This is a genomic window from Siccirubricoccus soli (assembly GCF_024178315.1).
Taxonomy (GTDB): domain Bacteria; phylum Pseudomonadota; class Alphaproteobacteria; order Acetobacterales; family Acetobacteraceae; genus Siccirubricoccus; species Siccirubricoccus soli.
The window spans coordinates 1-45,393 of record NZ_JAMZIK010000113.1 but is presented as its reverse complement, the minus strand read 5'-3'; the positions used below and the strand labels follow the sequence as shown (position 1 = coordinate 45,393).

The following is a 45,393-nucleotide window of genomic DNA, read 5'->3' as shown; positions in this document are numbered from 1 at the left end:
GCCCTGCCGGTGCTGGAGGTGAATCCCCGCCATCCGCTGCTGCGCCGGCTGGCGGCGCTGCCGGACGGCGATGCGGCGCTGGCCGAGCAGGCGGGGCTGCTGCTGGACCTGGCGCGGGTGCAGGATGGCGATGCGCCGCGCGACCCGGCGGGCTTCGCCCGGCGCGTGGCGGCGGCGCTGGCGGTCGCTTAGAGCATGCTGCGTTCGCTTGCGCTCACGCAGCATGCTTTGGGCCGTTGTTTTGCGAGCATCTTCACGCGTTCAGATGAGTCCATCTGAACGCGATCTGCTCTAGCCGAACGTCAGGTAGGAATGGGGGCGCTGCCCCCATGCCCCTGCCGGGGCCAAGGCTTAGCCCCGGACCCCGCCCTGAGTCGGCAGGCTCGGCCGTTGGGTCGGGAATTCATGCCGGGTGCGGGGACCAGTCCGGTCCCCGGCGGGGGGCTACAGCGCGGCTTCTGCCGCCAGCGCCCGCTGCACCGCGGGCCGCGCCATCATGCGGGCGAAATGCGCCTCCACCCGCGGCAGCGTCGAGAGTTTCACCCCATCACCCTCCAGCCAGCGGGTCAGGGCGAAGAGATAGACGTCGCAGGCGGAGAATTCCTCGCCCAGCACCCATGGCCCGCGCAGCATCTCCCGCTCGATCAGCCCGAAGCAGGCGGCCATGGTCTCCGGCACCTTGCGGCGCATCTCGGCGATCGCCGCCGGGTCATCCGCCCAGCGCGTGCCGCGGCCCTTATGGGCATGCGCCACATGCACCGTGGCGCAGAGATAGAGGTTGAAGCTCTGCGCCTGGCCGAATTCGAAGGGGTCCGCCACCGGCAGCAGCCCGGTTTCCGGATGGCTCTGCGCCAGGAAGGCGAGGATGGCCGGCGTCTCCGTCAGGATGCCGCGCGGCGTCGCCAGGGCCGGCACCCGCCCCTTCGGGTTCACCTTCAGGTATTCGGGGGAGCGCTGCGCATCGGCCGCGAAATTCACCCGGCTCAGGGCGAAGGGCAGCCCGGCCTCCTCCAGCGCCAGGTGGCTGGCGAAGGAGCACGAGCCGGGGGAGGTGAAGAGGGTGTACATGGCGCGCTTCCTCAGCCGTCGATCCGGATGCCGGTCAGCTCCACCAGCGCCGCCCAGCGGGCCAGCTCCGCCTTCTGGAAGGCGGCGAATTCCGTGGGGCCCATGGGGGCGGGGGTGAAGCCGAGGGTGGCGAGGCGCTGCACCATCTCCGGCGCCGCCAGCAGGCCCGGCAGCACCGCGGCCAGCTTCTCCACCACCGCCTGCGGCAGGCGGGCCGGGCCGAACAGCCCGAACCAGGCATCGACAGCCATGTAGGGCGCACCGGCCTCGGCGAAGGTCGGGATCTCCGGCAGCTCCGGCAGGCGGGCGGGGGCGCCGATGCCGAGGCAGCGGAGGCGGCCATCCTGCACCAGCGTCACCACCTGCGGCCAGGTGGAGACGAAGGCGTCCACCACCCCGGCGACGGTATCCGTCACCGCCTGGGCGCCGCCGCGATAGGGCACATGCGTCGCCTTCAGCCCCTCCCGCCGGACGAAGCTCTCGGCGATCACATGGCTGGCGGAGCCGACGCCGGAGGAGGCGTAGGTGAGGCCCTGGGCGCGGCCGCGCGCGGCCAGCTCCGCCAGGGTCTTGGCCGGGCTGCTGGCCGGCACGACCAGGGCGTGGTGCACTTCCGCGAGACGGAAGATCGGGGTGAAATCCTCGACCGGGCGGTAGGGCAGATCCCGCAGCATGGCGGCATTCGCCGCATGGGTCTGGTTGTTGCCGAGGGCGAGAGTGGTGCCGTCCGGCGCCGCCTGGGCGGCGGCCAGGGTGCCGGGCACGGCACCGCCGCCCGGCCGGTTCTCCACCACGAAGCTGGCTCCGGGGAAGGCGGCAGTCAGCCGTTCCGCCAGGGCGCGGGCCAGCACATCGGTGCTGCCGCCGGGCGGGTAGGCCAGCAGGATGCGGATCGGGCGGCTCGGCCAGGGCTCCGGCGCCTGGGCGCGGGCAAGGCCGGGGAGGAGCAGCGCGGCGGCGAGGAAGGGGCGGCGGTTCGGCATAAGGGCGAAAGGATAGGCGAGGCGGGGTCGGGCCGGAACCCCGGGGCGGGCGGATGTCGGCCCGCCCGATCGCGACCCCCGCCGCGCGGCTCCCTTTTTCGTGACCAACTGAACATCGTTAAGCAGGGCTTTGAAACATCTGGTATTGTTTCTGCCGTCATCGCGCCACAACTCATGATGCATAGTGCGCAGGCTTGTTGGGGAGAGGATGCCATGGAGCGCCGACCCGATGCCTGGGGAGAGTTTCTCCGCCGCACCATGCTGACCATCGGTCTGGCTGGGGTGGCGGCGGTGCCGCCTGGGCCGGCCGCTGCCGATCGCGGGGCCGAGCTCGGGGAGCCGGATGCCGCCGGCACGACCGACCTGCCAGCGCCGCAGCAGGAACTGCCGACGAAGGGCTGACCGCCCTCGGAGAAGACCGGCGGCTGGCGAAGGCTGCCGGTGCCGGCCCGGTCGGGATGGCCGGGCGGGCGAGGCTTCGAGAGGCTCGGCGCCGCCATCCCGCGCCCTTGCCGCGGCTGCCGGGCGGGGCGCTGATCGCCCGGCCCTTCCGGGTCCTGAGGTCCCGCCCGGCGATGCCGCCGGCCCTCAGAGCTGCGGCGCCATCGCCGCCCAGGGCGCCGCCCGCTCATAGGCGGCGGCGGCGCGATAGATCAGCGCCTCGGAGAAGCTCGGCCCGACGAGCTGCATGCCGAGCGGCAGCCCCTCCGCCCGGCTCACCCCGCACATGATGTTCAGCGCCGGATGGCCGGTGACGTTGAAGGGCGTGCGGGCCTGGCGCGGATAGGTGCGCTCCACTTCCGCCGCGTCGTCGATTTTGGAGGCCGGGTCCATGGAGCTGGCGCAGAGCAGCAGATCCACCTCGCGGAACGCCGCCTCCACCGCCGCCACCAGCTCCCGCCGCCTGCGCTGGGCCTGGACGTAGTCGGTGCCGGTGATGAACTGGCTGGGCAGGAGCCGCCGGCGGGTGACGGCGGCGTAGTCGCCCGGCCGCTCCCGCAGCCAGGTCTCGTGCACCGCGCCCGCCTCCGGCAGCATGATGGCACGGTTGACGGCGGCGAATTCGCCGAGCGGCGGCAGCACCACGGTGCTGAGCACCGCCCCCTCCTTCGCCAGCAGCGCCGCGGCGGCTTCCAGCGCCGCCGCCACCTCGGGCGTGGCCGGCGTATCCACCTCGTGGAAATGCCGGACGAAGCCGATCCGCAGACCCTTGAGGCCCTTGTGCAGCCCGCGCGTATAGTCTTCTGGCGCATGGCGGGCGCTGCCGGGGTCGCCCGGATCATGCCCGGCCATGATGTTGAGCAGCATGGCGTTGTCCCGCACCGTGCGGGTCATCGGCCCGACATGGTCCAGGGTGAAGGCCAGCGGGAAGACGCCGCGGCGGGAGACCAGCCCGTAAGTCGGCTTCAGCCCGGCCAGCCCGCAATGGCCGGCCGGGTGGCGAACGGAGCCGCCGGTATCCGTCCCCAGCGCCGCCGGCAGCATCCGCGCGCCCACCGCGGCGCCGGAGCCGGAGGAGGAGCCGCCCGGATGGTGCGCCGGGTTCCAGGGGTTGCGGGCCGGCGGGAAGGGCAGGTCGAAGGCCGGGCCGCCGATGGCGAATTCATGCGTCGCCAGCTTGGCGGGGAAGATCGCCCCGGCCTCCCGCAGCTTCGTCACCACCGCGGCGTCCTGCTCTGCCACCCGGTCGAGCTGGAGCTTGGAATGGCAGGTGGTGGGATGGCCGGCGAGGTCGATGATATCCTTCAGCCCCACCGGAATGCCGTGCAGCGGGCTGCGCGGGCCGGAGCGGGCGATCTCCGCCTCGGCGGCCCTGGCATCCGCCATGGCCTGCTCGGGCAGCAGCCGGATGCAGGCATTCAGCTTCGGCTCCAGCGCCTCGATCCGCGCCAGGCAGTCGGTCAGCAGCTCCACCGGGGAGAGCCTGCCGGCGGCGATCAGCGCGCTGGCGGTGGCCAGCGGCAGGGCGTGCGGCGCGGTCATGCCCCGGCCTCCTGCGGCGCCGCATAGGGCGGCATCGGCTCGGCGGCAGGGGAGGCGGGGCGGCGGAAGGCGTTGCGCAGCTTGGCGGCGGCGGTGATCGCCTCCGCGACATCGGCCGGGTGGTCGGCCCAGGCGCGGCCGAGGCCGGCGGCCTCGGCCAGGATGGCGTCGCGCGAAGGGGCGTCCGGCATGTGATCTCTCTCCCGATAATGCGGTGCGGAAAGGGTGCCGAAAAAAAGCCGGGGGCGGAACCCGGGAAGGCCCGCCCCCGAAGTCGGCGCCGGGGGAGTGGGGCGGTGCCTGGTTGAGGGGGCAGGCGGCCGCCGCGGCGCTCATGGGAGAAAGAGGCCGGTATGCGGCCTCCGCCTCTGTTTGTGCCGGAAGAGGATTGATTTTCCCTTGCGCGGTGGAGGGAGAAATCGGCGGCTGCGCTCCGGGCCCGGCCATTCGCCGGCCTCGCCCGTAGCGATCCGGGCCGGGTGGCAGCAGGGGCGGAGGGGCATGGCGGAGCTGTTGCGGACGGTGCTGGAGAACCTGCCCGTCCAATCCCTTCAACGCGCCGATCCTCGACGGCATCCCGCAGGATGTCTGCGGCGGCCGGTGCTTGATTTCCCTTGCTCCAGCTATCTCGGCACGCTGGCGGAACCCGGATGCGGGGGGGCCTGGATCCGTTTCAGGGTCTCGGTCTTCAATGTGAAGGCGCTGAAGCGTTCTTCATCGCCCGCGGCGTCCACGCCTTCTACGGCTTCGACCGCGCGGCCTACTGGGCCGCCTGCGAGGCCGAGTTGAAGGCCTATCCGCGCGACTGCCTCGGCCGCGAGTGGAAGACGCGCGACATCGCGGCCTTCGCGCAATTGCTCGCGCATTTCGAGATCTGCCGGAGCAACGGCATGAACTGAGCCCGGGCCCGGCAGGGCCGGCATGGCGTCCCGCCGGTGCCGGCGGGCGATCCCGGCCGCGTTGCGCGCCCGATGCGCCGCTGCCGCAGGCAGCCCGCCCGCTGCGGCCGCTTCAACAACTCCCGGTGAAGAAACGCCATCCCGGCGCCGTTACCGGGCATGGTGCGGAGCGCCGTAGCCGGAAGGCGGGTGAACCGCCTGCAAGGATATGGCCCGGATTAGGGAGGGAAGCATGCGTTTCCATGCCATTGCAGCAGCCCTGGCGCTCAGTGTCGGCGTCGTCGCGGTCGCGGACGCCAATCCGCGGCAGCGCCGTGCCCCGGCGGACCCACAGGGTGCCACGGTCGAGCAGCTGAACGAGCAGAGCCTGCAGCGGGCCCGGCAGGGCCAGAACGCTCCCAGCCCGGGCCCCGACACCACCTCCAACCTCAACCGGCAGAGCGAGCGGGACGCGGCGAGAGGCCAGCCCATGCCGCAGCCGCCCATGCCGTTCCGCTGAGGCGGAGGGGCCGGGCCCCCGCAAGGGGCGGCCGGCCCCGCCGCTTCCCGGCCCACGGCACCGCCTGGCCGCAGGCGCTTTGCGCCGGCCGGCGGGGGCGGTATGCCGGGGGCCATGCCAGAAACCAAATCCGTCCAGGACCCGCCCCCGCTGCCGCTGACCGGCCTGCGCATCGTCGAGCTCGGCCACTACATCGCGGCACCCTTCGCCACCCGGCTGCTGGCCGATCTCGGCGCCGAGGTGATCAAGGTGGAGCCGCCGGAAGGCGACCCGGTGCGCGGCTGGGGCAGCCAGGTGGAAGGGCACGCCGTCTGGTTCAGCGTGCATGGCCGCAACAAGCTCTCCGTCACGCTCGACCTGAAGAGCGCCGAGGGGAAGGCGAAGGTGCGGCAGCTCATCGCCCGCGCCGATGCGCTGGTGGAGAATTTCCGGCCCGGCCAGCTCGAGCGCTACGGCCTCGGCCCCGCCGAGCTGCACGCGGTCAATCCGCGCCTCGTCATCGCCCGGGTCAGCGGCTACGGCCAGGACGGGCCCTATCGCGACAAGCCGGCCTTCGGCGCCATCGGCGAGGCGATGGGCGGGCTGCGCCACCTCACCGCCCATCCCGGCCAGACGGATCTGCCGCCGCCGCGCTGCGGCGTCTCCATCAGCGACGACCTGGCGGGGATGTACGCCGCCATGGCGCTGGTCGCCGCTTGCTGGCAGGTGAAGGGCGACCCGCAGGCGAAGGGCCGCGTCATCGATGTCGACCTCGTCGGCAGCGTGTTCTCTCTAATGGAGGGGATGCTGCCGGAATACGGGCTGTTCGGCTGGGTGCGCCAGCCCCAGGGGGCGGCCATCAAGACCGCGGCGCCGACCAACACCTATCCCTGCGCCGATGGCAAATGGCTCTGCATCGCCGGGAACTCGGACCTGATCTTCCGCCGGCTGATGGCGGCGATCGGCCGGCCGGAGGCGGCGAGCGACCCGCGCTTCGCCACCAACGCCCTGCGCTGCGAGCATGTGGGGGAGCTGGACGGGATGATCGCCGACTGGACCCGCACCCTGCCGGCGGCCGAGGCGGAGGCGATCCTGGAGAAGGCCGAGGTGCCCTGCTCCCGCCTCTACGACATGAAGGATTGCGCCGAGGATCCGCATTTCCGCGCGCGGGAGTTGGTGATGGAGGTGCAGGACCCGTTGATCGGGCGCGTGCTGCATCCGGCGGCGCCCTTCCGCTTCGACGGCATCGGCCCGCGCGACATGGTGCGCTGGACCGGCCCCACCGCCGGGGCGCATAACGACCACGTCTTCAAGGAGCTGCTGGGGAACGCGCCATGACCGAGACCGCCATCCTTTCCGAGGTCGCGCCGCGCGACGGGCTGCAGAGCATCGGCGCCTTCGTGCCGACCGAGACCAAGATCGCCATCGTGCGCGCCAGCTATGAGGCCGGGCTGCGCCGCATGGAGGTGGGCAGCTTCGTCTCGCCCCGCGCCGTGCCGCAGATGGCCGACACCGCCGAGGTGCTGAAGGCGGCGAAGCAGCTGGAGGGCCTGGAGAGCACCGTGCTCGTCCCCAACCGCAAGGGGTTCGAGCTGGCGATGAATGCCGGGGCCGACCGCCTCGGCCTCTTCATGTCCGCCACCGAGAGCCACAACAAGGCGAACCTGAACCGCCCGCTGGAGGACAGCTTCAGGGACCTTGCCGCCATCGTGCGCGAGGCGCCGAAGGGCACGAAGATCCGCTTCAACCTCTCCTGCGTCTTCCACTGCCCCTTCGAGGGCGTCGTGCCGGAGGCGCCGGTGCTGGAGCTGATCGGCCGCATCGCCGAGCTGGACGAGGAGATGGAGATCGCGCTGGCCGACACCACCGGCAATGCCGCGCCGGACCAGGTGCGCCGCATCTTCACCGCGGCGCATGCGAAGTGGGGGCACCGCTTCGCCTATCATGGCCATGACACCTACGGCATGGGCATCGCCAATGTGACGGCGGCCTGGGAGGCAGGGTGCCGGGTGTTCGACGCTGCCTCGGGCGGCATCGGCGGCTGCCCCTTCGCGCCGGGCGCCACCGGCAATGTGGCGATGGAGGATGTGGTCTGGCTGTTCCAGCGCATGGGCGTCGAGACCGGTGTCGATTTCCCGAAGCTGCTGCTGGCCGCCGACTACGCCGCCGCGGTGCCGGGCGCGACCCCGGGCGGCGCCATGCGGCGCGTGCCGGCGGTGCGGAAGGCGGCGTAGCCGAGGCCCCGCCGCCGGCAAGGTCCGGCGGCGGGTGCCACGACCGCGAGGCGGGACGTACGAGGGAGCCAGGGGAAGACCCGGCTTTGCCTGTGCGGTGCTGCCAGCTTCCGCCTGGGCCTGAACCGGTCCCCGGCCCGGGTATGCCGGTTGAGCCTGCGGGTCGCAAACTCACACCGGGGTCCGGGGCCAGGTCCTGGCCCCGGCGGGTTCCAGGGGCAGAGCCCCTGGCTTAGCCCTTACTCGCTAGCGCCGCCGCGCCGGCGTCCGGGCCGGCGGCGTGTGGGCGGGCGGGGCCGGCGGCGCCGGCGGCGGCGTGTAGGCCACCGTCACCGCCACCTTCAGCTCCTGCCCGCCCGGCATCAGCTGCACGGTGAAATTATCCGTCCCGCCGAAGGCGGCGTTCGGGAAGTAATCCACCCGGGTCCGGTCGCCGACCTTGCGAATCAGCACCCGGCCATTGGCGGGGCGGCTGCGGACCGTGCCGTAGTCGAAGGGCTTCGGCCCGGGCTGGGCGACGAAGATGCCGCACCAGCCGCCGTCATTGTCCAGCGACATCGTCGCCTCGGCGGGGCGGTCGGCGCTCAGCGCGACATTCGCCGGCACGGTGCAGTTCTTCGCCTGGCCCTGCAGGTCCACGGCGTAGACCCGCGCGGCGGGCGCCGCCGCCTGTTGCTGCTGGGCGCAGGCGGCGAGGAGGGTGGCGAGGGCGAGGCCACCGAGCGGCTTCATGGCGGCCTTGGTCATCATGCGTGTCACCAGGGGGAACCTTAGCGGGAGGCGCGGCGCGTGGCGGCGGGGCGGGCCGGGCGGGGCGCCGGGGCGCCTTCGCAGGCGGTGACGCCGGCGGAGAGCAGGTCCTTGCCCGCGGCATAGGGGGCCAGGTCGGCCTCGCCGCGCAGCGACATCACCTCGGTGAACAGCCCGCCGTTGCGCGGACAGAAATCGCTGCCGAGCTGGCGGGCGGCGTTGGAGCGGGCATTGGCCAGCTCGGTGATGAAGATGTCGTTCTGCCGCTGGCCGGTGCGGCCGTGCACCCGGGTGAAGTACTGGCCGAAGGCGCGGCCGTTCTGCGCCAGGGTCGGCTTGTAGCGCTCGACGAAGGCGTTGTAGCGGTCTTCCATGTGGCAGGTGGTGGCGACCACCATCAGCTCGGTCTTCAGCGCTTCCAGCTCGAACACCGACTGGTCGGTTTCCGTCGCGCAGCGGGGCACGGCCAGGGCCGGCGAGGTGGCCGACAGCAGTGCGGCGCCGAGCAGCAGCGCATGGGCGCGGCGCCGGGGCGGAGAGGTCCTCTTGCTCATCACGTTACCTTCCTGCGGGTCAGCTTTGGGCACCGCCTGCCCCGCCGCAGGCGCCCTGCCTGCGGCCGGGGGCAGCCGGCCTTGATGCGTGGTGTCCCGCCGCGTCCGGGCAGGGCCCCAGCCCCCCGGCGGGGCAGGTCGTGGACAGGTCACCTTCCCCCCTTTCAGCACACTCCTCGCCTTTGCGCGAGCGTCTGCGTGCGGCGTAACAGATTCTTACTGCAAGTCTCTGGCAGGGTTCAATTCCTGTAGCAGTTCCGTTGCATGATGTGATAGGTTTGCCGGGGGTCGGGGGGTCCCAAGGGGGGGCCATGCCGGAGCGGCAGGGGCGGGATGAGAGCTGGGTGCGGCGCGGGGTGCTGGCCGCGCCGCTGCTGCTGGCGGCCTGCGGCACCGGCCGCCGCGTGCCGGCGCCGACGGGCGCGGTGGGGGAATGGTCCTGCGTGCCCTATGCGCGGCACCGCAGCGGCATCCCGCTGCGCGGCGACGCCTGGCAGTGGTGGGAGGCGGCGGCGGGGCAATACCGGCGGGAGCACCGGCCGCTGCCCGGCAGTGTGCTCGTCCTGATGCGCACCCGCCGCCTGCCGCAGGGGCATCTTTCCGTCGTCTCGCGCGTCATCTCGGCGCGGGAGATCCGGGTGGATCACGCCAACTGGGCCTCCGGCGCCGCCAAGGGGCGGGTGGCGGTGGATCAGCCGGTGCTGGATGTCTCGCCCGAGAATGACTGGTCCCTGGTGCGGGTCTGGTATCCGCGGGTGAATGATTTCGGCGCCAGCCGCTACCCGGCCTACGGCTTCATCGCCGCCACGTGACGCCGCCGGGCCCGGGAAGCGTGCCGGGCCGGGTGCCGAATTAGCCCCGATAGGCTAGATATCGCACCGCAGCATGATACTGGCAGGCTCGCCCTGCCTGAAGGATCGTCCCGATGGATGCAACGCCCCAGCCCCTCTCCACCGAAACCATCCGCGAGAAGGTTCCGGTGACCGCCATTCCCGGCGACGGCATCGGCCGGGAGGTGATGGCGGCGGTGCGCCAGGTGCTGGATGCCGCCGGCGCCCGCATCGCCTGGGAGGAGGCGCTGGCTGGCGCCGAGGCCTTCCGCAAGGGGATCGCCACCGGCGCGCCGCAGGAGACGCTGGACAGCATCGCCCGCACCGGCGTGGCGCTGAAGGGCCCGCTGGAGACGCCGGTCGGCTATGGCGAAAAATCCGCCAACGTCACCTTGCGCAAGATCTTCGAGATGTACGGCAATGTCCGCCCGGTGCGGGAGCTGCCGGGCATCCACACCCCCTTCGGCGGGCGCGGCATCGACTTCGTCGTGGTGCGTGAGAATGTCGAGGACGTGTATGCGGGCATCGAGCACATGCAGACGCCCTCCGTCGCGCAGTGCCTGAAGCTGATCACCGAGGTGGGGTGCGAGCGGATCGTCCGCCTTGCCGCGGCGGTGGCGGAGGCTGAGGGACGGAAGAAGGTGACGGTCGCCACCAAGGCGAACATCATGAAGCTGACCGAAGGCATGATGAAGCGCGTCGGCGAGCAGGTGCTGAAGGACTATCCGTCGCTGACGCCCGAGCACATGATCGTGGACAATTGCGCCCACCAGATGGTCATCCGGCCGGAGCAATTCGATGTCACGGTCATGACCAACATGAATGGCGACATCCTGAGCGATCTGGCGGCGGGGCTGGTCGGCGGGCTCGGCGTCGCACCTTCGGCCAATCTTGGCGACCATGTCGCGATGTTCGAGGCGGTGCACGGCTCGGCGCCGCAGATCGCCGGCAAGGGCATCGCCAACCCGACCGCGCTGCTGCTCTCCGCGCTGATGATGCTGCGGCATATCGGCGATTTCGCCACGGCGCGGAAGGTGGAGCATGCGCTGTACGTGACGTTGGAGGAGGGACGTGACCTCACCGGCGACATCGCACCGGAAGGGGAGGGCGCGCCGACCCAGGCCTTCGTCGAGCGCATCATCGCCAATCTGGGGCGGGAGAGCGAGAAGGTGCCGGAGCGCGAGTACCGCCCGATCGCGCTGAAGCAATGGCCGCAGATCACCTGGTACCGCGCGGCGACGACGCGGGAGCTGGTGGGGGTGGATGTCTTCGTCGAGAGCGAGCGGGACCCCCATGCCATCGGCATCACGCTGGGGGCGGCGGCGGAGGGCTCGGCCTTTACCCTCGCCGGCATCGGGTCGCGCGGCGCGCAGGTCTGGCCGGACATGGGCGGGCACACCTTCCTGGTGGACCATTTCCGCGCCCGCTTCCTGTTCAAGGAGCCACCGAAGGGCAACGGCATCGCCGAGATCACCGACCTGCTGCAGCGGATCGGGCGGCAGCATAATTGGATGCATATCGAGAAGCTGCAGCGCTTCGACGGGGCGCCGGCCTACAGCGTGGCGTAATCCCCGCGACGTCGTTGCATGTCGACGGCCTCGCACAGCCTGAAGCGGCGAAGCCGCTTCAGGGCGACAGGCGTCGCCGGCTGGGCATGCGGGCAGTGGAGCGGGCCGATCTACCCGCGGACCATCGGGCAGCCGCCCTCGCTGATCGGCCGGAAGGCCTCCTCCGCCGGCACCGTCGCCGCCAGGGTATAGACATCGCCCGGGTAGCGATCCTCCCCCGGCTTCTTCACCTGGAGCAGGAAGGAAGGGTGGAGCTTCCGCCCATCCTCGCGGATCAGCCCAGGGCCGAAGGCGTCGTCATCCGTCGGCATGCGCTTCATCTGCGCCACCACGGCGCGGCCGCTGGCCTTGGCGGCCGGCACGCCCATGGCCTTCACCGCCTTCAGGTAGTGCAGCACGCCCGAATAGTTGGCGGCATGCACGTAGTTCGGCCAGACATTGGCCGGCAGCTTCTGGCGGACCCTTTGCGTGAAGCCGCGGGTGCGCTCGTTCAGATCCCACCAGAAGGTCTCGGCGATGTACATGCCCTGCATCGTCGGCAGCCCGGCCGAGATGACCGCGGTGATGGAACCGATGATGGCCGCCAGGCGCGTGTTGCGGGTCAAGCCGAATTCCTGCGCCTGCTTCACACAATTCAGCACGTCGTCCCCCGCCATGGCGAGGCCGAGCACCTTCGCCCGGCTGGCCTGGGCCTGCAGCAGGAAGGCGGAGAAATCCGTGGTCTGCGGGAAGGGGTAGCGCGAGGCGCCGAGCAGCTTCCCGCCCGCCGCCTCGATGAAGCGCGTCGTGTCGCGCTCGATCGCGTGGCCGAAGGCGTAGTCGGCGGTGATGAAGTACCAGCTATCGCCGCCCATCTTCGTCAGCGCGGTGCCGGAGGTGTTGGAGAGGCACCAGGTGTCGTAGGACCAGTGGATCGAGTTCGGCGTGCAGCCCCGGCCGGTGAGGTCCGAGGTGCCGGCCGAGGCGTTCAGGTGGATGCGGTCCTTCTCCACGCAGACCGGGTTGATGCCGAGCGCGATGGCGCTGTTGCCGACATCCGTCACCATGTCCACGCCGCGCTGGTCGAACCACTGCCGCACGGTGTTGATGCCGACATCCGGCTTGTTCTGGTGGTCGGCGGTGATGATCTCCACCCGGATCTCCGGGTTCTGCGCGGTGAACTCCTCCACCGCTTGGCGGACGCAGGCGACGGAGGTGGGCCCGGTGACGTCGCGGTAGGGGCCGGACAGGTCCGTCAGCACGCCGATGCGGATGGGCTCCGCGGGCTGGGCGCGAAGGGCAGGAACGGACAGCAGGCTGGCGGCGGCACCGAAGGCGGCGCGGCGGGTAAGGCGCATGGACGATCTCCCTGGCGGCCGCCCTTTGCCGGGCAGCCTGGCCCCGCCAGCCTAGAGTGGGACCGGCAGCGGTGTCTCCCGCTTCCCGAAGCCGAAGCTGGCATCGCCGGTTGCCGATAATTGGGGCGGTTTCGGCGGCCCCGCCGCGGCACCATCACCGGCAGCGACTGGGCGCCCATGGCCTGATCCCAGGGGTTGTCGCCGACGGCCGCGCCGGGGACGGCGCTGGCTGGCCCGGATCCCGTCCGTCAAGGGCCGGAAGACCTAGAGCGTTTTCGGTTTACATGCGTTCACCGAAAGCGCGCTAAGCCTTTGCTTGCAGAGCAGATTCACGCCTTCGGGCGTTGCCGCCCTACGGCGATCTGCTCTAGAAGCCTCGGATTTCCGACATGCGGGGCGAAGCGGGAGACGCCGGGGAGCCACCGGCACCGCCAACCGGCGCCCGCCACAGCGCCCCGGCCCGCAGCTTGCTTGTCGCCGCCAGCCCTACGTCTTCTGGAGCGACAGGATGAGGAATGGATTTGGCCGCCGCGCCCTGCTGGGCGGCCTCGGCGCCGCGGCAGCGCTGCCCTGGGACCTGGCCCTGGCCCAGGGGGCGCCGAACACCACACTGCGCATCGGCATGACCGCCTCCGCCGTGCCCCTGCCCAACGGCATGCCGGACCAGGGCGCCGAGGGGCACCGCTTCATGGGCATCACCCTCTTCGACCATCTGGTCACCTGGGATCTGTCGAAGGCCGATGCCGCCGCGCCGCTGAAGCCCGGCCTCGCCACGGAGTGGAAGGTGGACCCCGCCGACCCGAAGCGCTGGATCTTCACCCTGCGGGAGGGCGTGAAGTTCCACGACGGCAAGCTCCTGGACGCCGAGGACGTGGTCTTCTCCTACAACCGCGCCTTCAGGAACGATGCGCCGGAATTCGATCCGCGCGGCTCCGCCCAGGTGCGCGCCCGCATGCCGACCATCGTGAACTGGTACGCGGAGGGACCCCGCAGCTTCGTCATCGAGACCCGCGTGGTGGACAGCCTGGTGCCCTATGGCGTGACCTGGATCGGCATCACCCATCGCGGCGCCTGGGAAGCCGCGGGCCGCGACAATGACAAATTCCTGCAGCAGCCGGTCGGCACCGGCCCCTTCAAGCTGGAAAGCTTCCAGGTGCGGGAACGCGCCGTGCTGGCCCGCAACCCCGACTACTGGGAGTCGGCCCGCATCCCGAAGGTCGGCAAGGTGCTGCTGCTCCCCTTGTCGGAGCCGAATACCCGCGTCGCCGCGCTGCGCTCGGGCCAGGTGGATTTCATCGAGGCGCCGCCGCCGGACGCCATCCCCGCCCTGCGCCAGGCCGGCTTCAACATCACCACCAACCAGTACGGCCACAACTGGACCTGGCACTTCTCCCTGGTGGAAGGCTCCCCCTGGCGGGACATTCGGGTGCGGCGCGCGGCGAACCTCGCGATCGACCGTGCCGGCATGAAGGACATGCTGGGCGGCATGATGCTGGAAGGCGGCGGCCTAGTGCCGGTGGGCGGCCCCTGGAACCCGGTGCGCAGCCCGCGGGTCACCTACGATCTGGCCGCGGCGAAGAAGTTGATGGCGGAGGCCGGCTTCTCCCCCCGCAACCCGATCCGCACCAGGACCGCGATTTCCGCCTCCGGCTCCGGCCAGATGCAGCCCATCGCGATGAACGAGGCGGTGCAGCAGATGCTGAAGGAGATCGGCATCGAGGTGACCTTCGAGGTGTTCGACTGGAACACCCTGCTCTCCACCTGGCGCGAAGGGGCGAAGTCGCCGAACATCCGCGGCTGTCACGCGATCAACGTGACCTACACCGCGCTCGACCCCTATTCGGCGTTGATCCGCCTGCTGAAATCGGACCTGGTGGCGCCGGTGGGCAATAATTGGGGCTATCTGAACGAGCCGTCCTACGACGCCCTGATCAACAAGGCGTACGAGACCTTCGACGCCGCCGCCCAGGACGCGGTGCTGAAGGAGCTGCACGACAAGGTGCTGGAGGACCTGCCCTTCCTCTTCGTCGCCCATGACCTGAACCCGCGGGCGATGACGAAGAATGTGAAGGGCTTCGTCCAGGCGCAGAGCTGGTTCCAGGACCTGACGCCGATCAGCATGGGGTAACTCCCACAAAGTCGCTATGCGCCTTCGTGGGAGCCCCGGGGGCGCTCAATTCCCGGGGCTTCGCACCGCCTGAAGCGGCGAAGCCGCTTCCGGCAATGGCAGCGCGCCTGATCGGCGCGCCGCCAGGGCCAGGGGGGAGAGGTGCCCGGTCGTCTCAGCGGTCGGGCAGCCAGAGCTCCAGCGTCTGCGGCGGCGGGGCTGGCTCGTAGCCGCGGAAATCCTGGATCGCCCAGCCGCGGCCGAGCCGTCCGGCCAGCCGCGCCGCCGCCGGGGCATCGGCCGCGTGGAAATACCGCACCACCCGATGCGCCGGCGCCGCCGAGACCGCCCGCATCTCGCCCAGCTCGAAGCCGGCATCGCGCACCAGCGCCGCCGCGCCGCTCGCCGCCTCCGCCGCGCCGGCGGAGCCGGAGGGGAAATGGACGAAGACGCGCGAGGTGCCGCTGCGCGGCGCCTCCACCGCGGAGGTCTGACGCGGCGCGGCCTCGCGCGGTGGCGCCTCACGCTCACGGCGCGGCGCGGCGTCCCGCGGCGGATCGGGCGGCGGCGGCAGTTCCCGCGCCGCGGCGGGGGCCTCTGCCGTGACCCTGGCCGCCTCCGGCGTCTCCGCCGAGGGGACACCCTGGCGCCGGCGCAGCAGGGCGAGCTCGGCCTCGGCCTCGCTCCGCGCCAGCATGGCCTCGGCCAGCTTCTCGGTCTCCTCCGCCACGGCGTTGCGCAGCGCTGCGAGCTCCGACGCCAAATGGTCCCGGGCGGCTTCCATCGCCGGGGAGGGCAGGTCCGCATCCGCGGCCGCGCGATCCGGGGCCGCGCGCTGGGGCGCCGGCGCCTCGGCCAGGCCGGCCGCGTCCGGGGCGGGCATCGTGAAGGGCCGCTGCGCCAAGGGCGGCAGGTTCGCCACCCCCAGCCCGTAGCCGGCCACGCCGCCCAGCACCAACAGCCCCGCCCCGGTCAGCACCCCGGCCCAAGGGCGCCGCCGCGGCGCGGGGCGTGGCGTCGGCCAATCCTGCTCCAGCCGGATCCGGCGGACCGGCCGGTCGGCAACCCCGGCGGTCAGTGGGCCCCCGCAGCCTCGGCCAGCCCGGCCGTCCCGCTGCCCTCCTGGCTCTGGGCTGCCAGGGCACGAGCCATCTGGCTCAGCGCCTCCTGGTGCTTCTCATTGTCGATCAGCGCGAAATTCCGTGCCAGTTCCAGGCACATGCGCTGCCGGGACGAGATCTCCTGCGGTTCCGCCTCGGTCGCCAGCCCGTCGAAGAACCAGGAGACGGTGACGCCGAGCACCTGGGCGATCTCGAACAGCCGCCCGGCGGAGATCCGGTTCAGCCCGCGCTCATACTTATGTGCCTGCTGGTAGGTCACGCCGATCATGCGGGCCAGCTGCTGCTGCGACAGGCCCATCATCACCCGGCGTTCCCGAATGCGGGCGCCAACGTGCCGGTCCGCCGCATTGGCGCGCTGACCCGGCCTTAACGGGCCGGCACGCCGCCCTGCCTCGCCCTGGCGCCCTTCTGCCGTCTCGGAAACCGCCATGCGTCTTTCCCCCGTAGGTGTCTCACACCAGGGAATGCCGCGGCCCCGATCATGTTCCACCGCGGCGCGTGACGAAGCCGTGATGGGAAGCGGGGAACCGTTTCCTCGCTCAGGAGGCGACACGGCGTTGCGACCCGTTCCGGTTCCGGGCGAGGCAGAGGACGCTGCCGGCGGTTCTCCGGCCGCCCGGTGGCTCTGGCCGGTCTCAGCCCTGGCTGGCCTTGGCGCGGGCCTCGGCCAGTTCGCGCCTGAGCTGCTCCACCTCGGCGCGCAGCGCCTCCACGGTCTGGCCCTGCTGCTCCGCCGGGCGGAAGGGGGCGAAGAGGCTCATCGCCCGCTCCAGCATGGCCATGTTCTGCTTGCCCAGCTCCTCGAAGCCGGGGAAGGGCAGGAAGCTGCCCATGCCCATGGCCTGGCCCATGGCGCGGCGCATCTGTTCCTGCTGCCGGGCGAAGCCCGCCATCGCATCCTCCAGGTAGCGCGGCAGCACGGTCTGCAGGCTGTCCCCGTAGAAGCCGATGAGCTGGCGGAGGAAGCCTTCCGGCAGCAGGCTGGCGCCGCCCTTCGCCTCCTCCTCGACGATGATCTGGGTGAGGACGGAACGGGTGATGTCCTCGCCCGACTTGGCATCGAACACCACGAAGTCACGGCCGGCGCGGACCATGTTCGCCAGGTCCTCGAGTGTCACGTAGCTTGAGGACTCGGTGTTGTAGAGGCGACGATTCGCGTATTTCTTCACCACCACCGGCGGCGTCGGCGGCGCACCGGGCGGGGGGGCCTGTTCGGCGCGGGCGGCTTGTTCGGCCATGGTCTGTCTCTTTTCCCGATGCCAGCGTTTCTAGACGCTCAGCCTAGCCGCCGGGATGGCGGCACTGGAAGCCGTTTTTTGTGCGCTGCACAGCACGGCGCGGCGGGGGCAAGCGGGCCAGGCAGGCGGCGGTCGCAACGTGCCGGGCGAGGCGCTATCCTGGCCCGTCGCCGGCTGGAGCGCCGGGCCCGGGCGCGATCCGCCGGGGCCGGGACGCAGGGCCCGGACAACGTATGGCCTGGATGACGCAGGGCTTGGGTGAAGCGGGGGCATGAGCGGGCCGAAGGAACAGCCGGACGAGCCCGATCTCGAACAACTGGCCGAGGATTGGGTGGCGCTGTGGCAGACGGAGCTGGCCGGGCTGGCGGCGGACCCCGGGCTTGCGGCGCTGTGGCGCCGTTTCGCCCTGCTGGGCCTGGCTTGGTGGCGCGCCCTGCAGCCGGCCTGGGCGGAGGCCGGGCAGCATGACCACGTACCCGGGACCGCGGCCGCTGGCGCTGCATCTGGGCCTGGCGGGGCTGCGGCGGCTGGCGGCGCTGGCGGCCCTGCCCCTGCTGGAGAAGGGGGGCGGAATGGGCCCGACGCCGCCCTCCTCGCCCGGCTCGCCGAGCTGGAATCCCGCCTGGCCGCGCTCGAGCGCCGGCCGGCAGGAGCTGGCGCGGATCGCGGCCGCCCTCGCCGCCGGCGGCCACCGGACTGAGGCTTTCCAGGCCGCCGTGCTGCGCGTGCTGGCGCGGCAGGATGCAGCGCTGCTCGGCGGCATCGCCGCCTATCGCCGCCAGGCGGCGCCGCCGGAAGCGCCGCCGCCGCCAGCCCTCTGGACGGAGGGCGGCAGCGCGCTGCGGGATTATGGCGGCCAGGAGGGTGGGACGGGGCCGGCCCTGCTGGTCGTCCCCTCCCTCATCAACCGGGCGAGGGTGCTGGACCTGCTGCCGGACTCCTCGTGCCTCCGCTTCCTGGCCGCCGCCGGCACCCGGCCGCTGCTGCTGGATTGGGGGGAGCCAGGGCCGCTGGAACGCGGCTTCACCCTGACCGACTACATCGCCGGCCGGCTGGAACGGGCGCTGCAGGCGGCGGTGGCGGTGGCGGGCGGGCCCGTGGTGCTGGTGGGCTATTGCATGGGCGGGCTGCTGGCGCTGGCCGTGGCGCAGCGGCGGCCGGAACTGGTCGCCGCCCTCGGCCTCTGGGCCGTGCCCTGGGATTTCTGGGCGGCGGGGGCGGGGGAGGCGCAGGCCCTGGCGGCGCTGCTACCGGCGCTGGAGCCCTTGCTGGATCTGCATGGCGAGCTGCCGGTGGCGGCGCTGCAGGCCCTCTTCGCCCTGCCCGACCCCTTCGGCGTCATTGCCAAATATCGCGACTTCGCCCGGCTGGACCCGGACGGGCCGGCGGCAAGGCGCTTTGCCGCGCTGGAGGATTGGCTGAATGACGGCGTGCCGCTGGCCGCGCCGGTGGCGCGGGAATGCCTTTCCGGCTGGTACGGCGCCAACAGCCCGGCCCGGGGCGCCTGGCGGGTGGCAGGGGAGGCGGTGGCGCCGGCAAGCCTCGGCCTGCCCGCATTCCTCGCCGTGCCATCACGCGACCGCATCGTGCCGCCCGCCTCCGCCCTGGCCCTGGCCGGGCTGCTGCCGGGGGCGGTGCTGCACCGTGCCGCGGCCGGGCATGTGGGGATGGTGGCGGGACGGGGGGCGGAGGCGGTGCTGTGGCGGCCCTTTCTCGACTGGGTCAATGGCCTGCCCCGTGCAGCAGGGTAGTCTGAAGGGGCGCCCACCGGCAGGATCCGGCGCCGCCTGAATTGATGCTGCGATGACCAAGCCGGCCGACTCACACCGGGGTCCGGGGCCAGGTCCTGGCCCCGGCGGGGGCTCGGGGGCAGCGCCCCCGATCCTCGCCGCGGACAGCCGCCGCTTGTGGCCGGAAGGGGGGCGCGCCACATTGTCGCCCAAATACGAGTTGGGAGAATGCCCGTCATGACCGAGATCGTCATCGCCAGCGCCGCGCGCACGCCGGTCGGCAGCTTCAACGGGGCCTTCGCCTCCCTGCCGGCGCATGCCCTCGGCACGGTCGCCATCCAGGCGGCGCTGGCCCGGGCCGGGGTGAAGCCGGAGGAGGTGGATGAGGTCATCCTCGGCCAGATCCTCACCGCCGGCGCCGGGCAGAACCCGGCCCGCCAGGCGGCGATCGCCGCCGGCATCCCGGTGGAGCGCACCGCCTTCGGGATCAACCAGCTCTGCGGCTCCGGCCTCCGCGCCGTGGCGCTCGCCGCGCAGCAGATCGCCACCGGCGATGCTGCCATCGTCATCGCCGGCGGGCAGGAGAGCATGACCCAGGCGCCGCACGCCGCGAACCTCCGCGCCGGCCAGAAGATGGGCGGGCTGGAGCTGGTGGACACCATGCTGAAGGACGGGCTGTGGGACGCCTTCCACGGCTACCACATGGGCAACACGGCGGAGAACGTCGCGCAGAAATTCCAGCTCACCCGGCAGGAGCAGGACGAATTCGCCGCCAACAGCCAGCGCAAGGCGGGCGAGGCGATGAAGGCCGGCCGCTTCAAGGACGAGATCGCCCCGGTGACGGTGAAGACCCGCAAGGGCGAGGTCGTGGTGGAGGCCGACGAATACCCGAAGCCGGAAACGACGGCGGAGGTGCTGGCGAAGCTCCGCCCCGCCTTCTCGAAGGACGGCACGGTGACGGCGGGCAATGCCAGCGGCATCAATGACGGCGCCGCGGCGGTGGTGGTGATGAGCGCCGAGGAGGCGCGCAGGCGCGGCATCACGCCGCTGGCGCGGATCGTCAGCTGGGCGACCGCCGGCGTCGATCCCGCCATCATGGGCACCGGCCCGATCCCGGCCAGCCGCAAGGCGTTGCAGAAGGCCGGCTGGGACATCGCCAGCCTCGACCTGATCGAGGCGAACGAGGCCTTCGCGGCGCAGGCCTGCGCGGTGAACAAGGATCTCGGCTGGGATCCGGCGAAGGTCAACGTGAATGGCGGCGCCATCGCCCTGGGCCATCCGATCGGCGCCTCCGGCGCGCGGGTGCTGAACACCCTGCTGTTCGAGATGCAGCGGCGCGAGGCGAAGCGCGGCCTCGCCACGCTGTGCATCGGCGGCGGCATGGGCGTGGCGATGTGCCTGGAGCGGGCCCACTGAGCGGCGCGGCCGGGGCGGGCACGCCGCCCCGGCCGAGGCTGCGGCTTTGTCGCCGCGGCGGGAAACCGTTCTGCATACGCCCGTTCTTTTGCTTTGGCAGGGCGCGCCATAGGTGACATAGAAGCGGTGTCCCTTGTTGGAACGGAGGGCCGCCGCAGCGCATGGACGACCCGAATGCCAAGCCGCCCGAGGTCGAACAGCTGCTGGCGCTGCCCGAACTTGCCGAGGCCCTGCGCAGCGAACAGTTCCGGCTCTTTCTCGATCACGTCCCGGTCGCACTGATCGTCGCCACGCCGCAGCAGGCGGGCGAGTGCATCGCCTATGCCAACCCGGCGGCGGAAAGGCTGACCGGCATGAGCGCTGCGGCGCTGGAGGGTCAGGGATGGACCGCGCTGCCCGGAGAGGCGGAAGGGGAGGGACCCGATCTCGGCATCGCCGTGACCGAAGGGCAGGACCGGCTCGGCTGCTTCCGCATCGCGCGGGAGGGGGCGGAGCCGGTTCTCGTCGAAGCCTATGCCAGCCTCATCGAGGATGAGTCCGGCGCCCCTGCCTTCCGCCTGCTGGCCCTGGTCGATGTCAGCCTTGTCATCGCCGGCGAGCGGGAGGCGATGGCGCAGCGCCTGCAGGACAGCGATCTGCTGCTGCGGGAGATGCAGCACCGGGTGAAGAACAACCTGCAGCTCGTCACCGCGCTGATCCGCATCGAGGCGCGCAACGCCGCCCGCGGCGCGATCATGGACGGCGCCTTCGACCGGCTGGCCGGGCGGGTCGAGGCGGTGGCCCTGCTCTACCGGGAGCTGGATGGGAATACCCGCGAGGCTGAGGTCGATCTCGGCACCTATCTCAGTCAGGTCGCCTCCGCCGTCATGCGCGCCCATGCCGCTGCCGGCATCCGGCTGGAGCTGAAGGTGGATGCCTGGCCGGTCTCGGTGAACGTCGCCATGCCGGCCGGGCTGGTGGTGAACGAGCTGCTGACCAATGCGCTGAAATACGCCTTCCGGGGGCGGGATGGCGGCACCATCACCTTGCACAGCGTGGTGGACGAGAGGGGCTGCGAGGTGTTGGTCGCCGATGACGGGATCGGCCTGCCGGAGGGCGTGACCTGGCCGCAGCCGGGGCGGCTCAGCGCGCTGATCCTGCGCTCGCTGGAGCAGAACGCGCTGGCCCGGGTGCAGGTGGAGTCGAAGCCGGGAGAGGGGATGCAGGTGCGCATCCGCTTCAGCCGCAGCGCGGCGGCGGCGCAGGCGGACGGGGCGTGACGCCGGAGGGCTGAACCGCCGCAGCCGTGCATCGCGTGCGGGCCAGGGGCCAGGGCATGATCCTGTCCGCAGGACCATGTTCCGGCGCGGTTCGGCCCATGCTCGCCCGCGCCACTTGGCGGCTATGGGCGGCACGCCTCCCAGGGCGCCAGGTCCGGGACAGCCCCGGGAGGCGCCCCATTCGCGGCAGAGGCTGCGGACCTCAGGAACGAGGTGACGGGTTGGCGTGCTGGAACCGGTATTCCTGCGTCACCCCGCCATAGCCATAGGCGCTCGCGCGGCAATCGATGATGTGCACGTTGGAGTGCGGGTGCAGGTTGCCGATCATCTCGGAGAGCAGGTCGAAGGCCGCTTTCTGGTAGCGCGCCTTCTGCGCCTTGGTGTTGGTCTCGTCGGTGACCGTCACCTCCAGCCGGAAGGAGTTCCGGCCATGCTCGGCGAGCGACCGGTTCTCGATGAACCAGAGCTCGTGCGGGACGAATTGGAGCATGACCATGGTCTGCGCCGGCTGCTTCTCCAGCACATCGCAGGTCAGGGCGGTGAGGGCGGGGACGATGCGCCGGGCCAGCGCGGGGTCGGGCTGGCCGGAAAGCTTCAGGGTGAGTCCAGGCATGCTGTGGCTCCTGTGCCGGGGTGGTGCGAGGCCAGGATGGGTGTCGGCTTGATGCCTGAAAAGCCGGAAGATACGATAGCATCCATCGGTAAACCCGAAGGATGTCCTTGCGCCCCTTCGATCTGGAGCAATTGCGGTCGCTGGTGGCGACCGTGGAGGCCGGCAGCCTCTCCGCCGCCGCGCCGGTCCTCGGCCGGTCGCAATCCGCCCTGAGCGAGCAGCTCCGCAAGCTCGAAGACTTCACCGGGGTCACGCTGCTCGAGCGCGGCAAGAAGGGGGTGAGCCCAACCGCGGCGGGCCAGCGGCTGGTGGCGCATGCGCGGACCATGCTGGCGCTGAGCGACCATGCCCTTGAGGAGATGCGCGGGGCGACGCTGACCGGAGAGCTGCGCCTCGCCATCACCGATTATTTCCGCCCGGGTGCCATCGCCGAGATGCTGAAGCGGCTGCGGGTTCGCTATCCGCGTCTGCGGCTGCACGTCACCATTCGCAAGAGCCTGCAGATCGAGCGGGAGGCCGGCGGCGGCGAGTTCGATATCGGCCTCTCCATGCGGATCCTCGACGGGCGTAGCCTGCCCGAAGGCATCCCGGTGCGCCGCGAGGCGCTGCGCTGGGTCGCGGCGACTGGCTTCGAGCAGGAGGGCCAGGCGCCGCTGCCGCTGCTGGTGCTGCCGGAAGGCTGTTCCCTGCAGCGCTTCGTGCGGCAGCTGCTGGAGGCGGAAGGCGTGCCCTATGTCATCGCGCACTCGGCCTCCGGCGTCGCCGGGCTGCAATCGGCCCTGGTCGCGGGCCTTGGCATGTCCTGCCTCAACGCCTCCGCCGTGCCGGACGGCGCGGAGCCATGGCCGCCGGCACGGGCGCTGCCGCCCCTGCCGGAGGTCGAGTTCAGCCTGCTGCCGCCACGCCCGGGGGAGGCCCCGCTGGTCGGCGAGGTGCGGGAGATGCTGGCGAGCCAGCTTGCCTGAGCCGGGATCGGGAGGGAGGCGCCACCGCCGGCTGCCTCAGCAGAAATGCGCCCCGCGCGTTTCCACCGGCACCATGTAGAGCGACTGGCTGGCTGCCATGTAGAGGTGGTTCCGCCGGGCGCCGCCGAAGCAGAGATTGGCGCAGATCTCCGGCAGCCTGATCTGCCCGATCCGCTGGCCGTCGGGAGCGAAGACATGCACGCCGTCATAGCCATCCCCGACCCAGCCGGCGCCGACCCAGAGATTGCCCTGCTCGTCGCAGCGCACGCCGTCGCCGAAGCCGGATTTTCCGTTGAGTTCCATGTCGCAGAAGGTGCGGGGATTGGAGAGGCGCGGGCCGTTCACGTCATAGACCCAGATGATGTTCTTCGCCTGCTCGTAATGCGTCTGGCCGCTGTCGGCGACATAGAGGCGGCGGTAATCCGGTGAGAAGCAGAGGCCGTTGGGCTTGAAGGGCTCGTCCGCCACCTTCGTCACCTCGCCGCTCTGGCCGTCGATCCGGTAGATCGCTTCCTTGATGAAGGGGCGGGGGCTGTTGGCGCTCTCCGGCACGCGGTTGCCCTCGTAATTCATCAGCGCGCCATAGCCGGGATCGGTGAACCAGATGGCGCCGTCCTCCGGATGCACCACGCCATCGTTCGGCGCGTTGAAGGCGCCGTCCGGGCCGCGCGCGGCGAGCACGGTGGTGGTGCCGTTCGGCTCGTAGCGCAGCACGTCGCGGTGGAAGTGGCGGAAGGCGATCTGCCGGCCTTCCCGGTCGAAGGTGTTGCCGTTGGAGAAGCCGGACGGGCTGCGGAAGCGGCGATGGACGGAGTGGTCCTCCTCCACCATGCGCAGGCATTCGTCGTTCGGGATGTCGGACCACACCAGGAAGCGGCCGGTGGCGTGCCAGGCGGGGCCTTCCGCCCAGCCATAGCCGGTGCCGATGCGGCGGATGGCGGTGTTGCCGAGGCGGGCGGTGAAGCGCTTGGGGTCGATGGCGACGATATCGGCATCCGGGTAGCGGGTGGGCGCGGCGCCGCGGTCATAGCGCTGGGCGGCGGCCGGGATGGCGGCGCCGGCGGCGAGCGCAGCGGCGAGGACGCCGCGGCGCGTGGCGGTCTGGGTCATTCTCGTTTCCTCCCCTGGCGGGCGCGGGGAGGGTGGCATGCAGCGTGGCCGCGCACGGTCGCGACTGCGCGAGTTGGGCGCGGGGGGCAGCGGCGGCTTGCCTCTCCCCCGGAAACGAACGTATGTTTGTTTTTAAGCCCGGCCCGCAACGGCCCGTGGAGGAAACGCATGCGCAACGAGATCCCCGGCCTCGATTTCGGCCTCGGCGAGACCGCCGATGCGCTGCGCGATCAGGTTGCCGCTTTCGCCGCCGCCGAAATCGCGCCGCTCGCCGCCGAGGCCGATCGCAGCAACGAATTCCCCATGCCGCTCTGGCGCAGGCTGGGGGAGATGGGGCTGCTCGGCATCACGGTGGAGGAGGAGTATGGCGGCGCCGGCATGGGCTACCTGGAACATGTGGTGGCCATGGAGGAGATCAGCCGCGCCTCCGCCTCGGTGGGGCTGTCCTACGGTGCGCATTCCAACCTCTGCGTCAACCAGATCCGCCGCAACGGCAATGAGGCGCAGCGGCGGCGCTATCTGCCGAAGCTGATCAGCGGCGAGCATGTCGGGGCGCTGGCGATGAGCGAGCCGGGGGCGGGCAGCGACGTCGTCTCCATGCGGCTGCGCGCCGAGAAGCGTGGCGATCGCTACCTCTTGAACGGCAATAAATTCTGGATCACCAACGGGCCGGATGCCGATGTGCTGGTGGTCTATGCCAAGACCGATCCGGCGGCCGGCCCCCGCGGCATCACCGCCTTTCTGATCGAGAAGAGCTTCAAGGGGTTCAGCACCGCGCAGAAGCTGGACAAGCTCGGCATGCGCGGCTCCAACACCTGCGAGCTGGTCTTCGCAGATTGCGAAGTGCCGGAGGAGAATGTGCTGGGCAGCGTCGGCCGCGGCGTGAACGTGCTGATGAGCGGGCTGGACTATGAGCGCGCGGTGCTGGCCGGCGGGCCGCTCGGCATCATGCGCGCCTGCCTGGATGTGGTGGTGCCCTATGTGCATGAACGCAGGCAGTTCGGCCAGGCGATCGGCGAATTCCAGCTCATGCAAGGCAAGCTTGCCGATATGTACACGGTGATGAATGCGGCGCGCGCCTATGTCTATGCCGTGGCCAGGGCCTGCGATGCTGGGCGGACCACGCGGAAGGATGCCGCCGGCGCCATCCTCTTCGCCGCCGAGAAGGCCACCTGGATGGCGCTGGAGGCGATCCAGTCCCTCGGCGGCAATGGCTACATCAACGACTACCCGACCGGCCGCCTGCTGCGCGATGCCAAGCTGTATGAGATCGGTGCCGGCACCAGCGAGATACGCCGCATGCTGATCGGCCGCGAACTCTTCGCCGAGACCGCCTGATGCCGGCACTGGAAAGCGCGCTGGACCTCCACGGGGCGGAGGCGAAGGCGAATGCGGCGGCGATGCGGGCGCTGGTTGCCGATCTGCGCGAGCGCGCCGAGGCGGTGCGCCAGGGCGGGGGCGAGGCGGCACGGCAGCGGCACCTCTCGCGCGGCAAGCTGCTGCCGCGGGACCGCGTCCGGGCGCTGATCGACCCCGTCTCGCCCTTCCTCGAGATCGGCCAGCTGGCGGCGCAGGGGATGTATGGCGGGGAGGTGCCCTCGGCCGGCATCATCACCGGCATCGGGCGTGTTTCCGGCCGCGAATGCGTCATCATCGCCAACGACGCCACGGTGAAGGGCGGCACCTATTACCCCATCACGGTGAAGAAGCATCTGCGGGCGCAGGAAATCGCGGAGCAGAACCGGCTGCCCTGCCTCTATCTGGTGGACAGCGGCGGGGCGAACCTGCCGAACCAGGACGAGGTCTTCCCCGACCGCGAGCATTTCGGCCGCATCTTCTACAATCAGGCGCGCATGTCGGCGGCCGGCATTCCGCAGATCGCCGTCGTGATGGGAAGCTGCACCGCGGGTGGCGCCTATGTGCCGGCGATGTCGGATGAAAGCGTTATCGTCCGCAACCAGGGCACCATCTTCCTCGCCGGCCCCCCGCTGGTAAAGGCGGCGACGGGCGAGGTGGTGAGCGCGGAGGAGCTGGGCGGCGCCGATGTGCACAGCCGCATCTCCGGCGTCACCGACCACTATGCCGAGAACGACGCGCATGCGCTCGGCATCGCGCGGCGCATCGTGGCCAACCTCAACGCGGTGAAGCGCCCGCCCATGGCGCTGCGCGCGCCTGCTCCGCCGCGCTACGCGGCGGAGGAGCTCTACAGCGTGGTGCCCGCCAATCTGCGCACGCCCTATGATGTGCGGGAGGTGATCGCCCGGCTGGTGGATGGCAGCGAGTTCGACGAGTTCAAGCGGCTCTATGGCCAGACCCTGGTCTGCGGCTTCGCGCATCTCTGGGGCTACCCCATCGGTATCGTCGCCAATAACGGCATCCTGTTCTCGGAGAGTGCGCAGAAGGGCGCGCATTTCATCGAGCTCTGCGCCCAGCGGGGCATTCCGCTGGTCTTCCTGCAGAACATCTCCGGCTTCATGGTGGGCCGGAAATACGAGGCGGGCGGCATCGCCAAGGATGGCGCGAAGATGGTGACGGCCGTGGCCACCGCCGCCGTGCCCAAGTTTACGGTCATCATCGGCGGCAGCTTCGGCGCGGGGAATTACGGCATGTGCGGCCGCGCCTATTCGCCGCGCTTTCTCTGGATGTGGCCGAATGCGCGCATCGGGGTGATGGGCGGGGAGCAGGCGGCGAGCGTGCTCGCCACCGTCCGGCGCGACGGCATCGAGGGCCGGGGCGGCGCCTGGAGCGCCGAGGCGGAGGAGGAGTTCAAGGCGCCGATCCGCGCGCAGTATGAGGAACAGGGCCACCCCTACTACGCCACGGCGCGGCTCTGGGATGACGGCGTGATCGACCCGGCGGAGACGCGGCGCGTGCTGGCGCTCGGCCTCTCCGCCGCGCTGAACGCGCCCATTCCCGAAACCCGCTTCGGCCTGTTCAGGATGTGACGGCGATGTTCCGCAAGCTCCTCATCGCCAATCGTGGCGAGATCGCCTGCCGGGTGATCGCCACGGCGCGACGCATGGGTATCGCCACCATCGCCGTCTATTCCGAGGCCGATGCCGGCGCGCGCCACGCGGAACTCGCCGACGAGGCCTGGCCGATCGGCCCGGCGCCGGCACGGCAGAGCTATCTGGACATCGCCCGCATCCTCGATGCGGCGAAGCGCGCGGGCGCCGAGGCGGTGCATCCGGGCTATGGCTTCCTCTCGGAGAATGCCGACTTCGCCGCCCGCTGCGCCGAGGCGGGCCTCGTCTTCGTCGGGCCGCCGGTGGAGGCGATCCGCGCCATGGGCTCCAAGGCCGAGAGCAAGGCGCTGATGGCGCGGGCCGGCGTGCCCCTGGTGCCGGGCTACCATGGCGAGGACCAGCATCCCGCGCTGCTGGCGGCGGAGGCGGGCCGCATCGGCTTCCCCGTGCTGATCAAGGCCAGCGCCGGCGGCGGCGGCAAGGGCATGCGCGTGGTGGAGCGCGCGGAGGAATTCGCCGCGGCGCTGGAAGGCGCGCGACGGGAGGCCAAGGCCGCCTTCGGCGATGACCGGGTGCTGGTGGAGAAATACCTGACGCGGCCGCGCCATATCGAGATCCAGGTCTTCGCCGACAGCCAGGGCAACACCATCTCGCTCTTCGAGCGGGACTGCTCCATCCAGCGCCGTCACCAGAAGGTGGTGGAGGAAGCGCCGGCGCCGGGCATGGACCCCGCCCGCCGTGCCGCGATGGGGGAGGCGGCCTGCGCCGCTGCGCGCGCCGTGGGCTATGTCGGCGCCGGGACGGTGGAGTTCATCGCGGAAGGCGATGCCTTCTACTTCATGGAGATGAACACGCGGCTGCAGGTGGAGCATCCGGTGACGGAGATGGTCACCGGCCTCGATCTGGTCGAGTGGCAGCTCCGTGTCGCAGCCGGCGAGGCGCTGCCCACCACCGCGCCGCAGCTCCGCGGCCATGCCATCGAGGTACGCCTCTACGCCGAGGATCCGGCGCGCAGCTTCCTGCCGGCCACCGGCATGCTCACGCATCTGCGCCAGCCGGCCGAACAGCCCGGCGCGGTGCGCGTCGATACCGGCGTGCGGCAGGGTGATCGCATCACGCCCTTCTACGACCCGATGATCGCCAAGCTGATCGTCTGGGGCGAGGATCGCGCGGCGGCGGTGCGGCGGCTCTCCGCGGCGCTGGCGGAGTATGAGGTGGCGGGCCTGCGCACCAACCTCGCCCTGCTACGTAACATCGCCGCACACCCGGCCTTCGCCGCGGCGGAACTGGATACCGGCTTCATCGCCCGCCACGGCGCCGGGCTGCTGGCGACGCCGGCGCCAGAGGCGCGCCTGCTGCTGGCCGCTGCTGCGCTCTTCGTGCTGCGGGACCAGCAGGCAGCCATCGCCGCCGCGGCAGCTTCCAGCGGCGATCCCTGGAGCCCTTGGGCCACCCCCGATGCCTGGCGGCTGAATGGCGAGGGCTATCAGGATCTGTTCTTCCGGCTGGGAGAGGGCGAGCCGACCCGGCTGCGCAGCGTGCCGCTGGGGGAGGGCGCCTACCGGCTGGAGCTGCCAGGCGACGCGGCGGTGGCGAAGCTCGAGCCGCTGGCCGAGGGCTTCCGCTTGAGCCTGGATGGCATTACTCGCCGCCTCGGCCTGCTGCGGCGCGGGGCGGAGATCACCATCATCCTGGACGGCGCCAACCACCTGGTGGTGCAGGAAGACCCGCTGGCCCCGCCGGCGCGGGAGGCGGCAGGCAGCGACCGCGTCACCGCTCCGGTGCCGGGCCGCGTCACCCGCGTGCTGGTGCAGGTGGGCGAGGAAGTCTCGCGCAACGCCCCGCTGCTGGTCATCGAGGCGATGAAGACGGAATTCACGCTGCGCGCACCCATGGATGGCGTGGTGGCGGCGGTGCGGGCAAGGCTGGATGAGATGGTGGAGGAAGGGGCGGAGCTGGTCAGCTTCGCCGGGTGACGGCGCATTTCGAGAGGGGCGCTGCCCCTCTCGAGCTCACCCCGTCAAAGGCCGAAGGGCATCTGGACACCCACGAGTTAGGACGCGACGGTCCGACCACGAAACTCAAGGAGTCCAGGGGCCTTGCAGCCTTCGGCGGGTGGAGTTTGAGGAGGGCAGCGCCCTCAATGCCTTGGCCAGCGTCGTCAGGTCCTGGAACCGGTGCTGCGCCTGGATGTAGCCCCGCACGTTCCGTGTCGCGACATGCGGGTTGGTGTCATGCACCACGAAGACCAGCAGCGCTGGGTCCACCACCCGTTCATGCACCTTCGCCATCAGCCTATCCACCTCCACGCTGTCGAAGGTCCGCGTGGCGGTGTCGATCGGCCTGTCCGTCTCGGTGTCCTTGTAGTGGCTCCAATTCACCCCGGTCGGCGCGATCTGCCCCGAATGGAAGAAGCGAATCAGCGCATAGAGCGGGTCGCTGGTCACATAGGCCACGTTGTTCGCGGTGGCGTTCCTCGCCAATTCCCCCGCCGCGCCCTGGCGAGGACCCCGGAGCTGGGCGCCGCCGGAATGACGGCCCGCCGGGATCTCCAAGCGCCGTGTCGCGGGTTACTCCGGCCGCACCCCCATGGCCAGCGTCCGCTCATCCATCCGCGCCTCGTGCCGCAGGCCGCGGCGCACCGCCCAGCTATTCACCAGCTGGAAGAGCGGGATGATGGCCACGTCGTCCGTCGCCAGCTTCACCGCCTGACGCAGCAGCGCCGCGCGCTCCGCATCGTCCAGCGTCGCGGCCGCGCGCGCCGTCAGCGCATCCAGCTCCGGGTTCGAATAGCGGCCGACATTGCTGGCGCCGGTCCGCTTCTCCCGGTCGAAGGTGCCGAGGATGTTGACCAGCGCATAGCTCGCTTCGCCTGTCACGCTGCCCCAGCCGCCGAGGCGGATGCCGTATTCCTGGCGGGAGGAGCGGACGGAGAAGCTGGCCCAGGGCGCCGCCTCCACTTCCGTGCGGATGCCGATGCGGGTCCACATCTGCGCCACCGCCTGGGCGGCGCGGGCATCGTTCGGGTAGCGGTCGTTCGGCGTGTGGAAGACTAGGCGGAAGCCGTTCGGGTAGCCTGCCTCCGCCAGCAGCCGCTTCGCGCCGTCCGGATCATAGGCCGGCGGCTTCACCTCCGGATTGTAGCCGAAGGTGCCTTCCGGCAGCCATTGCCCGGTGGGCAGGGCGGTCCCCTCCATCACCCGCTCCGCCAGGGCCTGGCGGTTGATGGCGATGGACAGCGCCCGGCGCACCCGCACGTCGTCGAAGGGGTTCGCCGCCAGGGGCTTGCCCTCATTGTCCGTCACGAAGGGCACTTGGCCACGGCGGGAGCGGTCGGGCGTCGCATAGATCAGCCGCAGCCCCTGGATCTCGGAGAGGTGGATGCGCGGCTCCCGCCGCAGCTTCGCCATGTCCGAGGACGGCACCTGGTCGATCACCTCCACATCGCCGGCCAGCAGCGCCGCGGTGCGCGCTGCGTCATTGGCGATGAAGCGGTAGGAGACCCGGGCCCAAGGCTCCATGCCGCGGAAATAACCCTCATTGCGGGCCAGCTCGGTGCGGTCGCCGGGGCGGTAGGCGACGAAGCGATAGGGACCGGTGCCGATCGCCGCCTTGCCGCTGTTGTAGTCCTCGGTCGAGGCGCCCTCCCCGGCATGGCGGGAGATGACGGCGACCGAGGCCAGCTCGGTCGGCAGCAGCGGGTGGGGAGCGGCGGTATGCAGGCGGATGGTATGGGCGTCCACCACCTCCACCTTCTGGATGGCGCGGACGAAGCCGCCGAAGCCGCCCGGGCTGCCCGGCACGTTCGGCGTGCGGCCGATGGTGAAGGCGACATCCTCGGCGGTGAAGGGCTTGCCGTCATGCCAGGTGACGCCCTGGCGCAGCTTGAACTCCCACACCGTGCCGTCGATCACCCGCCAGCTATCGGCGAGGCCGGGATAGGGCTGTGCCTTGGCGTCCCGCTCCACCAGCCGGTCGAACAGGTGCATCGACAGGCTGTTGTTGGGGGAGGCGTTGTAGAAATGCGGGTCCAGCGAGGTGACGGCCCCGCCGATGCCGATGGAGAGGCTGGGCGCCGCCCCGCCCTGGGCCTGGGCGGCGCCGGGGGCGCACAGGGGGGCCAGCAGCAGGCTGGCGGCAAGGGCGAGGGCTGGGCGCATGGCAGTCTCCGGCGGGCTTTGCCCCCAGCTTTAGCAGCCCGGGGCGCCGCTGGCATCCCGCTTGCGTCCTCCTGGCCGGGCAGGGGAAGGGCAGGGCGAATGCCGGCAAGGCAGGCAGGGCGGTGCCGGGGGCTTGGGCAGGCTGCCCCGGCAGCAGCGGCTGGAAGGGCACAAAGCGCGCTGCTACAGTGGCGCAGGGCTGGGCTTCCGGGGTTCAACATGAAACAGGGTCTGCGTGCGGCGGGCAGCGCCGCGATGCTTGCGTGCCTGCTGGCGGGGGGCGCGGCGGCGCAGACCCTGGTGATGGGCGTCGGCGCGCCGGTCACCTCCCTGGACCCGCACTATCACCAGCTCTCCCCGAACACCGCGGTCGCCCACATGATCTTCGGCGGGCTGACCATGACGGACAGCCATGCGCGGGTCGTCGCCGACCTTGCCGAAAGCTGGCGCGCGGTGGACGAAACCACATGGGAGTTCAAGCTGCGCACCGGCGTGCGCTTCCACAATGGCAGCGAGTTCACCGCGGAAGACGTCGCCTTCACCTTCCAGCGCGTCCCCAACGTGCCGAATTCCCCCTCTTCCTATGCCATCTACACGCGGCCGATCCGGCAGGTGGAGATCGTCGATCCGCTGACCATCCGGCTGCGCACCGCCGCGCCCTATCCGCTGATGCCGACCGACCTGGCCAGCGTCATGATCCTGGACCGGGAGACCCATGCCCAGGCGACGACGGAAGGCTTCAATGCCGGGCCCATGGCTGTCGGCACCGGGCCCTTCCGCATGGTCAGCCACCGCAATGGCGACCGGATCGAGTTCGAGCGGAACGAGACCTATTGGGGCACCAAGCCGCACTGGCAGCGCGTGACCTACCGGATGATCACCAATGACGCCGCCCGCACCGCGGCGCTGCTCGCCGGCGATGTCGAGGTGATCGACCAGGTGCCGACGAGCGACCTGGCGAAGCTGCGCGCCGACCAGCGCCTGACCCTGGCGGAGGTGACCGGGCTCCGCCTCATCTTCCTCAGCCTCGACCACAGCCGGGCGGAGAATTCGCCCCAGGTGGCGGACAATGACGGCAGGCCGATCCGGCAGAACCCGCTGAAGGATGTGCGGGTGCGGCGGGCCCTCTCCATCGCCATCGACCGCGGCGCGATCACCGAGCGGATCATGGAAGGCTCGGCCATCCCCTCCGGCCAGTTCCTGCCGGAAGGCGCCTTCGGCTACGTCCCCGGGCTGAACCCGCCGCGCCCGGATGCCGAGGCGGCGCGGAAGCTGTTGGCGGAGGCGGGCTTCCCCAACGGCTTCCGCCTCACCCTCAGCGGGCCGAATGACCGCTACCCGAATGATGCCCGCATCATCCAGGCGATCGGCCAGATGTGGACGCGCATCGGCGTGCGCACCACGGTGGAGGCGCAGCCCTGGACCAGCTTCGTCGGCCGCGCCGCGCGGCAGGAGCTCTCGGCGTTCCTGATCGGCTGGGGCACCTCCTCCGGCGAGGCCTCCAACCCGCTGCGCAACCTGGTCGCCACCTTTGACCGGGAGAAGGGCTACGGCGCCTCCAACCGCGGCCGCTACTCGAACCCCGAGGTGGACCGGCTGACCGCCGCCGCGATGCAGGAGCTGGACGATTCGAAGCGCGAGGAGCTGCTGCGCCAGGCAACCCGCGTCGCCTTCGAGGATGTCGGCATCATCCCGCTGCACATCCAGAAGAACGCCTGGGCCATGCGGCGCGGCCTGACGATGGATGCCAGGGCGGATGAGCTGACGCGGGCGCAGGATGTCCGTCCGGCGGCGCCGCGATGACCGTCTTCCTCCTTCGCCGCCTGATCCAGGCGGCCGGCGTCGTGCTGGCCATGTCGCTGCTGGTCTTCCTCGGCGTCTATGCCATCGGCGATCCGGTGGAGATCCTGATCAGCCCCGAGGCCGACCAGATCGAGCGGGAGCGGGCGGTGAAGGCGCTCGGCCTCGACCTGCCGCTCTGGCAGCAATACCTGGTCTTCCTGGGGCGCGCGCTGCAGGGCGATCTCGGCCGCTCCTTCGTGTTCAACGAGCCGGCGCTGCAGCTCATCCTCCAGCGCATGCCGGCGACCCTGGAACTGGCCTTTGGCGCCACCTTCGTGGCGCTGCTCATCGGCCTGCCGCTCGGCCTCTATGCCGGACTCCGGCCGAAATCGCCGCTGTCCAAGGGCATCCTGGCGGGCAGCATCCTCGGCTTCTCGCTGCCCACCTTCTGGGTCGGGCTGATGCTCATCATGGTCTTCGCCGTCCAGCTCGGCTGGCTGCCCAGCACGGGGCGGGGCGAGACGGTGGAGGTGCTCGGCATGCGCTGGTCCTTCCTGACGCGGGACGGGCTGGCGCATATGGTCATGCCGGCGCTCAACCTCTCCCTCTTCAAGATCAGCCTCGTCATCCGCCTGACCCGCGCGGGGGTGCGGGAGACGATGCTGATGGACTACGTGAAATTCGCCCGCGCCAAGGGGCTCTCCCCCTCCCGCGTCACCTTCGTCCACGTCTTCAAGAACATCCTGATCCCGGTGGTGACGGTGGTGGGGCTGGAATTCGGTGGCACCATCGCCTTCTCCGTCGTGACGGAAAGCGTCTTCGCTTGGCCGGGCATGGGCAAGCTGATCATCGACAGCATCAACGTGCTCGATCGGCCGGTGATGGTGGCCTATCTGATGATCATCGTGCTGCTCTTCATCACCATCAACCTGGTGGTGGACATCACCTATTCGGTGCTGGATCCCCGTGTCCGGCTGGAGGGCAAATCGTGAGCAGCACCACCGCGGGCAGCGTTGCCCCGCCGCGGGTCGAGACGCCCTTCCGCCGCTTCGCCTCGGAATTCGCCGAGAGCAGGCTGGCGCTGTTCGGGCTCGCACTCTTCACCCTGATTGCCCTGGTGGCGATCTTCGCCCCCTGGATCGCGCCGCAGAACCCCTACGACCTCGCCCAGCTCGACATCATGGACGGGCGGCTGGAGCCGGGGAGCGTCGGCGGCGCGGACTTCACCTACTGGCTCGGCACGGACGACCAGGGCCGGGACATGCTCTCCGGCATCATGTACGGGCTGCGCATCTCCCTCCTCGTCGGCGCCGGCTCGGCCGTCATCGCCTGCCTGGTCGGCGCCTCGCTCGGCATGATCGCCGCCTATGCCGGCGGACGGACGGACAGCCTCATCATGCGGCTGGTCGATCTGCAGCTCTCCTTCCCGGCCATCCTGGCGGCGCTGATGATCCTCGCCTTCCTGGGCAAGGGCATCCTCAACGTCGTCATCGCCCTGGTGGTTGTGGAATGGGCCTATTACGCCCGCACCGTGCGCGGCTCCGCGCTGGTGGAGCGGCGGCGGGAATATATCGAGGCGGCGCAATGCCTGGCGCTGCCCACCCGCCGGATCATCTTCCGCCACCTGCTGCCGAACTGCCTGCCGCCGCTCATCGTCGTCGCCACCATGCAGGTGGCGCGCGCCATCGCGCTGGAGGCAACGCTCTCCTTCCTCGGCCTCGGCGTGCCGATCACCGAGCCCTCGCTCGGCCTGCTCATCGCCAATGGCTATGAGTACATGCTGAGCGGGAAGTACTGGATCAGCTTCTACCCGGGCATCGCCCTGCTGGTGACCATCGTCTCCATCAACCTGGTCGGGGACCAATTGCGCGACGTGCTGAACCCGAGGCTGAAGCGGTGACGACGCCGACGCTCGAGGCCCGCAACCTGCGGACGCATTTCTTCACCCGCGCCGGCGTGGTGAAGGCGGTGGACGATGTCTCCTTCACCGTGGAGCGCGGCAAGGTGCTCGGCCTGGTGGGCGAGAGTGGCTCGGGCAAGACCGTGACCGGCTTCTCCATCCTCGGCCTGGTCGATCCGCCGGGGCGGATCGTCGGCGGGCAGATCCTGTTCCGCGGAACCGATCTGGCGACGCTGAGCGAGGCGGAGATGCGCCGCCTCCGCGGCAACCGCATCGCCATGATCTTCCAGGATCCGATGATGACGCTGAACCCGGTTCTGCGCATCGATACCCAGATGATCGAGACGGTGCTGGCCCATGCCAAGGTCAGCAAGGCGGAGGCACGGCAGCGGGCGCGGGATGCGCTGGGCCAGGTAGGCATCCCCTCGCCGGAGGAGCGGCTGCAAGCCTATCCGCACCAATTCTCCGGCGGCATGCGCCAGCGCGTCGCCATCGCCATCGCCCTGCTGCACAAGCCGGACCTCATCGTGGCGGACGAGCCGACCACCGCGCTCGACGTGACGATCCAGGGTCAGATCCTGGCGGAGGCGCAGAAGCTCTGCGCGCAATACGGCACGGCGCTGATCTGGATCACCCACGATCTCTCGGTGGTCGCCGGCCTCGCCGACGACATCGCCGTGATGTATGCCGGCAAGGTCGTAGAAAGCGGACCGGTCGGCGAGGTGCTGGACGCGCCGCTGCATCCCTATACGAATGGCCTGATCGGCAGCGTGCCCAGCCGCAACCATCGCGGCGCGCCGCTCAGCCAGATCCCCGGCATGACCCCCTCGCTGCTCAACCTGCCGCCGGGCTGCGCCTTCCGCGCCCGCTGCCCGCGCGCCGAGGCCCGCTGCGCCGAGCCGCCCCCCTTCGCGGAATACCTGCCCGGACGGCATGCGCGCTGCATCCACCCGCATCTCGATCAGGCGGTGCCGGCATGAGCGAGACCCTGGAAGCCCCGGCGATGCGGACCACCGACGCACCGCCAATCGTCGAGGCCCGCGGCGTCTCCCGGCGCTTCTCGAAGACGCTGGATTTCGCCGCGAAGCTCGCCCGCCGCCTCGGCGTGAATGTGCGGGAGGAGGTGGTGCATGCGGTGGATGGCGTCGATCTCGCCATTCGCCGCGGCGAGGTCGTCGGGCTGGTCGGCGAGAGCGGCTGCGGGAAGTCCACCCTCGGGCGGATGATCGCCGGCATCCTGCCGCCGAGCGATGGCGTCATCCTCTCCCATGGCCGCGACCTGCGCAGCCTGGACGGGCCCGAGGCGCGGCGGGTGAAGCTCGCCACCCAGATGATCTTCCAGGACCCCTACGCCTCGCTCAATCCGCGGCTGAAGGTGGAGGAGATCGTCGGCGAGGCGCCGCTGGTGCATGGGCTGGTGCGGCGCGGGGACCTCGCCGGCTATGTCGATGAGCAGCTTCGCCGCGCCGGCCTCGATCCCGCGCTGAAGAAGCGCTACCCGCACCAGTTCAGCGGCGGCCAGCGGCAGCGCATCGGCATTGCCCGCGCGCTGGCGGTGCAGCCGGACTTCCTCGTTTGCGACGAGGCGGTGGCGGCGCTCGATGTCTCCATCCAGGCGCAGATCCTCAACCTCTTCATGAAGCTCCGGAAGGAGCTGGACCTTACCTACCTCTTCATCTCGCATGACCTTGGCGTGGTGGAGCACCTCTCCGACCGCGTCGTCATCATGTATCTGGGGCGGGTGGTGGAGGAGGCGCCGGCGGAGGAGGTCTTCCGCTCGCCCAACCACCCCTACACCCAGGCGCTGCTGGCGGAGGTGCCGCGGATCGACACGCGCAAGCGCAGCTTCGCGGGCGTGCAGGGGGAAATCCCCTCGCCGCTGCACCCGCCCAGCGGCTGCCATTTCCACCCGCGCTGCCCGCATGCGATGGAACGCTGCAAGCTGGAACGGCCGGCGCTGAAGGCGATCGCGCCGGGGCGACGGAGCGCGTGCCATCTGAACGATATGGTGTGAGGTTGGGGTCCTGCCCCCAAGGCCCCCGGCAGGAGGCTTTGCCTCCTGCACCTCCGCCGGGGAGGGGACCCCTTCCCGGCCCCCGGTGTGAGTCGGCAGGTTCAAACCACGGGTCTGGAACTCGGACGGGGGTCCGGGGCCCGGTCCTGGCCCCGGCGGGGGTATGGGGGCAGAGCCCCCATCGCCGCCATCACCGCGCCGCCCGGAAGAACGTCGCCGCCGCCACGCAGCCCAGCCCTGCCAGCAGCCAGGGCACCGGCCCGTAGCCGCCCATCCCCTCCCACAGCAGCGCGATCGCCAGCGGCGCCAGGGTCCGCGGCAGCAGGGAGAGCATGGTGAGCGCCCCGGTGATGGTCCCGTAGGCTTCCCGTCCCAGAATCTCCGCCACCCCCGCCGCCCGGACGATGGTCATCAGCCCGTCCGCCATGGCCCAGAGCAGCGCGTAGAGCAGGAAGGGCAGCAGCGCCGGCGGCGCCAGGGCCAGCACCAGCATGGCGCAGGGCGTCAGCAGCGTCGCCAGCTTCCCGACGCCCCGCATCGTCACCCGCTTCCCCAGCGCGAACAGCAAGGCCCGCGCCGCCACCTGGAAGGGCCCGTGCAGCGAGACGATGAGAATCACCATCGGCTCCGCCAGCCCGCGCTCCCGCAGCATGGGGATGACGTGCGCCGTCAGCCCGATGCTGACGAAGCTCAGCGCGGCGAAGCAGGCGGCGATCTGCAGGAAGGCCGGGCGCCGCACCGCCTGCCACAGGCTGAAGCCCGGGCGCGGCGCGGTGCTCGGCCGCTCGCCCTCGGCCGGCAGCAGCCAGAGGGTCAGCGGCAGCACCACGGCCTGCAGCGCCGCCAGCGCCAGCAGCGCGCCGCGCCAGCCGAGGCCCTCGATCAGCAGCGCGGTCAGCGGGGTGAAGATGGTGGCGGTGAAGCCGGTGACGAAGGTGATGCCGGTGATGGTCCGCGCCGGGTCCCGCGCCATGGCCACCACCACCGCCATGGCCGGCGCCCAGAGCGAGGCGGCATGGGCCAGGCCCATCAGCAGCCAGATCCCCCAGAAGACGGGGAGGGAGGAGGTGCCGGCCCAGGCCAGCAGCAACAGCGCGCCCGCGCCCGCGCCCCAGGCCACCATCCGCCGCCCGCCGGAGCGGTCCACCATCCGCCCCACCGGAATGGCGGCGAGGCCGGAAACGAGAAGGGAGAGGGTCAGCCCGGCATTGAAGGCCGCCCGGCTCCAGCCGAGCTCGGCCTCGAGCGGCGCCCCGAAGAGCGGGAAGGCATAGTAGAGCGTGCCCCAGCCGATGGTCTGGCCAAGGGCGATGCCCCAGAGGAGACGGGTGTCGGAGGCGGACGGCGCCGCGTCCCCGGGCGCCGCCTCCTCCGCCCTCGCAGCCGGCTGGCTCACACCGTGAACTGCTCCGCGATGATGCGCTCGGACAGGCCATGGTCGGGGTCGAAGAGCAGGGTCAGCGACATGCTGCGGTCCTCCCGCACCTCGACGCGCCGCACCTCCCGCACCTCCGTGTAGTCCGCCACGGCGGCGACCGGGCGCTTCTCGCCCTCCAGGATCTCGAAGGCCACCTCGGCATCGGCAGGCAACAGCGCGCCGCGCCAGCGCCGCGGGCGGAAGGCGGAAATCGGCGTCAACGGCAACAGGTTGGCGCCAAGCGGCACGATGGGCCCATGCGCCGAGAGGTTGTAGGCCGTGCTGCCGGCGGGGGTGGAGACCAGCACCCCGTCGCAGATCAGCTCCGCCAGCCTCTCCTTGCCGTCGATCAGGATGCGGATCTTGGCCGCCTGCCGCGTCTCCCGCAGCAGCGAGACTTCGTTGATCGCCAGCGCCTCCCGCACCTCGCCGCTGGCGGTTGTGGCGCGCATGCGGAGCGGGTGCAGCATGGCGGCCTGGGCATCGGCCAGGCGTTCCGGCAGCGCCTCCTCCCGGTAGTCGTTCATCAGGAAGCCGACGCTGCCGCAATTCATGCCATAGACCGGGATGTTCCGGCCCAGCAGCCGGTGCTGCGTCTCCAGCATGCAGCCATCGCCGCCCAGCGCCACGATCGCCACCGCCTGGTCGAGCGGCGCATCTCCGTAGCGGGCGACGAGGCGGGTCCGGGCGGCGCAGGCCACCTCCGCCGAGGAGGCCAGGAAGGCGATGCGCCCGGCGAAATCCCCGGGGCTGAGGGTGACCGGCAGCGGGAAGCCTGGCGCGGCGTCGCTCACAGCGCGATCGGCCGGGCATCGCGGTGCGCCAGCACCGGCATGTCCCGCCGCACCCGCGCCGTCACCCCGCTGTCGATCCTGGCAGTGGCCCAGCCCACGCCGTCCGAGACCTTAGCCACCACATGCCCCCAGGGGTCCGCCACCAGGGAATGGCCATAGACGGCGCGCATCTGGCCCCGCTCCTCATATTGCCCCCAGGAGGCGGCGGCGAGGATCCAGCACTGGCTCTCGATGGCGCGGGCGCGCAGCAGCACCTCCCAATGGTCCTTGCCGGTGGCGAGGGTGAAATTGGAGGGGACGAGGATCGCCTCTGCCCCCGCCCGGCGCAGGGCGATGTACTCCTCCGCGAAGCGGATATCGTAGCAGATGGTGCAGCCGAAGGTGAGGCCACCGGCCTCAAAGGTCACCAGCCGGTCGCCGGCGCCGTAGAGCGCGCTCTCGCGGTAGCCGGTGCCGTCCGGGCCGGTGATGTCGAAGAGGTGGATCTTGCGGTAGCGGGCGATCTCCATCCCCGCGGGGTCGAAGACCACGGTGGTGTTGAACAGCTTCCCGTCGCCCGCCTCGACCATGCTGCCGCCATGCACATGGATGCCGTGGCGGCGGGCGAGGCTGCGGAGCAGCTCATAGGCCGGGCCGCCGGGTTCGCCGCTGCCCTCGGGCGGCAGTACCTCTGCGGCAGCCATGCGAGCCTCGCGGCCGCCGCCGAGATTGGTCCAGGTCTCGGGCAGGGTGACGAGGCCGGGGCGGTCGGCCTCGACGGCGGCGGTGATCAGCCGCTCGGCCTCCGCCAGGTTCCTCGCCTTGTCGCTGCCCTGGTTCATCTGGATGACGCTGACGCGCATCGCGTGGAATTCCTGCTCCAGTCCCGCGCATCAAGCCGTGGCGGGGGCCTCAGGGCAAGGGGAGGGGAGCAGGGGAGCGGCATGGCCGGCAGCCTGCCCTCAGGCCGAGGGGCCTGCGGCAAGAGGACGGGCCGCCCGGCTCAGCGGCGGGGCCAGTCGAGGCGCGGCTCGGACCGGCTGGCGCGGCCGCTTTCCGGCCAGGCGGCGGGGGGCGGCACCGGCGGGGCGGTGCGGGGCAGGCTGTCCTCCGTGGCGCGCATCCCGTGGCCCGGCACCTCCAGCCAATCATCCGCCGCTGCCGAACGGCGCGGCGCGTCCGAGAGGCGAAGGGACAGGCTGCGCAGCTCCGCCTGGATCTCGTCGAGCTGCGCCTCGATCAGGTCCAGCCGGCCCTTCAGGCCGAAGACGCTGAAGGGCATCAGCAGGAAGGCGAGGCCCAGCAGCAGCAGCAGCAGAAGGGCCAGCAGCCCGGTCCATTCCGGCATGCCCGGCACGGCGAGGCGGGTCGCCATCTCCTGCAGCAGCTCCATCGCCTCATCCCCTCGCGGCAGGCCCGCGGGCGACTGGCCCGGCAGGCTGGAAAACCTGGCCCCGACACTAGCTTGAGCGGCCCTGGCCGGGCAAAGCCATGCGCCGGTCGTTCCGCCAGGGAGGGAGCGGCCTGTGTCTTCGCCGCCGCGCCGGTCATGCGGCGACGTCGTGGGCGGGAGGGCAGGGGAGGACACTCTGCCGGTGCGCGATCGCTCTGACTCGTGGCTCAGTCGCGAATTCGTGGCGCTGGAATTCGTGGCGCTGGGCGACGCTGCCTGGCCGACATGCCCGGAGCGTGATGGCCGGCGGCCGAACCTCGAAGTCTGCGCGACTTCGGGATTGGCTGCACTAGCCGCCGGTCACGCTCATATGCCGGCCCACTGCCGGCCGGTTGTGGCGGCGGTCGATGACGAAATCATGCCCCTTCGGCTTGCGGGCGATCGCCGCCTCGATGGCGGCGCGCAGCCCGGCATCGTCCACCTCCGGGTCGCGCAGCGGCCGGCGCAGATCCGCCGCATCCTCCTGGCCCAGGCACATGTAAAGGGTGCCGGTGCAGGTCAGCCGCACCCGGTTGCAGGATTCGCAGAAATTATGCGTCATCGGGGTGATGAAGCCGAGCCGCTGGCCGGTCTCCTTCACCACGAAGTAGCGGGCCGGCCCGCCGGTGCGGTAGTCGGTCTCCTCCAGCGTCCAGTGCTCCCGCAGCCTGGCCCGCACCATGGAGAGCGGCAGGTACTGGTCCACCCGCTCCCCGGTGATCTCGCCCATCGGCATGGTCTCGATCAGGGTCAGGTCGAAGCCGTGCTCGCCGCACCAGGTGATCATCCGGTCGTACTCGCCCTCGTTCACGCCCTTCATCGCCACGGCGTTGATCTTCACGGCGAGGCCGGCGGCCTTGGCGGCGAAGATGCCGTCCAGCGTCTTTTCCAGCTCGCCCCAGCGGGTCATCGCCTTGAAGGTGGCGGGGTCCAGGCTGTCGAGCGAGACGTTGATGCGCCGGACCCCCGCCGCGTACAGCCCCTCCGCCATGTGGCCGAGCTGGGTGCCGTTGGTGGTGACCGTCAGCTCTTTCAGCCCGCCGGCGCCGAGGCGCGCGCCGAGGCTCTGGAACAGGGTCATCACCCCCTTCCGCACCAGCGGCTCCCCGCCCGTCAGCCGGATGCGCTCCACGCCGAGGGAGATGAAGGCGCCGCAGAGCCGGTCCAGCTCCTCCAGCGTCAGCACCTCCCGCTTCGGCAGGAAGGTCATGTCCTCCGCCATGCAGTAGACGCAGCGGAGATCGCAACGATCCGTGACGGAGACACGTAGATACGAGACCCGACGGCCGAACGGATCAATCATGGCGCCATGCCCGGGCTTCATCAGCTTGTCCACGCCACGCATTTGGTCCGCATCCCCCGGGGGCTGCAACCCCCGCCATGCCCGCGCCGGCCGGTTTCCCGGTGGTGCCCGAGTCGGGGGTCAGGCCTCGTCGCGGTCCAATATGTCCAGCGTGACCTGTTTCGCATTGATCAGCAGCTTGCCCGCATGCTCGAAATTCACCGTCACCCGGTCACCGATCACCGACTGGACCTGACCGATGCCCCAATCCGGACGCGCCGGGTGCCGGACCCACATGCCCGGCTCGATCAGGCCGGTCACGATTTCCGCCCCATGGCGGCGCAAGGATTGAATAACCGGAATGTGATCAACACGAGACGACCCGTTCCCCGCAGGATGAACCAGCAATGAGTGCCGCTTCCCGCCTTTCCCGACTGGTCGCCGCGCGGCTGTGCCATGACCTCGGCGGCGTGGTCGGCGGCCTTTCCGGCACCCTCGACATGCTGGACCAGGGTGATGCCGAAATGCTCGCCCTGTCACGTGAATCCGTGGGCGCGCTGCGGCAGCGCCTGCGGCTCTATGCCGCCGCCTGGGGCGCGCAAGGCGGGCCGCTGGACGCCCCGGCATTGGCGGCGCTGCTGAGCGGCGCCCCGGCCTCCCCCCGGGTGCGGTTCGAGGTGCCGGCGCTATCCCCCGCCGCCCCGGTGCCGGCGGCGCTGGTGCCGCTGGTGCTGAACGCCGCGCTGCTGGGGGCGGAGGCGCTGCCGCGGGGCGGGCTGGTCCATCTGGCGGGCGATGCCGAGGCGGGCTTCACCATCCTGCCGGAGGGGCGGAACGCCGCCTGGCCGGCCGGGATGCTACGCCTGCTGGCGGATGACGACCTGGAGGCTGCCCTGGAGGAAGGCCCGCGCCGGGTGGTGCTGCCGCTGCTGGTCACCCTGGCGGGGGAGGCAGGCTACGCGCTCTCCCTGGTCATGGGGGTGGGGCCGGTGGCGCCGCTGCTGCTGGCCAGGGCCTGAGCGGGGCCGCGCCATCACCCGGCACGGCGCACCCTTCCCCCGCCCTCTCCCCCGCGCTACGCATGGTCGCGGGAGCTCGCAATGAACGCCATCACCGACACCACCCCTGCGCTGGACGCCATCGTCCTGCTCGAGACCGCCGCCCGCGCCGCCCGCGCGGCCGCCGCGGAGCTCGCCCGGGCGCCGCGACCGGCGAAGGACCGGGCGTTGCGGGAGGCGGCTGCCGCGCTGCGCCGGGCCACGCCCGCCATCCTCGCCGCCAATGCCGCGGATGTGCTGGGCGCGCCGGACCTGTCCCCGGCCTTCAAGGACCGCCTGACCCTCACCCCCTCCCGCATCGAGGCGATGGCGAAGGGGCTGGAGGAGGTCGCCGAGCTGCCCGACCCGGTGGGTCGCACCCTGGCGGAATGGACCCGGCCGAACGGCCTGCGCATCCGCCGCATCGCCCAGCCGCTCGGCGTCATCGGCATGATCTTCGAGAGCCGGCCGAACGTCGCCGCCGATGCCGCCGCGCTCTGCCTGAAATCCGGCAACGCCGTCATCCTGCGCGGCGGGCGGGAATCGCTCCGCAGCGTCGCCGCCATCCATGCGGCGATGGCGGCAGGGCTGCGCGAAGCCGGGCTGCCGGAGGCGGCGGTGCAGGTCGCGCCCAATGCGGACCGCGCCTTCGTCGGCGCCATGCTCGGCGCCGCCGGGCTCATCGACCTCATCATCCCGCGCGGCGGCAAGGGCCTTGTCACGCGGGTGATGGAGGAGGCGCGGGTGCCGGTCCTCGCCCATGCCGAGGGGCTCTGCCACACCTATGTCCATGCCGCGGCGGAACCGGAGATGGCCCGCCGGGTCCTGACCAATGCCAAGATGCGCCGCACCGGCGTCTGCGGCGCGACCGAGACGCTGCTGATCGACGCCGCCATCGCGCCCTCGCTGCTGCCTCTGCTGGTGGCGGACCTCAAGGCGCTGGGCTGCGATTTCCGCGCCGATGATCGCGCGCGGGCGATCTGCCCGGCGCTGCCGGCCGCTTCGGCCGGGGATTTCGGCACCGAATGGCTGGATGCCATCCTGAACGTCGCGGTGGTGGACGGGGTGGCGGCGGCCATCGCGCATATCCGCCGCCATGGCTCGGAGCACACCGAGGCGATCATCACCGAGGATGCGGCGGCGGCCGAGGAATTCCTCGCCGGCATCGCCTCCGCGGTCGGGCTGTGGAACGCCTCCACCCAGTTCTGCGACGGCGGGGAATTCGGCTTCGGGGCGGAGATCGGCATCGCCACCGGCAGGCTGCATGCCCGCGGGCCGGTGGGGTTGGAGCAGCTCTGCACCTATCGCTACCATATTCTTGGCACCGGGCAGGTCAGGCCCTGAGGACTGGTGCGGCATCCCGTGCAAGCGGCACGGGCGCCTGCGCCGGCTTCCTCCTTGGTCGCGCGGCGCGCGCTTGCGGCCAGGTCGCGGGGGAGAGGTGCAGCCGGGGGCCGGTCGCGCGATCCGCGCCTTCGGTGAAGATCGCCGCATGCGATCGCGCTTTGGGTATCTGGTCGTGCGATTCACGCTTTCGGCGGAGCGCCGGAGGTGATCGCGCTCTGGGAGGGGACGACAGGACCATGCCGGGATTGCCCGGCCCCGCCGGGGATCGGCGGCGGGCGCGCATCGGGCTGCTGGGCGGCAGCTTCAACCCGGCCCATGCCGGGCATCGCCATGTGGCGGAACGGGCGCTGCGGGCGCTGCGGCTGGACCAGGTCTGGCTGCTCGTCTCCCCGGGCAACCCGCTGAAGCCGCGCGCCGGCATGGCGCCCTTCGCCGAGCGCCTGGCCTCCGCCCGCGCCATCGGCGACGGCGTCCGGGTGCTGGCGACGGAGCTGGAGGCGCGGCTGCACAGCCGCTTCACCGTGGACACCCTGGCCAAGCTGGTCAGGCGGTTTCCTCGCGCCCGCTTCGTTCTGCTGATGGGCGCGGATAACTTGCACCAGTTGCCGCGTTGGCGGCGGTGGCGGCGGCTGGCGCGCGGCACCCCCATTGCGGTGCTGCCGCGGCCGGGCGAGACCCGGAAGGCGCTGAACGGCCAGGCGGCGCATGCCCTGGCGCGCTGGCGCCGCCGCCCGGCGGCGCTGCTGGCGCAGCCGGCGCCGGACCACGCCCCCTGGTGCCTGGTGCCGGCCCGGGAACATCCGGCCTCCGCCACCGCCATCCGGGCGGCGCGGGGCGGATTGGGCTAGAGTGTACTGACGCGTTGAGAGAGGAGGCGGCCATCGCCCGCAGCCCGAAGAAGGCCCCTGCCGGGGAGGAGAGCATCGCAATCCCGCCTGCCGCGCCGAAGCGCCGGGCCCGCCCGGCGGCTGCCGCGGACGCGGCGGCTGCGCCCGAGGCGGCGGCCAAGCCGCGCACCCGTAAGGCAGCGCCGGCGGTGG

General features: G+C 71.2%; 44 protein-coding genes. 24 read left to right on the top strand and 20 right to left on the bottom strand.

The window, feature by feature from the left end; translation table 11 throughout:
- Positions 1–192 (top strand): hypothetical protein (locus tag NJ376_RS18105; RefSeq protein WP_252954685.1); only part of this gene is annotated, 192 nt, incomplete at its 5' end.
- 252 nt (positions 193–444) lie between these two features.
- Here NJ376_RS18105 and NJ376_RS18100 read toward each other — a convergent pair.
- Both NJ376_RS18100 and NJ376_RS18095 read right to left on the bottom strand, forming a co-directional pair.
- Positions 445–1,068, bottom strand: coding sequence for a glutathione S-transferase family protein (locus NJ376_RS18100; RefSeq protein WP_252954684.1), 624 nt, complete (start codon positions 1,066–1,068; stop codon positions 445–447).
- 11 nt (positions 1,069–1,079) lie between these two features.
- A complete protein-coding gene (locus NJ376_RS18095) occupies positions 1,080–2,051 on the bottom strand; it encodes a Bug family tripartite tricarboxylate transporter substrate binding protein (RefSeq protein WP_252954683.1) in 972 nt (323 codons plus the stop codon).
- Between the two features lie 213 nt (positions 2,052–2,264).
- On the opposite strand from NJ376_RS18095, the gene NJ376_RS18090 reads away from it, so the two are divergent.
- The gene (locus NJ376_RS18090) at positions 2,265–2,453 is read left to right on the top strand and encodes a hypothetical protein (RefSeq protein WP_252954682.1); all 189 of its coding nucleotides are present in this window, start codon (positions 2,265–2,267) and stop codon (positions 2,451–2,453) included.
- Positions 2,454–2,639: 186 nt separating this feature from the next.
- On the opposite strand, the gene NJ376_RS18085 is transcribed toward NJ376_RS18090, so the two are convergent.
- Together NJ376_RS18085 and NJ376_RS18080 are read right to left on the bottom strand one after the other, a co-directional pair.
- Positions 2,640–4,034: an amidase gene (locus NJ376_RS18085; RefSeq protein WP_252954681.1), complete on the bottom strand. Its 1,395-nt coding sequence runs from the start codon at positions 4,032–4,034 to the stop codon at positions 2,640–2,642.
- Complete coding sequence (locus NJ376_RS18080; protein ID WP_252954680.1) at positions 4,031–4,225, bottom strand: hypothetical protein; 195 nt, start codon at positions 4,223–4,225, stop codon at positions 4,031–4,033. Before NJ376_RS18080 ends, NJ376_RS18085 begins: the two co-directional genes overlap by 4 nt.
- Before the next feature lie 459 nt (positions 4,226–4,684).
- Between NJ376_RS18080 and NJ376_RS18075 the strand changes: the two genes are divergently transcribed.
- The 4 genes from NJ376_RS18075 to NJ376_RS18060 all read left to right on the top strand — a co-directional run bounded on the left by NJ376_RS18075 (position 4,685) and on the right by NJ376_RS18060 (position 7,645).
- Positions 4,685–4,933, top strand: coding sequence for a hypothetical protein (locus tag NJ376_RS18075; protein ID WP_252954679.1), 249 nt, complete (start codon positions 4,685–4,687; stop codon positions 4,931–4,933).
- 232 nt (positions 4,934–5,165) lie between these two features.
- Positions 5,166–5,432, top strand: coding sequence for a hypothetical protein (locus NJ376_RS18070; protein WP_252954678.1), 267 nt, complete (start codon positions 5,166–5,168; stop codon positions 5,430–5,432).
- Positions 5,433–5,546: 114 nt separating this feature from the next.
- On the top strand, positions 5,547–6,749 hold the full coding sequence (locus tag NJ376_RS18065; protein WP_252954677.1) for a CaiB/BaiF CoA transferase family protein: 1,203 nt from the start codon (positions 5,547–5,549) through the stop codon (positions 6,747–6,749).
- Positions 6,746–7,645, top strand: coding sequence for a hydroxymethylglutaryl-CoA lyase (locus NJ376_RS18060; protein WP_252954676.1), 900 nt, complete (start codon positions 6,746–6,748; stop codon positions 7,643–7,645). Before NJ376_RS18065 ends, NJ376_RS18060 begins: the two co-directional genes overlap by 4 nt.
- 246 nt (positions 7,646–7,891) lie before the next feature.
- Here the strand turns inward: NJ376_RS18060 and NJ376_RS18055 are convergent, their stop codons facing one another.
- Together NJ376_RS18055 and NJ376_RS18050 are read right to left on the bottom strand one after the other, a co-directional pair.
- Complete coding sequence (locus tag NJ376_RS18055; RefSeq protein ID WP_252954675.1) at positions 7,892–8,395, bottom strand: hypothetical protein; 504 nt, start codon at positions 8,393–8,395, stop codon at positions 7,892–7,894.
- Between the two features lie 20 nt (positions 8,396–8,415).
- Positions 8,416–8,949 carry a hypothetical protein gene (locus NJ376_RS18050; protein ID WP_252954674.1) on the bottom strand — a complete coding sequence of 178 codons (534 nt, stop codon included), beginning with the start codon at positions 8,947–8,949 and terminating at the stop codon, positions 8,416–8,418.
- 311 nt (positions 8,950–9,260) lie between these two features.
- Between NJ376_RS18050 and NJ376_RS18045 the strand changes: the two genes are divergently transcribed.
- On the top strand, positions 9,261–9,761 hold the full coding sequence (locus NJ376_RS18045) for a CHAP domain-containing protein (RefSeq protein WP_252954673.1): 501 nt from the start codon (positions 9,261–9,263) through the stop codon (positions 9,759–9,761).
- Positions 9,762–9,874: 113 nt separating this feature from the next.
- Positions 9,875–11,347 (top strand): NADP-dependent isocitrate dehydrogenase, encoded by a 1,473-nt coding sequence (locus NJ376_RS18040; protein ID WP_252954672.1) that lies wholly within the window; start codon positions 9,875–9,877, stop codon positions 11,345–11,347.
- A gap of 110 nt (positions 11,348–11,457) precedes the next feature.
- On the opposite strand, the gene NJ376_RS18035 is transcribed toward NJ376_RS18040, so the two are convergent.
- Positions 11,458–12,684, bottom strand: coding sequence for an ABC transporter substrate-binding protein (locus NJ376_RS18035; RefSeq protein WP_252954671.1), 1,227 nt, complete (start codon positions 12,682–12,684; stop codon positions 11,458–11,460).
- Between the two features lie 508 nt (positions 12,685–13,192).
- On the opposite strand from NJ376_RS18035, the gene NJ376_RS18030 reads away from it, so the two are divergent.
- Positions 13,193–14,812 (top strand): ABC transporter substrate-binding protein, encoded by a 1,620-nt coding sequence (locus NJ376_RS18030; RefSeq protein WP_252954670.1) that lies wholly within the window; start codon positions 13,193–13,195, stop codon positions 14,810–14,812.
- 154 nt (positions 14,813–14,966) lie between these two features.
- Here NJ376_RS18030 and NJ376_RS18025 read toward each other — a convergent pair whose 3' ends face one another.
- The 3 genes from NJ376_RS18025 to phaR all read right to left on the bottom strand — a co-directional run bounded on the left by NJ376_RS18025 (position 14,967) and on the right by phaR (position 17,150).
- Complete coding sequence (locus NJ376_RS18025; protein WP_252954669.1) at positions 14,967–15,770, bottom strand: hypothetical protein; 804 nt, start codon at positions 15,768–15,770, stop codon at positions 14,967–14,969.
- Between the two features lie 95 nt (positions 15,771–15,865).
- Positions 15,866–16,342: a helix-turn-helix domain-containing protein gene (locus tag NJ376_RS18020; protein ID WP_370288409.1), complete on the bottom strand. Its 477-nt coding sequence runs from the start codon at positions 16,340–16,342 to the stop codon at positions 15,866–15,868.
- A 205-nt stretch (positions 16,343–16,547) separates the two neighbouring features.
- The gene (phaR, locus tag NJ376_RS18015) at positions 16,548–17,150 is read right to left on the bottom strand and encodes a polyhydroxyalkanoate synthesis repressor PhaR (protein WP_252954667.1); all 603 of its coding nucleotides are present in this window, start codon (positions 17,148–17,150) and stop codon (positions 16,548–16,550) included.
- Positions 17,151–17,614: 464 nt separating this feature from the next.
- Between phaR and NJ376_RS18010 the strand changes: the two genes are divergently transcribed.
- The 3 genes from NJ376_RS18010 to NJ376_RS18000 all read left to right on the top strand — a co-directional run bounded on the left by NJ376_RS18010 (position 17,615) and on the right by NJ376_RS18000 (position 21,555).
- A complete protein-coding gene (locus NJ376_RS18010) occupies positions 17,615–18,901 on the top strand; it encodes an alpha/beta fold hydrolase (protein ID WP_252954666.1) in 1,287 nt (428 codons plus the stop codon).
- 216 nt (positions 18,902–19,117) lie between these two features.
- Complete coding sequence (locus tag NJ376_RS18005) at positions 19,118–20,296, top strand: acetyl-CoA C-acetyltransferase (RefSeq protein WP_252954665.1); 1,179 nt, start codon at positions 19,118–19,120, stop codon at positions 20,294–20,296.
- A gap of 161 nt (positions 20,297–20,457) precedes the next feature.
- Positions 20,458–21,555 (top strand): sensor histidine kinase, encoded by a 1,098-nt coding sequence (locus tag NJ376_RS18000; protein ID WP_252954664.1) that lies wholly within the window; start codon positions 20,458–20,460, stop codon positions 21,553–21,555.
- A gap of 202 nt (positions 21,556–21,757) precedes the next feature.
- On the opposite strand, the gene NJ376_RS17995 is transcribed toward NJ376_RS18000, so the two are convergent.
- The gene (locus NJ376_RS17995) at positions 21,758–22,168 is read right to left on the bottom strand and encodes a tautomerase family protein (protein ID WP_252954663.1); all 411 of its coding nucleotides are present in this window, start codon (positions 22,166–22,168) and stop codon (positions 21,758–21,760) included.
- 101 nt (positions 22,169–22,269) lie between these two features.
- Here NJ376_RS17995 and NJ376_RS17990 point away from each other — a divergent pair, with 101 nt between their 5' ends.
- The gene (locus NJ376_RS17990; RefSeq protein WP_252954662.1) at positions 22,270–23,133 is read left to right on the top strand and encodes a LysR family transcriptional regulator; all 864 of its coding nucleotides are present in this window, start codon (positions 22,270–22,272) and stop codon (positions 23,131–23,133) included.
- A 36-nt stretch (positions 23,134–23,169) separates the two neighbouring features.
- Here NJ376_RS17990 and NJ376_RS17985 read toward each other — a convergent pair whose 3' ends face one another.
- Positions 23,170–24,243, bottom strand: a complete 1,074-nt coding sequence (locus NJ376_RS17985; RefSeq protein WP_252954661.1) for an SMP-30/gluconolactonase/LRE family protein — start codon at positions 24,241–24,243, stop codon at positions 23,170–23,172.
- Between the two features lie 168 nt (positions 24,244–24,411).
- On the opposite strand from NJ376_RS17985, the gene NJ376_RS17980 reads away from it, so the two are divergent.
- The 3 genes from NJ376_RS17980 to NJ376_RS17970 are packed head-to-tail and all read left to right on the top strand — an operon-like array spanning position 24,412 to position 29,185.
- Positions 24,412–25,581: an isovaleryl-CoA dehydrogenase gene (locus NJ376_RS17980; protein ID WP_252954660.1), complete on the top strand. Its 1,170-nt coding sequence runs from the start codon at positions 24,412–24,414 to the stop codon at positions 25,579–25,581.
- A complete protein-coding gene (locus tag NJ376_RS17975; protein ID WP_305879998.1) occupies positions 25,581–27,188 on the top strand; it encodes a carboxyl transferase domain-containing protein in 1,608 nt (535 codons plus the stop codon). Before NJ376_RS17980 ends, NJ376_RS17975 begins: the two co-directional genes overlap by 1 nt.
- Positions 27,189–27,193: 5 nt before the next feature.
- Positions 27,194–29,185, top strand: coding sequence for an acetyl/propionyl/methylcrotonyl-CoA carboxylase subunit alpha (locus NJ376_RS17970; RefSeq protein WP_252954659.1), 1,992 nt, complete (start codon positions 27,194–27,196; stop codon positions 29,183–29,185).
- Positions 29,186–29,290: 105 nt separating this feature from the next.
- Here NJ376_RS17970 and NJ376_RS17965 read toward each other — a convergent pair whose 3' ends face one another.
- Together NJ376_RS17965 and NJ376_RS17960 are read right to left on the bottom strand one after the other, a co-directional pair.
- Positions 29,291–29,692 (bottom strand): hypothetical protein, encoded by a 402-nt coding sequence (locus tag NJ376_RS17965; protein ID WP_252954658.1) that lies wholly within the window; start codon positions 29,690–29,692, stop codon positions 29,291–29,293.
- A gap of 87 nt (positions 29,693–29,779) precedes the next feature.
- The gene (locus NJ376_RS17960) at positions 29,780–31,369 is read right to left on the bottom strand and encodes an ABC transporter substrate-binding protein (RefSeq protein WP_252954657.1); all 1,590 of its coding nucleotides are present in this window, start codon (positions 31,367–31,369) and stop codon (positions 29,780–29,782) included.
- Between the two features lie 255 nt (positions 31,370–31,624).
- Between NJ376_RS17960 and NJ376_RS17955 the strand changes: the two genes are divergently transcribed.
- Genes NJ376_RS17955 through NJ376_RS17935 form a run of 5 tightly spaced genes read left to right on the top strand, consistent with a single transcriptional unit; the run spans position 31,625 to position 37,065 of the window.
- A complete protein-coding gene (locus NJ376_RS17955) occupies positions 31,625–33,172 on the top strand; it encodes an ABC transporter substrate-binding protein (RefSeq protein ID WP_252954656.1) in 1,548 nt (515 codons plus the stop codon).
- Positions 33,169–34,143, top strand: a complete 975-nt coding sequence (locus tag NJ376_RS17950) for an ABC transporter permease (RefSeq protein WP_252954655.1) — start codon at positions 33,169–33,171, stop codon at positions 34,141–34,143. The genes NJ376_RS17955 and NJ376_RS17950 overlap by 4 nt, the downstream gene beginning before the upstream one ends.
- Positions 34,140–35,051, top strand: coding sequence for an ABC transporter permease (locus NJ376_RS17945; RefSeq protein WP_252954654.1), 912 nt, complete (start codon positions 34,140–34,142; stop codon positions 35,049–35,051). The genes NJ376_RS17950 and NJ376_RS17945 overlap by 4 nt, the downstream gene beginning before the upstream one ends.
- Entirely contained in the window at positions 35,048–36,031 is a 984-nt protein-coding gene (locus NJ376_RS17940) for an ABC transporter ATP-binding protein (protein WP_252954653.1), read from the top strand. The genes NJ376_RS17945 and NJ376_RS17940 overlap by 4 nt, the downstream gene beginning before the upstream one ends.
- On the top strand, positions 36,028–37,065 hold the full coding sequence (locus tag NJ376_RS17935; RefSeq protein WP_252954652.1) for an ABC transporter ATP-binding protein: 1,038 nt from the start codon (positions 36,028–36,030) through the stop codon (positions 37,063–37,065). Before NJ376_RS17940 ends, NJ376_RS17935 begins: the two co-directional genes overlap by 4 nt.
- A 190-nt stretch (positions 37,066–37,255) precedes the next feature.
- Here NJ376_RS17935 and NJ376_RS17930 read toward each other — a convergent pair whose 3' ends face one another.
- The 6 genes from NJ376_RS17930 to NJ376_RS17905 form a co-directional block, all read right to left on the bottom strand.
- The gene (locus tag NJ376_RS17930) at positions 37,256–38,461 is read right to left on the bottom strand and encodes an MFS transporter (protein WP_252954651.1); all 1,206 of its coding nucleotides are present in this window, start codon (positions 38,459–38,461) and stop codon (positions 37,256–37,258) included.
- Positions 38,458–39,249 carry an NAD kinase gene (locus NJ376_RS17925; protein WP_252954687.1) on the bottom strand — a complete coding sequence of 264 codons (792 nt, stop codon included), beginning with the start codon at positions 39,247–39,249 and terminating at the stop codon, positions 38,458–38,460. Before NJ376_RS17925 ends, NJ376_RS17930 begins: the two co-directional genes overlap by 4 nt.
- A 23-nt stretch (positions 39,250–39,272) precedes the next feature.
- Positions 39,273–40,118, bottom strand: coding sequence for a carbon-nitrogen hydrolase family protein (locus NJ376_RS17920; protein ID WP_252954650.1), 846 nt, complete (start codon positions 40,116–40,118; stop codon positions 39,273–39,275).
- A 140-nt stretch (positions 40,119–40,258) separates the two neighbouring features.
- Positions 40,259–40,648, bottom strand: coding sequence for a hypothetical protein (locus NJ376_RS17915; protein ID WP_252954649.1), 390 nt, complete (start codon positions 40,646–40,648; stop codon positions 40,259–40,261).
- Between the two features lie 349 nt (positions 40,649–40,997).
- Positions 40,998–41,990: a GTP 3',8-cyclase MoaA gene (moaA, locus tag NJ376_RS17910; protein WP_252954686.1), complete on the bottom strand. Its 993-nt coding sequence runs from the start codon at positions 41,988–41,990 to the stop codon at positions 40,998–41,000.
- A 120-nt stretch (positions 41,991–42,110) separates the two neighbouring features.
- A complete protein-coding gene (locus tag NJ376_RS17905) occupies positions 42,111–42,290 on the bottom strand; it encodes a DUF3553 domain-containing protein (RefSeq protein ID WP_252954648.1) in 180 nt (59 codons plus the stop codon).
- Between the two features lie 86 nt (positions 42,291–42,376).
- Here NJ376_RS17905 and NJ376_RS17900 point away from each other — a divergent pair, with 86 nt between their 5' ends.
- The 3 genes from NJ376_RS17900 (at position 42,377) to NJ376_RS17890 (ending at position 45,201) form a co-directional block, all read left to right on the top strand.
- Positions 42,377–42,988, top strand: coding sequence for a histidine phosphotransferase family protein (locus tag NJ376_RS17900; RefSeq protein WP_252954647.1), 612 nt, complete (start codon positions 42,377–42,379; stop codon positions 42,986–42,988).
- Positions 42,989–43,069: 81 nt separating this feature from the next.
- Positions 43,070–44,350 (top strand): glutamate-5-semialdehyde dehydrogenase, encoded by a 1,281-nt coding sequence (locus NJ376_RS17895; protein ID WP_252954646.1) that lies wholly within the window; start codon positions 43,070–43,072, stop codon positions 44,348–44,350.
- A 239-nt stretch (positions 44,351–44,589) separates the two neighbouring features.
- A complete protein-coding gene (locus NJ376_RS17890; RefSeq protein ID WP_252954645.1) occupies positions 44,590–45,201 on the top strand; it encodes a nicotinate-nucleotide adenylyltransferase in 612 nt (203 codons plus the stop codon).
- Positions 45,202–45,393 lie beyond the last annotated feature (192 nt).

Bases quoted from the DNA above. Each gene is read 5' to 3' on its own strand.
- moaA (WP_252954686.1), bottom strand. From the start codon at position 41,990: ATGATTGATCCGTTCGGCCGTCGGGTCTCGTATCTACGTGTCTCCGTC.
- NJ376_RS17975 (WP_305879998.1), top strand. From the start codon at position 25,581: ATGCCGGCACTGGAAAGCGCGCTGGACCTCCACGGGGCGGAGGCGAAG.
- NJ376_RS18005 (WP_252954665.1), top strand. From the start codon at position 19,118: ATGACCGAGATCGTCATCGCCAGCGCCGCGCGCACGCCGGTCGGCAGC.
- NJ376_RS18020 (WP_370288409.1), bottom strand. From the start codon at position 16,342: ATGGCGGTTTCCGAGACGGCAGAAGGGCGCCAGGGCGAGGCAGGGCGG.
- NJ376_RS18100 (WP_252954684.1), bottom strand. From the start codon at position 1,068: ATGTACACCCTCTTCACCTCCCCCGGCTCGTGCTCCTTCGCCAGCCAC.
- NJ376_RS18035 (WP_252954671.1), bottom strand. From the start codon at position 12,684: ATGCGCCTTACCCGCCGCGCCGCCTTCGGTGCCGCCGCCAGCCTGCTG.
- NJ376_RS17915 (WP_252954649.1), bottom strand. From the start codon at position 40,648: ATGGAGCTGCTGCAGGAGATGGCGACCCGCCTCGCCGTGCCGGGCATG.
- phaR (WP_252954667.1), bottom strand. From the start codon at position 17,150: ATGGCCGAACAAGCCGCCCGCGCCGAACAGGCCCCCCCGCCCGGTGCG.
- NJ376_RS17995 (WP_252954663.1), bottom strand. From the start codon at position 22,168: ATGCCTGGACTCACCCTGAAGCTTTCCGGCCAGCCCGACCCCGCGCTG.
- NJ376_RS18000 (WP_252954664.1), top strand. From the start codon at position 20,458: ATGGACGACCCGAATGCCAAGCCGCCCGAGGTCGAACAGCTGCTGGCG.
- NJ376_RS18065 (WP_252954677.1), top strand. From the start codon at position 5,547: ATGCCAGAAACCAAATCCGTCCAGGACCCGCCCCCGCTGCCGCTGACC.
- NJ376_RS18010 (WP_252954666.1), top strand. From the start codon at position 17,615: ATGACCACGTACCCGGGACCGCGGCCGCTGGCGCTGCATCTGGGCCTG.
- NJ376_RS18045 (WP_252954673.1), top strand. From the start codon at position 9,261: ATGCCGGAGCGGCAGGGGCGGGATGAGAGCTGGGTGCGGCGCGGGGTG.
- NJ376_RS17990 (WP_252954662.1), top strand. From the start codon at position 22,270: ATGTCCTTGCGCCCCTTCGATCTGGAGCAATTGCGGTCGCTGGTGGCG.
- NJ376_RS17970 (WP_252954659.1), top strand. From the start codon at position 27,194: ATGTTCCGCAAGCTCCTCATCGCCAATCGTGGCGAGATCGCCTGCCGG.
- NJ376_RS17955 (WP_252954656.1), top strand. From the start codon at position 31,625: ATGCTTGCGTGCCTGCTGGCGGGGGGCGCGGCGGCGCAGACCCTGGTG.
- NJ376_RS18070 (WP_252954678.1), top strand. From the start codon at position 5,166: ATGCGTTTCCATGCCATTGCAGCAGCCCTGGCGCTCAGTGTCGGCGTC.
- NJ376_RS17900 (WP_252954647.1), top strand. From the start codon at position 42,377: ATGAGTGCCGCTTCCCGCCTTTCCCGACTGGTCGCCGCGCGGCTGTGC.
- NJ376_RS17960 (WP_252954657.1), bottom strand. From the start codon at position 31,369: ATGCGCCCAGCCCTCGCCCTTGCCGCCAGCCTGCTGCTGGCCCCCCTG.
- NJ376_RS18040 (WP_252954672.1), top strand. From the start codon at position 9,875: ATGGATGCAACGCCCCAGCCCCTCTCCACCGAAACCATCCGCGAGAAG.
- NJ376_RS18095 (WP_252954683.1), bottom strand. From the start codon at position 2,051: ATGCCGAACCGCCGCCCCTTCCTCGCCGCCGCGCTGCTCCTCCCCGGC.
- NJ376_RS17985 (WP_252954661.1), bottom strand. From the start codon at position 24,243: ATGACCCAGACCGCCACGCGCCGCGGCGTCCTCGCCGCTGCGCTCGCC.
- NJ376_RS18085 (WP_252954681.1), bottom strand. From the start codon at position 4,034: ATGACCGCGCCGCACGCCCTGCCGCTGGCCACCGCCAGCGCGCTGATC.
- NJ376_RS18060 (WP_252954676.1), top strand. From the start codon at position 6,746: ATGACCGAGACCGCCATCCTTTCCGAGGTCGCGCCGCGCGACGGGCTG.
- NJ376_RS17980 (WP_252954660.1), top strand. From the start codon at position 24,412: ATGCGCAACGAGATCCCCGGCCTCGATTTCGGCCTCGGCGAGACCGCC.
- NJ376_RS17920 (WP_252954650.1), bottom strand. From the start codon at position 40,118: ATGCGCGTCAGCGTCATCCAGATGAACCAGGGCAGCGACAAGGCGAGG.
- NJ376_RS17950 (WP_252954655.1), top strand. From the start codon at position 33,169: ATGACCGTCTTCCTCCTTCGCCGCCTGATCCAGGCGGCCGGCGTCGTG.
- NJ376_RS18030 (WP_252954670.1), top strand. From the start codon at position 13,193: ATGAGGAATGGATTTGGCCGCCGCGCCCTGCTGGGCGGCCTCGGCGCC.
- NJ376_RS18075 (WP_252954679.1), top strand. From the start codon at position 4,685: ATGCGGGGGGGCCTGGATCCGTTTCAGGGTCTCGGTCTTCAATGTGAA.
- NJ376_RS18055 (WP_252954675.1), bottom strand. From the start codon at position 8,395: ATGATGACCAAGGCCGCCATGAAGCCGCTCGGTGGCCTCGCCCTCGCC.
- NJ376_RS17890 (WP_252954645.1), top strand. From the start codon at position 44,590: ATGCCGGGATTGCCCGGCCCCGCCGGGGATCGGCGGCGGGCGCGCATC.
- NJ376_RS17895 (WP_252954646.1), top strand. From the start codon at position 43,070: ATGAACGCCATCACCGACACCACCCCTGCGCTGGACGCCATCGTCCTG.
- NJ376_RS18050 (WP_252954674.1), bottom strand. From the start codon at position 8,949: ATGAGCAAGAGGACCTCTCCGCCCCGGCGCCGCGCCCATGCGCTGCTG.
- NJ376_RS18080 (WP_252954680.1), bottom strand. From the start codon at position 4,225: ATGCCGGACGCCCCTTCGCGCGACGCCATCCTGGCCGAGGCCGCCGGC.
- NJ376_RS17935 (WP_252954652.1), top strand. From the start codon at position 36,028: ATGAGCGAGACCCTGGAAGCCCCGGCGATGCGGACCACCGACGCACCG.
- NJ376_RS18090 (WP_252954682.1), top strand. From the start codon at position 2,265: ATGGAGCGCCGACCCGATGCCTGGGGAGAGTTTCTCCGCCGCACCATG.